49 protein-coding genes and 6 pseudogenes (1 of these 55 running past the window's edge) are annotated in these 57,671 nt (G+C 59.6%); 31 read left to right on the top strand and 24 right to left on the bottom strand.

What is annotated here, in order from left to right; all coding sequences use genetic code 11:
• Nucleotides 1–316: 316 nt before the first annotated feature.
• The 3 genes from LB535_RS29110 to LB535_RS22580 all read left to right on the top strand — a co-directional run bounded on the left by LB535_RS29110 (nucleotide 317) and on the right by LB535_RS22580 (nucleotide 2,965).
• Nucleotides 317–598, top strand: a complete 282-nt coding sequence (locus LB535_RS29110; RefSeq protein ID WP_411969599.1) for a DUF6894 family protein — start codon at nucleotides 317–319, stop codon at nucleotides 596–598.
• Nucleotides 599–1,879: 1,281 nt separating this feature from the next.
• Entirely contained in the window at nucleotides 1,880–2,098 is a 219-nt protein-coding gene (locus LB535_RS22585; protein ID WP_224633729.1) for a hypothetical protein, read from the top strand.
• Between the two features lie 651 nt (nucleotides 2,099–2,749).
• Complete coding sequence (locus LB535_RS22580; RefSeq protein WP_140859725.1) at nucleotides 2,750–2,965, top strand: hypothetical protein; 216 nt, start codon at nucleotides 2,750–2,752, stop codon at nucleotides 2,963–2,965.
• A 198-nt stretch (nucleotides 2,966–3,163) separates the two neighbouring features.
• Here the strand turns inward: LB535_RS22580 and xth are convergent, their stop codons facing one another.
• The 11 genes from xth to LB535_RS22525 form a co-directional block, all read right to left on the bottom strand.
• Nucleotides 3,164–3,934: an exodeoxyribonuclease III gene (xth, locus tag LB535_RS22575; protein WP_224633728.1), complete on the bottom strand. Its 771-nt coding sequence runs from the start codon at nucleotides 3,932–3,934 to the stop codon at nucleotides 3,164–3,166.
• A 123-nt stretch (nucleotides 3,935–4,057) separates the two neighbouring features.
• A complete protein-coding gene (locus LB535_RS22570) occupies nucleotides 4,058–4,663 on the bottom strand; it encodes a general stress protein (protein WP_224611436.1) in 606 nt (201 codons plus the stop codon).
• A gap of 25 nt (nucleotides 4,664–4,688) precedes the next feature.
• Nucleotides 4,689–5,444: a DUF4142 domain-containing protein gene (locus tag LB535_RS22565; protein WP_224633727.1), complete on the bottom strand. Its 756-nt coding sequence runs from the start codon at nucleotides 5,442–5,444 to the stop codon at nucleotides 4,689–4,691.
• Between the two features lie 656 nt (nucleotides 5,445–6,100).
• Nucleotides 6,101–6,562 carry a hypothetical protein gene (locus tag LB535_RS22560; protein WP_224633726.1) on the bottom strand — a complete coding sequence of 154 codons (462 nt, stop codon included), beginning with the start codon at nucleotides 6,560–6,562 and terminating at the stop codon, nucleotides 6,101–6,103.
• A gap of 454 nt (nucleotides 6,563–7,016) precedes the next feature.
• The gene (locus LB535_RS29005) at nucleotides 7,017–8,237 is read right to left on the bottom strand and encodes a PAN domain-containing protein (protein WP_224633724.1); all 1,221 of its coding nucleotides are present in this window, start codon (nucleotides 8,235–8,237) and stop codon (nucleotides 7,017–7,019) included.
• 35 nt (nucleotides 8,238–8,272) lie between these two features.
• Nucleotides 8,273–9,856, bottom strand: coding sequence for a hypothetical protein (locus tag LB535_RS22550; protein WP_224633723.1), 1,584 nt, complete (start codon nucleotides 9,854–9,856; stop codon nucleotides 8,273–8,275).
• 399 nt (nucleotides 9,857–10,255) lie between these two features.
• Nucleotides 10,256–10,591, bottom strand: coding sequence for a hypothetical protein (locus tag LB535_RS22545; RefSeq protein WP_224633722.1), 336 nt, complete (start codon nucleotides 10,589–10,591; stop codon nucleotides 10,256–10,258).
• Complete coding sequence (locus tag LB535_RS22540; protein ID WP_224633721.1) at nucleotides 10,585–11,319, bottom strand: thermonuclease family protein; 735 nt, start codon at nucleotides 11,317–11,319, stop codon at nucleotides 10,585–10,587. The genes LB535_RS22545 and LB535_RS22540 overlap by 7 nt, the downstream gene beginning before the upstream one ends.
• Before the next feature lie 122 nt (nucleotides 11,320–11,441).
• Nucleotides 11,442–11,942 (bottom strand): hypothetical protein, encoded by a 501-nt coding sequence (locus LB535_RS22535; protein ID WP_224633720.1) that lies wholly within the window; start codon nucleotides 11,940–11,942, stop codon nucleotides 11,442–11,444.
• A 649-nt stretch (nucleotides 11,943–12,591) separates the two neighbouring features.
• Nucleotides 12,592–12,819: a hypothetical protein gene (locus LB535_RS22530; RefSeq protein WP_224633719.1), complete on the bottom strand. Its 228-nt coding sequence runs from the start codon at nucleotides 12,817–12,819 to the stop codon at nucleotides 12,592–12,594.
• The gene (locus LB535_RS22525) at nucleotides 12,789–13,949 is read right to left on the bottom strand and encodes a hypothetical protein (protein WP_224633718.1); all 1,161 of its coding nucleotides are present in this window, start codon (nucleotides 13,947–13,949) and stop codon (nucleotides 12,789–12,791) included. Before LB535_RS22525 ends, LB535_RS22530 begins: the two co-directional genes overlap by 31 nt.
• 177 nt (nucleotides 13,950–14,126) lie before the next feature.
• Here LB535_RS22525 and LB535_RS22520 point away from each other — a divergent pair, with 177 nt between their 5' ends.
• The 3 genes from LB535_RS22520 to LB535_RS22510 are packed head-to-tail and all read left to right on the top strand — an operon-like array spanning nucleotide 14,127 to nucleotide 16,136.
• Complete coding sequence (locus LB535_RS22520; protein ID WP_224633717.1) at nucleotides 14,127–15,323, top strand: hypothetical protein; 1,197 nt, start codon at nucleotides 14,127–14,129, stop codon at nucleotides 15,321–15,323.
• On the top strand, nucleotides 15,320–15,673 hold the full coding sequence (locus LB535_RS22515) for an STAS-like domain-containing protein (RefSeq protein WP_224633716.1): 354 nt from the start codon (nucleotides 15,320–15,322) through the stop codon (nucleotides 15,671–15,673). Before LB535_RS22520 ends, LB535_RS22515 begins: the two co-directional genes overlap by 4 nt.
• The gene (locus LB535_RS22510; protein WP_224633715.1) at nucleotides 15,657–16,136 is read left to right on the top strand and encodes a hypothetical protein; all 480 of its coding nucleotides are present in this window, start codon (nucleotides 15,657–15,659) and stop codon (nucleotides 16,134–16,136) included. Before LB535_RS22515 ends, LB535_RS22510 begins: the two co-directional genes overlap by 17 nt.
• A gap of 60 nt (nucleotides 16,137–16,196) precedes the next feature.
• Here LB535_RS22510 and LB535_RS22505 read toward each other — a convergent pair whose 3' ends face one another.
• Nucleotides 16,197–16,445, bottom strand: a complete 249-nt coding sequence (locus LB535_RS22505; protein WP_224633714.1) for a hypothetical protein — start codon at nucleotides 16,443–16,445, stop codon at nucleotides 16,197–16,199.
• A gap of 67 nt (nucleotides 16,446–16,512) precedes the next feature.
• On the opposite strand from LB535_RS22505, the pseudogene LB535_RS22500 reads away from it, so the two are divergent.
• From LB535_RS22500 to LB535_RS22460, 9 genes and pseudogenes are all read left to right on the top strand, one after another.
• Nucleotides 16,513–17,595, top strand: a pseudogene (locus LB535_RS22500) (IS110 family transposase).
• 186 nt (nucleotides 17,596–17,781) lie between these two features.
• Nucleotides 17,782–18,784, top strand: a pseudogene (locus LB535_RS22495) (IS110 family transposase); the annotation flags it as partial.
• A 1,128-nt stretch (nucleotides 18,785–19,912) separates the two neighbouring features.
• Complete coding sequence (locus LB535_RS22490; RefSeq protein WP_224611180.1) at nucleotides 19,913–21,058, top strand: ROK family transcriptional regulator; 1,146 nt, start codon at nucleotides 19,913–19,915, stop codon at nucleotides 21,056–21,058.
• A 136-nt stretch (nucleotides 21,059–21,194) separates the two neighbouring features.
• On the top strand, nucleotides 21,195–22,469 hold the full coding sequence (locus LB535_RS22485; RefSeq protein ID WP_224530424.1) for an ABC transporter substrate-binding protein: 1,275 nt from the start codon (nucleotides 21,195–21,197) through the stop codon (nucleotides 22,467–22,469).
• Between the two features lie 65 nt (nucleotides 22,470–22,534).
• Nucleotides 22,535–23,422 carry a carbohydrate ABC transporter permease gene (locus tag LB535_RS22480; protein WP_224530427.1) on the top strand — a complete coding sequence of 296 codons (888 nt, stop codon included), beginning with the start codon at nucleotides 22,535–22,537 and terminating at the stop codon, nucleotides 23,420–23,422.
• Nucleotides 23,419–24,267 carry a carbohydrate ABC transporter permease gene (locus LB535_RS22475; protein WP_224530431.1) on the top strand — a complete coding sequence of 283 codons (849 nt, stop codon included), beginning with the start codon at nucleotides 23,419–23,421 and terminating at the stop codon, nucleotides 24,265–24,267. Before LB535_RS22480 ends, LB535_RS22475 begins: the two co-directional genes overlap by 4 nt.
• 14 nt (nucleotides 24,268–24,281) lie before the next feature.
• Nucleotides 24,282–25,388: an ABC transporter ATP-binding protein gene (locus tag LB535_RS22470; protein WP_224530434.1), complete on the top strand. Its 1,107-nt coding sequence runs from the start codon at nucleotides 24,282–24,284 to the stop codon at nucleotides 25,386–25,388.
• On the top strand, nucleotides 25,385–26,341 hold the full coding sequence (locus LB535_RS22465; RefSeq protein ID WP_224611181.1) for an N-acetylglucosamine kinase: 957 nt from the start codon (nucleotides 25,385–25,387) through the stop codon (nucleotides 26,339–26,341). The genes LB535_RS22470 and LB535_RS22465 overlap by 4 nt, the downstream gene beginning before the upstream one ends.
• Before the next feature lie 17 nt (nucleotides 26,342–26,358).
• Complete coding sequence (locus LB535_RS22460) at nucleotides 26,359–27,357, top strand: SIS domain-containing protein (RefSeq protein ID WP_224611182.1); 999 nt, start codon at nucleotides 26,359–26,361, stop codon at nucleotides 27,355–27,357.
• A gap of 427 nt (nucleotides 27,358–27,784) precedes the next feature.
• Here LB535_RS22460 and LB535_RS22455 read toward each other — a convergent pair whose 3' ends face one another.
• Nucleotides 27,785–28,813 (bottom strand): hypothetical protein, encoded by a 1,029-nt coding sequence (locus LB535_RS22455; RefSeq protein WP_224633713.1) that lies wholly within the window; start codon nucleotides 28,811–28,813, stop codon nucleotides 27,785–27,787.
• 544 nt (nucleotides 28,814–29,357) lie between these two features.
• Nucleotides 29,358–29,990: a tyrosine-type recombinase/integrase gene (locus LB535_RS22450; protein ID WP_224611184.1), complete on the bottom strand. Its 633-nt coding sequence runs from the start codon at nucleotides 29,988–29,990 to the stop codon at nucleotides 29,358–29,360.
• A gap of 193 nt (nucleotides 29,991–30,183) precedes the next feature.
• Here LB535_RS22450 and LB535_RS22445 point away from each other — a divergent pair.
• The 5 genes and pseudogenes from LB535_RS22445 to LB535_RS22425 all read left to right on the top strand — a co-directional run bounded on the left by LB535_RS22445 (nucleotide 30,184) and on the right by LB535_RS22425 (nucleotide 35,485).
• Nucleotides 30,184–31,079: pseudogene (locus LB535_RS22445) on the top strand (tyrosine-type recombinase/integrase).
• Nucleotides 31,080–31,082: 3 nt separating this feature from the next.
• Entirely contained in the window at nucleotides 31,083–31,487 is a 405-nt protein-coding gene (locus tag LB535_RS22440; RefSeq protein ID WP_224633712.1) for a hypothetical protein, read from the top strand.
• Nucleotides 31,488–31,795: 308 nt separating this feature from the next.
• Nucleotides 31,796–32,323 carry a beta-class carbonic anhydrase gene (locus LB535_RS22435; protein ID WP_224530453.1) on the top strand — a complete coding sequence of 176 codons (528 nt, stop codon included), beginning with the start codon at nucleotides 31,796–31,798 and terminating at the stop codon, nucleotides 32,321–32,323.
• A gap of 441 nt (nucleotides 32,324–32,764) precedes the next feature.
• The gene (locus LB535_RS22430; RefSeq protein ID WP_224611186.1) at nucleotides 32,765–35,173 is read left to right on the top strand and encodes a PAS domain-containing protein; all 2,409 of its coding nucleotides are present in this window, start codon (nucleotides 32,765–32,767) and stop codon (nucleotides 35,171–35,173) included.
• A 162-nt stretch (nucleotides 35,174–35,335) separates the two neighbouring features.
• Nucleotides 35,336–35,485: a hypothetical protein gene (locus LB535_RS22425; RefSeq protein ID WP_318012332.1), complete on the top strand. Its 150-nt coding sequence runs from the start codon at nucleotides 35,336–35,338 to the stop codon at nucleotides 35,483–35,485.
• A gap of 154 nt (nucleotides 35,486–35,639) precedes the next feature.
• Here the strand turns inward: LB535_RS22425 and LB535_RS22420 are convergent, their stop codons facing one another.
• The 4 genes from LB535_RS22420 to LB535_RS22405 all read right to left on the bottom strand — a co-directional run bounded on the left by LB535_RS22420 (nucleotide 35,640) and on the right by LB535_RS22405 (nucleotide 39,883).
• The gene (locus LB535_RS22420; protein WP_224611188.1) at nucleotides 35,640–37,259 is read right to left on the bottom strand and encodes an MFS transporter; all 1,620 of its coding nucleotides are present in this window, start codon (nucleotides 37,257–37,259) and stop codon (nucleotides 35,640–35,642) included.
• Nucleotides 37,256–38,350: an HlyD family secretion protein gene (locus LB535_RS22415; RefSeq protein ID WP_224530461.1), complete on the bottom strand. Its 1,095-nt coding sequence runs from the start codon at nucleotides 38,348–38,350 to the stop codon at nucleotides 37,256–37,258. The genes LB535_RS22420 and LB535_RS22415 overlap by 4 nt, the downstream gene beginning before the upstream one ends.
• Nucleotides 38,351–38,602: 252 nt before the next feature.
• A complete protein-coding gene (locus tag LB535_RS22410; protein WP_140502839.1) occupies nucleotides 38,603–39,013 on the bottom strand; it encodes a GlcG/HbpS family heme-binding protein in 411 nt (136 codons plus the stop codon).
• Between the two features lie 33 nt (nucleotides 39,014–39,046).
• Nucleotides 39,047–39,883 (bottom strand): enoyl-CoA hydratase/isomerase family protein, encoded by an 837-nt coding sequence (locus LB535_RS22405; RefSeq protein WP_224611190.1) that lies wholly within the window; start codon nucleotides 39,881–39,883, stop codon nucleotides 39,047–39,049.
• A 1,298-nt stretch (nucleotides 39,884–41,181) separates the two neighbouring features.
• Between LB535_RS22405 and LB535_RS22400 the strand changes: the two genes are divergently transcribed.
• The 5 genes and pseudogenes from LB535_RS22400 to LB535_RS29105 all read left to right on the top strand — a co-directional run.
• Nucleotides 41,182–42,456: an epoxide hydrolase family protein gene (locus tag LB535_RS22400; RefSeq protein ID WP_224611192.1), complete on the top strand. Its 1,275-nt coding sequence runs from the start codon at nucleotides 41,182–41,184 to the stop codon at nucleotides 42,454–42,456.
• Between the two features lie 162 nt (nucleotides 42,457–42,618).
• Nucleotides 42,619–43,260 carry a VOC family protein gene (locus LB535_RS22395; protein WP_224633772.1) on the top strand — a complete coding sequence of 214 codons (642 nt, stop codon included), beginning with the start codon at nucleotides 42,619–42,621 and terminating at the stop codon, nucleotides 43,258–43,260.
• 109 nt (nucleotides 43,261–43,369) lie between these two features.
• On the top strand, nucleotides 43,370–44,146 hold the full coding sequence (locus LB535_RS22390; RefSeq protein WP_224530469.1) for an alpha/beta fold hydrolase: 777 nt from the start codon (nucleotides 43,370–43,372) through the stop codon (nucleotides 44,144–44,146).
• A 180-nt stretch (nucleotides 44,147–44,326) separates the two neighbouring features.
• The gene (locus LB535_RS22385; protein ID WP_411909056.1) at nucleotides 44,327–45,325 is read left to right on the top strand and encodes an alpha/beta fold hydrolase; all 999 of its coding nucleotides are present in this window, start codon (nucleotides 44,327–44,329) and stop codon (nucleotides 45,323–45,325) included.
• 128 nt (nucleotides 45,326–45,453) lie between these two features.
• Nucleotides 45,454–45,639, top strand: a pseudogene (locus LB535_RS29105) (alpha/beta fold hydrolase); the annotation flags it as partial.
• Between the two features lie 2 nt (nucleotides 45,640–45,641).
• On the opposite strand, the gene LB535_RS22375 reads toward LB535_RS29105, so the two are convergent.
• From LB535_RS22375 to LB535_RS22365, 3 genes are all read right to left on the bottom strand, one after another.
• Nucleotides 45,642–45,962 (bottom strand): hypothetical protein, encoded by a 321-nt coding sequence (locus LB535_RS22375; RefSeq protein WP_224611230.1) that lies wholly within the window; start codon nucleotides 45,960–45,962, stop codon nucleotides 45,642–45,644.
• Nucleotides 45,963–46,177: 215 nt separating this feature from the next.
• On the bottom strand, nucleotides 46,178–46,552 hold the full coding sequence (locus LB535_RS22370) for a response regulator (RefSeq protein ID WP_224530479.1): 375 nt from the start codon (nucleotides 46,550–46,552) through the stop codon (nucleotides 46,178–46,180).
• Complete coding sequence (locus LB535_RS22365) at nucleotides 46,549–49,353, bottom strand: PAS domain-containing protein (protein ID WP_224611194.1); 2,805 nt, start codon at nucleotides 49,351–49,353, stop codon at nucleotides 46,549–46,551. The genes LB535_RS22370 and LB535_RS22365 overlap by 4 nt, the downstream gene beginning before the upstream one ends.
• Before the next feature lie 728 nt (nucleotides 49,354–50,081).
• Here LB535_RS22365 and LB535_RS22360 point away from each other — a divergent pair.
• Nucleotides 50,082–50,355, top strand: a pseudogene (locus LB535_RS22360) (hypothetical protein); the annotation flags it as partial.
• A gap of 161 nt (nucleotides 50,356–50,516) precedes the next feature.
• Here LB535_RS22360 and LB535_RS22355 read toward each other — a convergent pair.
• Nucleotides 50,517–51,110, bottom strand: a complete 594-nt coding sequence (locus tag LB535_RS22355) for a redoxin domain-containing protein (protein ID WP_224530539.1) — start codon at nucleotides 51,108–51,110, stop codon at nucleotides 50,517–50,519.
• A gap of 246 nt (nucleotides 51,111–51,356) precedes the next feature.
• On the opposite strand from LB535_RS22355, the gene LB535_RS22350 reads away from it, so the two are divergent.
• From LB535_RS22350 to LB535_RS22335, 4 genes are all read left to right on the top strand, one after another.
• Nucleotides 51,357–52,013 (top strand): MEDS domain-containing protein, encoded by a 657-nt coding sequence (locus LB535_RS22350; protein WP_224633711.1) that lies wholly within the window; start codon nucleotides 51,357–51,359, stop codon nucleotides 52,011–52,013.
• Nucleotide 52,014: 1 nt separating this feature from the next.
• Nucleotides 52,015–55,074 (top strand): PAS domain-containing protein, encoded by a 3,060-nt coding sequence (locus LB535_RS22345; protein ID WP_224633709.1) that lies wholly within the window; start codon nucleotides 52,015–52,017, stop codon nucleotides 55,072–55,074.
• Complete coding sequence (locus LB535_RS22340) at nucleotides 55,071–55,445, top strand: response regulator (protein ID WP_224530503.1); 375 nt, start codon at nucleotides 55,071–55,073, stop codon at nucleotides 55,443–55,445. Before LB535_RS22345 ends, LB535_RS22340 begins: the two co-directional genes overlap by 4 nt.
• A 92-nt stretch (nucleotides 55,446–55,537) precedes the next feature.
• Nucleotides 55,538–56,155 carry a response regulator transcription factor gene (locus LB535_RS22335; protein WP_140503445.1) on the top strand — a complete coding sequence of 206 codons (618 nt, stop codon included), beginning with the start codon at nucleotides 55,538–55,540 and terminating at the stop codon, nucleotides 56,153–56,155.
• 220 nt (nucleotides 56,156–56,375) lie between these two features.
• Here LB535_RS22335 and LB535_RS22330 read toward each other — a convergent pair whose 3' ends face one another.
• Entirely contained in the window at nucleotides 56,376–56,672 is a 297-nt protein-coding gene (locus LB535_RS22330) for a hypothetical protein (protein WP_224530507.1), read from the bottom strand.
• Between the two features lie 505 nt (nucleotides 56,673–57,177).
• Nucleotides 57,178–57,483, bottom strand: coding sequence for a hypothetical protein (locus LB535_RS22325; protein WP_224611232.1), 306 nt, complete (start codon nucleotides 57,481–57,483; stop codon nucleotides 57,178–57,180).
• Between LB535_RS22325 and LB535_RS22320 the strand changes: the two are divergent.
• Nucleotides 57,367–57,671: pseudogene (locus LB535_RS22320) on the top strand (VOC family protein); it runs 284 nt beyond the window's last position. The gene LB535_RS22325 and the pseudogene LB535_RS22320 overlap by 117 nt on opposite strands.

Below are 57,671 nucleotides of genomic sequence, written 5' to 3'. Positions count from 1 at the left end.
GGCCGCTCGCGTCCGTATTGCCGATCTTGATGCGATCGATGCTGCTCCGGTAGCTTTCGTCCACTTCTTTGACGGGCCGAGCATGGAGAGACCTTTTCCGGCAACGAACACATGTTAAAGCGCGTCAACGCAAAGCAGCGTAACATTCGGCTCCCTGCCCACCCACGAGCAGAATATGGTCCGGCCTGTTAGCCCATATCCCCGCGCCCGACAGGCCGGGCTTCCTTATGGATGGTCCCACTCCCAAACCAGCGGATGAACTCTTTTCCCTCAAACGGATAATGAACCTTTTACCGGGGCTTGCTAAAATCGGCCCATGGCTCGCTTCTTCTTCGACCTGTCCCATGGCGGTGATGTCTACCACGATGCCCGTGGAGACACCTTCAAAAGCTCTGCGCAAGCCAAGGCAAGGGCACTCGACCTTCTACGCAGGTTCCCGGCCGGTGATCGCGATCTAATCTGCACGATCCGCGACGCATTCGGGCACTCGGTTGCTAACGTTAGCATCAGATCGGGGATTTCGGGTCGGGAAGCACTCGGACCTCAGTCCTCATTGCAAACGCTGTCGAAGGCCTTGCCATTCCTCGCTGGCGGCTGAAACCACTCCTTGGCGAGTAACCCCGATAGCCCGCCGCTGGTGTGCCCCCACACCTAGCGACGGGCTAAGGGTGGCCGGCGCCTCTCTTTGTTGGAGATTGCCTAAGCGGGCGCCGGCTTGGCGAACCGTGGTCCGCCGCAATATGCAAAGTAACTAAAACATCTGCGATCGACATGGTGTGATCGCGGAAGCTTGGGAGGCTTGACGGCGGCAGCGTCCCGTGGGACCTACAGCTGGCCACAGCAAGGCGCCAGGAGGCGATCGGCGCTTCGGTGCTGTAGGGTGCGGCGACGAGGAATGCGCGCTGGTGGCTGGTAGAGGGGCGGCCCGGCAGCCATCGGGGGAGTGGTAAGCCGCCGGGCCTAGGGGGACACCTAGGACGGGGAGCACCCGTCCCAGAAGCTCCAGCATGATCCCGACGGCGGCAGTTGGCAATTGCATAGCGGTTTATACGGCTGGCGGGCTCCTAGCCGCCACCATTCCTGCCCACCTTCCGCAGCCTGACGCAAGCGCCGGCGCTATCCTAAATCTTGTCGCTTCCGTATTGACGAAATGAGATCATCGACGCGACCCGCTGAAGTGATCGGTGCGTGTCGTCGAACTGATCGAGCGTCGAGTCGATTGCTGTAAATCCGCCTTAGCAAGTCGCGGGCAGTCTTGGCGCGCTCCCATGTGCGGCCGACGAGTTTGCATCCTCCCAAGGTCGCGGGCTCATCGGTAACGTCGTCCCAGACGGTCCATGTGCCAGACGGCTCGGAATGACAGCGAAATCTAGGTTGGCGATCTTCCATGGCCTCAAAACGGCCAGCAATCTATTGAGTTCGATCGAATATGCGAAGGTGGTTAACCGCCGCGCCGCGTCTGCTTCAACCTCACCCCGGCGCCGCCGCCGTTCTCGGGGATGAACTCGACGGAACCAAGGCCGATACTTGTGGTAGCAAAGGACCGCTACGTCGTGAACCTACTATCGGCGGATGCGTTCTGGTCAGGTTGCCACACGGCGCTGTCACGGAATTCGTTAGTTGAAAGGGTCTTCCTTAAGGAACGCCGGCGGGTTGAATCCAGTCCCCGCAACCAATTCTATCATAAATCTATAACCGTCCCGGTCTAACCGGGACGGCTTTTTGCGTTTGAAGGGGCAAGCAATTGCCGCGGCGCGCCTGGCGCCGCGTGTGCTCATTTTTCCATAAGTGGGAGCCGCATATTAGGTTCCGCTGATCTTAATTGGACCTTGAACCTTCTTTTTCGGAGAGCGTTGCCATTGGATTCAGGAGGTTTCCGATGGCGCGCTTTCAAATCGAAGAGATCTATGGCGAACGCATCGTTGCCACGACATCTGCAGAGGCACCTGATGCGCTCAGCGCCGCAGAGACCCTGACGGGAAAGGCGATCTCCACCAAGGCGTTGCAAGAGCACTGGTTTCGGGTTGTCGACGAACGCGAAGGCACCGTCCACGAATTCGGCATTGCGGAGGAGCCGTCAAAGGATTTTGCCAAATGATGAACTGCTTCGGCGCAAAGCCCGGCTCGCAGATCGAGGGTGACACAGGATTATGCGAGCCGGGCCTAGCCGCCGACACCTATTCCGGGGGGACGTGGTTCAAACTCGGCGGTAAGTAAAAGTTGTTCGATAATCGCTCGTGCTGCAATGAGGACTGAGGTCCCATTATCCTACCTGCTATGGTCCATTCGGAGCTCGCGAATGCGCCTGTCCCGATACGATCGTACGACCGTCGCCGAAGGTGGCGTGGCGTCGCAGCCCACAGGTCTGCCAGTGCGGATATGTCCCAGCTTGGGCGCACTGGACCAGGCGATCGCCCAGTCGGCTGGCGATGATCGGACCAAATATCGCCACCATCAGCCGGCGTGCTCCGACACGGGGCAGGTTGCCCCTATGCAACGATGGAGCGGAACCCGCATGGCTCTCGAGCGCAGAATTAGTTGCCGCGAGCCATGACCACATTGAGCGATCAAACGATCAATGTGGTTTTGCGACCGTTTTTGCCCGGAGCGGTGTCGGCGCCCAAGGGCTGCAGCCAAACACCTTCCCCGGTGGGCTGCTGTGACCACGGCTGCGCCCGACCGTCGCAGGAACAAAACGCCCTGGCGCCGATTGGTTTTTTGAAGGGACCAAACCCGCGGAGGAAAGGGGATGACGGTCGAACTTGTAGTTCTCGAAATGGCGGCTGCCCGGCAGCACGCAAAGCGAGCTGACCAGTCGCTGAAGCAAGCGACGGCCATGCTCGACGATAACCATGGAATCGCTGTGGGGATTGCGCTGTGCTGCCGCATCCGAAACGGGCAAGCGCGCGCGAAGGCGGCCAAGCGTCGCCTGCTGAAGATCGCCCCACCAACAACCGCGCACTGACGAGCAACAACACTCATGCAGATAAGAGTATCGTTAGTCCGCTGATTTCGATGCAATGCGCCCACTACCGCGCCATGGGTGATCTACACGAAGCCCTCTTGAAGGCGGTGAAGGAAATCACCGGGAAGGATGCAGAGTTCATCCGCTGGTTGGGGGCGGGTTCGCGTTAGGCCTTGGGGAACGATTGGGCAAACGGTCTTAACCGACGTCGATCCAGGCGGGTGCGTGATCGCTCGGCTTTTCCCATCCACGGGTCTCGACATCGACACCCGCGGCCAGAATGCTCTCCGCAAGGCATGGGCTTACGAGCAGATGGTCCATCCGCAGGCCTGAGCTTCGGTCGTAGCCGCCGCGATAGAAAAAGTTCCAGTAGGTGTATATGCCCTTGTCTGGATTGATCCGACGGATCGCATCCACCCAGCCCAAGCTCAGCATGCGGGCATAGGCTTTCCTGCTTTCGGGGAAGAAGACGGCGTCGCCCAACCAGCGGCGAGGTACTACGGCGTCTATCTCGGTGGGGACGACGTTGTAGTCACCACAAAGCACCGTGCGCTTGCCTAGTAGCGATTTGCTGTAGTCGACGAGACGCTCGAACCAACGAAGCTTGTAATCGAATTTGGGCCCTGGCGCCGGATTGCCGTTAGGGAGGTATATGCAGCCGACGATGAGACCGTCGATCTCCGCCTCGAGATAGCGGCTGTGGGTATCGTCAGGATCGCCCGGTAAGCCGCGATGGCGCTCGACCGGATCCCTGCCACGCGCCAGTATAGCCACGCCATTATAGGATTTCTGGCCATGCCAGATCGCACTGTAGCCGAGGTCCCGAATCGCCTCGAAGGGAAATTTGTCGTCCGACGTTTTCAGTTCCTGAAGGCAGACCACGTCATAGTCGGTCTCGCCAAGCCATTTCAAAAGCACCGGCAGGCGGCCATTGACCCCGTTGACGTTGAAGGTCGCGATCCGGGTCATCCCCTCGATTCCTGCTGGCGTCGCCTGAATATTGCTCTAGCCGGTCCGATAATCACAAATGCTTAGGTGCCCGCTCCTGCCGCGAAGAAATGGCCCCGTCGAGACTTCGACGGGGCCGTATCTTTAGAGCGGTGTGGTTCGGCGAACGCGATCGCGTTCCGCTTCGATGTCATCATAGGGCTCTGCGTTGGCGTCGAACCCTGTCCAGCCGCCGGCCTCGTAAGCGCTACGCCTCTCGTCGAGATTGACGGAACGCTCTCCTCGCAGGATCCGTTCAGCCTCGCCGGCAAGCCGATCATCCACTCTGGCAGTCACCAGACTGCCTCCGCGGCGCACGCCCTCGGCGTAGACATGTGCATCACGTTCCGAAACGCCAGATTCAGTCAGCGCCCCTACTATGCCGCCTGCGGCTCCGCCCACCACAGCGCCGCCAACCGCGCCGACAGCCGTAGCAGCGAGCCAGCCTGCGGCCACAACGGGCCCGACACCGGGGATCGCCATGATCCCGAGCCCCGTGAGCAGGCCGCCCGCGCCGCCGACGAGCGCTCCCAGGCCGGCACCAGCGGCGGCATCTTCGCCGGCTTCTGAAGTCTCGTCCTGTCGATACCAATTGTCGGAATTGTTGGCCACGATGCTGATGTCGTCTCGCGGCACGCCAATGGCTTCCAATTCGCTCACGGCGTCGGAGGCGTCCTGATAGTCATCGAAAAGTCCGGTGACAGTGGTCATTGTTTCACTCCATTTCTGAGTTCGGTTATTGAGCGCCGGCAACCACGTTGCCTTGGAAATCGAGCGCTACGGTCACCTGCTTTCCGTCTTTCTGGGCGGTGCCGCGCCAGATGCCTTGGTCGTCCTTCGTCAGCGCGCTGACATTGGAGAAGCCGGCATCCTGAATCCGCGATTTCGCCTGCGCTTCGGTGAAGCTGTTGGCGCCAGGCACGGGCGCGGCCCGATTATTGGTGTCGCTCGTGGACACCGCGGGCGTCGTCGAGCTCGTCGTGGAAGACTTGTCGCTGGTGCCGGATGCGATCTTTTCGATCATTTCCTGATGCATTTTGAGCGTCGGCAACGTCTGCTGCGCGAATGTCTTGAGCTGAGCATTGTCGCCGTCCTTGGCGTAGCCTTCGAACAGCTTCACAGCGTCAGCATGTGCGTCGCGCTGCATCTGCACGTAAGACTTGTCGAATGCGTCCTTGCCGGTGTTCAGGGTGTCGAGTTCGCTCTTGTGCGCGGCGTCCGTCTGGGCAGGCACCTTCAGTTTCTGCTCGCCGGCGATCGTCTCCAGCTTGGCGTTTGCCGCGCCGTGATCGTCGATCATCTTCTGCGCGAAATCTTTGACTGCCTCATCTCGAGCCTTGCCTTGTGCGATCTTGCTCGACTCGACCTCGAACATGCCTCCGGCGGCGGCCTTGTCGACGAAGTCCTGAGCTTTATCGGCGGCATAGGACGGCACGGCAAATATCAGGACCGCGCAGGTGGACAGCGCTGTCATTAGAAGGCGGTGTTTCATCGATAAGTTCCTTGCTGAATGGGTGTCACTCAACAAGCGCCAGACCCCTTTGTTCCGGCCGCCACACGATTTCGGGTTGGTGGCGAGAGCGCCTCTTTCACCGGCGGCGACATTCGGACCGGCTGTGTGGACGAGGCGGGTTCCTCGCGGGCGGGCCCGTCTGCCGCGCGTCTGAGGAAGCTGCTGCGCTCTGCATCATGCTGTCGCCGGTATCGACAGGCTCTTGCTGATCCGGTGCAACTGCTCGCGATGCTGGCGATCCGATTGCCGGCTGCGGCTCTGGCTTCCCTGATCACGGCCTATTGGTCCGATATCTGGCGCGTGCTGCGGGGCGGCTAAGCACGCACCGAAGCTATGTGATCTCGTAATAGAAATCGCAAATCAAATCGGCGACTTTCGCCGCTTCGAAGTCGGTCATGTGCGCCGCGTTCTCTACGGCGACCTGACACTCTGATGACAAGAGCAAGATTCGCGACAGCTGTATGCTTGGTTTTTACATGCCTTGCGCCCGCCTTTGGGGCGGCGGATCTGATGGAAGAATTTAGCTACGAGGCCCAGATCACGGCATGGGAAATGCGAACCGGCGAGGTGGTGGCGCCGTCAGCACGCAAGGCGGTCCTGAGGGCTATCGCGACGAACTTCAGTGCGACAGCGACCTACGCCGGTATGGATGTGAAGAGCACTTCGAAGGTCGCGGAAGCAATCCAGGACGCTGGCGACTTTTCCGTAAAGCCGCGGGGAATGATAGCGAAGGCGAAGTGCGATTTGCCTGGTACGATTCCAACCGATTCGCCACTGTCGCCAGCACACTCAAACCAGAGCTCGTCTCGTTGCAGATCGAAAGGATGCCCTCCATAACGATCGTAGTCGACCCGGTTCCACCGGTTGACTACCTTGTCCAGATCAACGGGGACCCGGTTCGGGTCAATAATGAGGGCCGATACAGGGTCGACGCCGGCGACGTGGTCGTTCGGGTAACTCGAGCGTCGCGCCAAGATTGTCTCTGGAAGGGAAACCTTCAGGCCGGAGCCGTGCCACAGGTGGCGTGCAAGCTTTGAGTCCGAGCGATGCTCGCGCCGGGTGTGCGTGTCCCCGCAACCAATTTTATCATAAATCAATTACCGTCCCGGTCTAATCGGGGCGGTTTTTGCGTTTACGCCTGACCCACAGTTGGCCGTGGGCGTCGCGCAGCCGGAGTGCAAAGCAGCGCAGCCTTCGTCAATGAGGCCGATCACCTTGCCGGCGCGTAGCGGCTTACCACCAGGCCGCTGGCATGGGCCTTCGAGCCGAGCAGCTTCAGCCGGGCGAAACCGCCTTGGTCGAAGATGTGGCGGCCGGCGCCCAGCACGGCCGGATCATGCTACTGCTGTTTGGATGGCAAGCTGGTCATTTGCGGGCCGCAAGTCTGAAAGCCATCACTTGTTAAGGCTCAACTCGGGGGACCGACGGCCGATCCCAATGCCGCCCTAGACAGGTGACTCCCGGTTCTCACCGGAAGCCACCTTGCGCCGTAGGTCGGTCATTCTCCTGGCCCGTAGTATGACTCGGCACGCGATGTCGGTCGGCGCCAATTCAATTTCGGGTGGCTTTAACGCCAGACGCCACGCCCTTGAATGCAGACGACGATGTCAACGTGTCGAGCATGGCGCACATGTTGTTCGGACTATCAAAATTGAAGCCGAGACATCTCTGATCAGCCGCGCAGGCCATCACACAGTCGGGATAGCTGCTTCGAACATTCGCGTAAGCCCCTCCAACGACGACTGTGTCTTTGGCGAAAACAAGACTAGAGTACTGAAGATTCGCCTTAATGGCTCCCTTCGCCGCCATCACTGCGTCCGGACTCCTCACCAGAACCGACCCGTTATTTTTCATGAAACAGGCGGCGTGCTTCTTATCGTAGGTGAGTGCCAAGCAGCGGTGATCCGCTTGGCATTGGGCCTGACACTGTTCAAGAGAGACATTCCAGGCGGGCATACCCGGCAAATCGTTTCCGATTGCGTCCCATCCGTCCTGCACAGACAGTTCGTCGGCCGCGGCTGCTGCTTCTTTCCGCTGCTGGTCCATGTCGAAATCGCTTGGCGAGAAACTGGCCTCGTCGAGCCAGAGGCAGCGGCTGGCGAGCTCTCGCGCGGAATTGTCATCAAGGCCCACCGATGCAAGTGTCTCGCTAGATGACACCGGTGCCTGGGGCCTCGACGTAGGCGAGAGTCTGTCGACAAGGCTTACCTGGACTTCAACTCCGGTGTTTGCCAGTTTTCGCGTATAACACCAAGCCGTATCCCAAGTGGGATCTTTTTCGCTATCAAAATGATGGCCCGACTCGAGTTTCCAGGTGCTACCAGCGTAAGTCACATGGCGATATGCGAACTTCACAAAATCGAATGTATCTGGATTGGAGGGATCCGTAGGAAGCCGTGACTGCTCTTTCGACGGCGATTTCGGCTTTTCCGTCTTTCCTTCCTCCGCGACTGTCTCGTCTCTTGAAATTTTTTCTTCTGACTTTTTCGTCTCTTTTGGCTGGATCTCTTTGGGGCTTGATGGCTCGTTTTGGGCGACCGGGGGGTCCGACTGGATCACCGTTCGGTCGCGAGCAAAGATCAGCCATACACCAATGCCAATCCCAACGGCGGCAATAGCGATAGCAGCGCCGCTAGCCAGTCGCCGAAATGCATTGGCACGAGCGATCTTGTCGTGCGCATCGGCTTCCGCCTGCAGGGTCGGAATAGCCGACCGTTTGATTTGCAGATCGACCGCCTGTTCGAGAAGCTTGGTGTTATGTCGTACGAGCACGTTTGCTACCCCCTTTCGCCCCTGTTGTCGGCGCGTCAAGGTCTCTCTTTCTCCATTCGATCGTATTGCCCTTTTGCAGAAACCTTCACCAGATCGACTACTTCCGGGGGCAGTTCCCGATCCAAGGCCCGGCGTAACGCCTCCGGGTCGTCAGTAAGAATCGGGACATAAAGGATCTCTTTGACGACTTTCTCTACTTCGACCGGAACCTCGATGCGCTTTTCGACTTCTCTGTCGACCGGCACCTGCACCGGTACCTTCCGGACACGGCGCCACCGCCAGCGGAGCAACATGCGGCGTAGCAAACGCGAGAATTTGCTATCACGCTGGACTTCGGGCTGCGCGCCGATGCGTTGCAGGGCCAGCGCAACCATCGCTGTGATCGGCCCCGCCAACGCGGCGATGAATGCAAGCGAGGCGAACCAGATGGTCGACACCGTGCCGGCCTGAGCGTCTGTGACGTCCTCCGGCTTCACCCCATACCAACGAGCTGCCAGCCTGCGTATCTGGTCGTTTCGAGCGACCGGGAGGCGTTCTTTTTCCAACCGGTTCAGTTCCGCCATGATCGCGTCTTGCCGCTTCTGATTGTTCCCGAGCGTCTCCGACTTGCGAGTTGCCGCTTCCTGAGCGGTTGCTAACGCAGTACGTGCTTCATTAAGCTTTCGATCCCAATCGGCAGCGGTGTCGTCGTAAAGTTTCTCCAGATCGTTGCGCCTAGCCTCAAGACGCTGTTTGTCCTCTGGGGTCATAGCAGGACTATTTTTTCGCAACCTCTCATATTCAGCGCGGGCCGCAGCGACTGCAGCCTCAAGTTCTGCCAATTTCGGCGCGAACTCGGCTTCCTTTTTGGGCCGCGGGTTAGTCAGCTTGTTCAGCCCTTCTTCGTTGCGCTGGACTGACGCAAGGTCGCCTTTTTCGCGTGCGCTTTTTATGCGATCAACGTAGCTATCCCGCTGTCCTTCGAATTGCTCAACGGCGTCCTTTATCTCTCGATCGCGCCGATCCACGAGCGCGCCCAGCGCTGCTTGTTTCTCCTCGAGAGACACTTTGGCCTGCGCCGCGGCCGGTGAAAGGGTGGTTGCGGCTTGCAGCTCTTCGTCAACCTCTGTTATGCGTGCACGCAATTTGTCGCGCTCGGCATCAGCCAATCCACTGAGCTGTTCGAGATCGCTTCGGGCCTTTGCCTCGTCGTCGGTGTTTCGCAAGCTTTCGGCTGCAGCCTTGAGATTCTGAAGCTCTTGCTGGAACGCTTTCGTTTGGTTGGCGAAGTTGGCGTATTGCACCTCGCGCATCGTGCTGGCACGCTCCAATCCAAGAAGGACTGTCTCAAACGTGATGCCGGCCAATACGAGTAGAAACGCCAGGATCACCGGTTTCCAAAACCACGAGGCGCCGAACAGAAGTGTGGCGATTGGGATTTTTGTTAGCTCAGCAATCGAGATCATAAAGAACGGGGCACTTGCAAGGACAAGGTCCATTGAGTCCGCCGCCTCATTGGCAACAAAGCCGCGGTAACTCAGAGCGACGCCGGTTGCTAGACCGATAATCGCCGCAACGATTTCAAGTGCCCACGCGCCGCGATACGTCCACTGGCCATAGCTCGCCAGTTTCTGGCTCATTGCCGTGTACATATGCAAACCCCACCCGTTACAAACCCATCTTGACACGCGACGCCAGCAATTGCAGCAAAATTTACCGTCAGATGCTGCGTATCTTCGAATACGGTGAATAACCCAGCGAGCCCAAGACAAAGACGTTGCTGCGTCTGGCACGAATGGTCTTTGGAAGAATATTGACGCCGACGCCGTGATCGCAGTCTGTCAATAATTTTTCAATCACAGCAAGACCGCTTCAGTGTCAATTTCAGACTATTAGAAAACTGGCTGCCACCGCCTCTCCGATTCCGACCTGGACGAATTGATTATTGAAAGCGCCAGGTTGCGGCAGCTGGGCTGCGTGAGCCACCTGCGTGGCGCCTTATCAGCGCCTATGTTTAGTTTGTCCACGCGAGCAACCTTCTAGAATGGCCGCCAGCAGCGCAAACCGAGCGCCTCTGCGAGAGAGCATTGAAGCACCTTGGTTTCGAGCTCCCCTGCATTCTTGACCTCGACCATATAGTCCGCCTCGCTGCAGCGGACGGTCCAGTAGCCGGCCTCTTCCGATTCTCCCATGAAGATCATCTTGCTCGCGCCTGTGCAGTTGTAGGCGTTCGAAATGATCGATTGAAACGCGGTTAGTCGATTGGGCTCCGGAATACTCTCAACAAGGTCAGACGCTCGACCTGCAAACGCAGCCCCTGGCAGAAGCGAAAATACCGCCGCAAAAACGGCTGTGAGCGCTCCGTCGGTCAGCATTGGCTCTCGCATGGAATACCGTCCTTGTCGCGATCGAGCTTGCCGCCCCAAGAACAGTTGGCAAGGTACCAGTTCGCTTCGTCGCAGGAACTGATCTGAGAACAGGTTCGCCGTGGCTGGCAGGAGTAGCTCGACGACTCCGCCTGCGAATTCGTTATGGCCAATCGCTGCTTTGCGGCTGATTGCTCAACCTGCTTGGCGCGCCAGGTCCATGGTTCGTCGAAAAAGCCTTTCCATAGCCCAAGCTTGGCTGCTTTCGCCGCTGCCTGCTGATGGGCATAGGCGCCATAGCTGTATTTAGGCCAGTCGAGCGCGAGACCGTTCTTGACGAGCCAATCGGCGACGTCGGCGCCATCCGCCCTCGCACACTTCCCGACAAACCGGCCGTATTGATCCCAGGTCACAAACTCACACATTGTAGGCTTCGATTTGGCCAAGAACTTCTGCAGGCTTGATGTGATCTGCCATCCGCACGAGTAGTTGAAGTGCTTCGCGTCTTCACACTGCTGAGCATATTCCGGAGCGTCTATGCCGTTGAGACGGACGCGTCTGCCTCCAATCTCTATCGTGTCACCGTCGATCGCTGTGGCGGGACCCGCAAGCGTTGCGATCTTGGGCTCGGGCTGCGGTTCGGATCTGGCGATTGAAGGCCGCGATGACGGATACGCGTTAGGAGTTGGGGTACTCGTTGGAGTTGATTTGACAAGTAGGCGTTCATTGGCGGTCACGGTCTGGCCGCTTGGCCTCATCGGCGTCTGCCGATCAGAAGGCCAATGCCAAGCCACCAGACCCAACAAAGCGAGCCACGCCAATCCCCTGACCCGCCTTGCGGCCACGACGACGCAGCCCCTTAAGACGCTGCCGGATTGATGCCGGCCGCTCTCAGGCGTGTGCCAAGCTGCGCCCGCGTGGCACAGGCAGCCTTGTCCCCGGCGACGCACTTCTTGTTGGCATCTGACCAGTCCAGCAGAGCAGTGTTGATCCAACTGCCGGGCGCGCGCGCGACGCCATAGGGTGTCGGCGTGGTTCCAGCCGCAACGGCTGCTGCTGCCGCGGGGGCTTGGCCATGCGGCGCTCGTTTCCAGCCGCTGATGATGAGACAGTTCCTCATGAACTGATCTTCGGCGATAGCGTTGCCCAGCGCGTTGCCTATGCCCGCGCCAGCGACAAAAGCCGGCGACCCAATCGCAATATAGCCTTGGTCGGCTGACCGTTTTTGCAATTCGCATTGAGCATGGGCGACGTCGAAACTCGGCCCAAACCCTATCTGAACGTAGTCCGCTTGATTGCTAGTCTGACAGCCGCACAGCACGGCGCTGGCACAAAGTGCCATCAACACCTTTACTCTCATACCCCCAGCCCTCCCACGGCTTAGGGCTAAGCATCTCTTAAAGAGAATATTTGTGCAAGAGGAAGAGCTATTAAGAGTAAACGCGACAGGGGCTGGTCGATGCTCTACAGCGAGCGGTTGGGCGAGTTACCCTGTCTCTAAAGGTAAGCGATTGTTTTTATGGTCGACCGTTACCGATCGCTCGCCTTCAACAGTGCCAGGGCACTTAGGGCGCGGCAGATACCAAGTGGCGCAATGGGTATGGCTGGGGGCGCATTAGATTTGTTGAAGACCGGTACTCCCAACCTCCGAATTATCGTGCAACAGAACAGCGTTCCAATTAACAAACGAAGGGATAGACACGCCAGTAAATACCAACGATCTGGTAGAGCGTCTTGCAATCGCGCACGGGCTTGCGAAGACGCAAGCGAAAACGGTAGTCGAAGATGCACTGAAAGGAATTGCGAGGCCGTCGCGATGTCTCGGAATGTCGCTTTGGCAGCAGCGTGGTTCGAGCTGTGTACGGTCCATCTGAGGGCGTAAGAAGCGCCTTCAGAACCTGCAGTGAGAGAGCTAAGAAGGCGTCCATATCCAACTTGAGAACAGCACTTTTGGAAGCAGAAGGCCTCTGACAACCTTCCCATCTATCCGGTCAGCTGTAGATCCCATGTCAACGCGGTTGGCGGCTTACGCGAAGCGGTGAGACGGCGGGATCACTCGGTCCAAAAGTAATATCGACCCAGTCATCGTCTTCCGGCTGCCCATCGATGAATTCGATTTTTGTTATTGTTCTGCCTTCCGCAACAAACTGAGCAAACATCTCAGAGACCCTGGGAGGACGGCTCTTTCTGCCATCCAGAATCTCCGTCACAGCAACATCAGCGAGGATCTGGGCCACGAGCGCGCGGGTATCCTTATTTTGTCGTTTCCGAAGATCGTCATTGCACCCCGAAAGCCTGAATTGTTGCCTGTTCTCATTCGATTTGAATAGGCGGATTCGATGTTCTGTTGTGGAGGGTCCGATCGAGCTAGCGCCTCGCGGACAAGAATTTCGACCAGATGTTGAGTTGGCTTAGCCCTAGCGATTACGCTGTAGCTGACGGTATAGCCAGGGTCCCTGTCCAGACGCAGGGAATGAGGCGGCAGTACAAACCCTGACCCGGTGGGGTGCCTTGGGCGATCGTCTTTCTGAACCGTGAATAGGACGATGAAATCGAGCTTGGCGCTCTTTGTCATGTAGCGCTTCGCGATGTCGTGGATCGGGAAGGTTTTATAGGCCGAGCCTTTCGTCCAGAGATCCGATCCTCCGTCGCAAAGGTAAACCCCTCTGATCGAGCCGGCCGGCGCGGAAGCGAGCTGGGTGCTGCCTTTGTCCAGTGCGCTCTTGGCCACAGAATCTACGTCGCGGTCATGCCGTCGATGCGTGGTGAAAGACGGGAAGTTCGAGCCGACCAGCGGCATATCCTTGTATCGAGGTGGCTCGAAGGTGACTGTGGTTGTCACACCATCAAAGGATACCGCGTGGGTGAACGGAGAGGTGAAATCACCACCGATCCTAAGCAAATCGTGGGCGATGGTCTTTGTCACTTTCGAAATGTCGTTCTTGGGAGGAAGAACAGGTACATGCACATAGTCGCCGTCGATCTTAGCTTTGCGCGACCCGAATTTGACGGTGAAGTCACCAAGCACGGCCAGCCGGCGAACGATTTGTTGGCTTAGTGCATTCATGAAAAAATGGACTGGGTAGAGGTCGTGCGAGTGATCGTCAGAGACAGCCTTTACATCAATGTAAATAGATTGGTCAGGAAGGAAAATATCTGGCTTTTTGCCATCCGGAAGGACGGTTTCGTGCTTGGCGTTGTGGGCCAGGAGATGGCCAACGAAAAGATAGAGCTCCCAGACCTCCGGAATGCCATTTCTGTTGGCGGTATCGACGTTCGTTGCCAGTTTTCTAAGTTGGTCAGCAGGCACGTGCGGAGCAGCCGCGTAGATCAACTTCTGCAATGTGCGCCTTGAGAAAATCAGCATTATGACGCCGCGCCTCTCGTCAGCCGGTCGGAACGATGTCGATAGGTCTTCCCCAAAACGTGCATCCCCAAGCCGAAAGAGTGCGGTTTCAAGTCTAGAGGATTTAGTCAATTCTAAAACACGCCTTCCCCAATTATCCACATTTTGAGGTTGGATGACCGGATACTTGACTTTTCAATGAGCGCGCTCGCATCACTGCAGGGGGAGGCAGCGGTACAAATGAAGAAACCTAACGAGTCTTGGAGGACTTGGCACGTCCTTCGGGCAGCCAACGAGGAACGGCGCAGAAGGGAACGGCTGCCAGGCGCCCAGCCGCCCCTCGAAACAAAGAGTGCAGGGTTGCAGGCTCCGGACGCCAAACCGAGACTGCCCCGCCCGCCGGCGGACGTCCCGACGCCAAAGATGGAAATCAAAAGAGGAAGCCGGCGCAAGCCGTTTTTGTACATCAGGCCACCTGCCAATTTCTCACTGAGAGCGAACTACGAGCAAGTCGCATCATTTTTTACCCATCTGCGATATCAGATCTATCGGGACAAAATACCGACCGAGCTCCCAAGAGCTGTTGCCTTTGAGGCGTTCAAACATGCCTCGCCTAGCGCAGCGCTCGTTTTGGCAGCCGAGCTTTACCGCTGGCAGCAATTTCTCGGGAAGAAGCTTCGCATCATTCGGCACAGTCTCTGGGATCCTGGCATCGATGCGCTATTCCGGAGCCTTGGGCTATTCGATTTCCTTGAAACTCCAGACATGCCCGTGGTTCGTGCGCAGCCTCAGCATCCACAACTGCAGATGCTCAAGTACCGAACGGACACCGACGTGGTCGGCGCGAAATGCGACGACCTGCTCGAACACCTCGCTGAGATATCCGGGCCAATCCATGCGGACAATTTCATATATGACGGCCTGATTGAAGCGTTGAAGAACTCGAAGCAGCACGCCTATTCGGAACCGGACGTGTGGTTCGGCGTTCCTGCAGGCACGTGGTTCATGTCAGGGTCGTACGACCGATCGTCAAAGTCACTTACAGCGGCAGTGTATGACATGGGCGTGGGTATTCCGCATACGTTGCCCAGGGCCACCATCTGGGAAGGGGTGCGTGGGATTTTGACGACCATCACCAGTTCCGTAGGAGGGAAGAGCGACGACGCGCAAATGATAATGGCGGCGATGGAATACGGGCGAACGCGAACGATGATACAAGGCCGCGGCAATGGCCTTCCTACCATGATGCGGATTCTCGATCACCATCGGGGTTACCTGCGAATTATAAGCGGGACTGGTGAAGCTATATATGATAGCCTAACAGGGAGGATTTCCACGACGAACCACAGGGTTGCCCTGGGAGGAACGTTGATCGAGTGGAGTATAACAAAATGACCGTGGCGCTGAGGAATCGGGTGCAGACGATCAACATACTTCGCGATTTTTCCAGAACCCCTGGGGGGCGCTACTACACGGACGGGCCTGCCTCGGGGCAGAAGTTTCGTCAGGAATTGCTGATCCCGACCTTGGCCAAGAACGACCGCGTCATCATCGAAATGGATGGCACGCGTGGCTACCCATCGTCCTTTCTAGAGGAAGCGTTTGGTGGATTGGTACGGGAGCTAAAAATGACGACCGAGGAGTTCGGAAGACGGGTCGAGCTACGCGCCTCGCCTGATTTTGCCGTGTACATTTCAGACATCGATTTGCACGTCAGAAAAGCAGCCAATGGCGGACGGGGTTGAGACTTTTGTAATCTCGATCCTTGGTGGCATTTCGTCCGGCTTGATCGGGTTGGCTGGCTTAGCCATTCAACAGCGCTTCACGTCGAACACGCAGACGATCGACGCTACGCTGGCCGAGCTGGAGAAAATGACCGCCGAATGCGCAGAGAAAGCGTCCTCCGTGTGGATGGCGCCAGGCGATCCTGTGTCGGCTGACGTTGGATATACCGTCTGCTTGCTCCATGACATCAACGTCTTCGCGAATTTCGTCACGGAGCGGGTCGGGAACTCGCGTACGCGAGTGAATTCCCCATTCTTGAATTTTAGGCTGGCGACCACTGGCGACAACTTTGATGTGAAGGACCGCCCGCCGGATCCTGATCGGGTGATGGAGATCAGGTCTACGGCAGCCAAGCTCAAGATCGCGTTTCGGGAAGTCAACTATGAACGGAAGGCCTTCCACTTTCCGTTCGTCAGCCGCTGACGCGCGTTGATCTCGCACGAGGGATGTCGGGCGCTGATTAAGACTGCAGGGTTGCTGTGATTAGATTCCGGCTTGTGTGTCGAAGGGCTTGGTCCTGATCGAAAAAGTTCCTTCGCCTTCAACGCGTGCGGTCGGAGCTATTGCCATAAAGCTTAGGAGTTGTGCGTGGAGCGCGTTCGTCGGATCTGGGCGCCCCCTAATGAAGCGGTATTCGTAGTCGAAGCTGAGCACCCCTTGGAAAAGGTCATCCGTCGCAAAGCCTGTCGCTTCGGTGAACACGGTAAAATCAAAGCCGAACGGTATCACCACGCCTGGCATCCCAGGCAGGATCCGGGCATCCGCGCCCTGTGCGCCTGTGAAGCAACGCAGGCGAACGATGGAATTCTTTTGCGGACGTAGCGATGGACGAGACAGCGGTGTGCGTCGTCGACGATCACGGCGCTGTGCATCTTGAGACGACGGCGGTGACAGATCCCGATGCGCTGTTTGCAGTGCGGAAGCCGTTTCTGCCGCGCCTGCGCCGCGTCGGCCACGAGGCCGGCTCGCTGTCGCCCTGGCTGCATCCCGAGCTCAAGAAACTCGGCCTGCCTGCCGTCTGCCTGGAGACGCAGCACGTGCGCGCCGCTCTGTCGGCGCAACGCAACAAGACTGACAAGGCCGATGCGCTCGGCATCGCCCATATCATGCGCACCGGCTGGTTTCGGCAGGCCCATATTAAGTCGCAAAGCTGCCACCGGACGAAGCTTCTGTTGACGCATCGCCGCAATCTGAAGGCCAAGTTCCTCGACCTGGAGAACGCCATACGCCATTCACTGAAGGCGTTCGGCATCCGCTTGGGCAAGGTGGGCGAGGAGCTTTCGAGCAGGCGGTGCGCACCGCGGTGGCGGACGATCCACTGTCGTCCGAGCTGATGGACGCCATGCTGTCGGCGCGCGCTGCGCTGTGGAGGCAGTATTGCCGGCTGCACGATCTCGTCGTCAAGATGGTGGCACGCAGCGAACTGTGCCGACGCTTCATGGCAATCCCCGGAGTCGGCCCGGTGACAGCACCTTCGTTCATGACGGCGATCGACGATCCGTCACGCTTTCGCCGCTCACGCGACGTCGCGGCCTACTTCGGGCTGACCTCGCGGCGCTGGCAGTCGGGCACCTCGATGCACGTTCAGGGCCGCATCTCGAAGGCCGGCGACGCGGACGTGCGCCGGTCGCTCTACGAGGCGGCGTCGGGGTTGATGACGCGCTTCAAGGGCAGAGACAAGGTCAAGAGCTGGGGCCAGGCGATCGCCAAACGCTCCTGCCACCGCAAGGCCTGTGTCGCCGTGGCTCGCAAGCTGGCGGTGATCATGCATGCCATGTGGAACGACGGCACGTTCTACGTCGGCGATCCGGCGGCGAGCCGAAACGATGCTGCCCAGCGCGCTCATCTCAAGGATCGGCGGCTGCTCGGAGCGCATCGATGAACGGTGAGACGGCAGTTCAAACGCATGGCGCCGGCACGCTGACGGCGCCATCTGACACAAGGGATCCGCCCCGGCCGATGAGGACCGATGCAGACCAGGAACGACGGAACGCACGTTATCTTATGGGATGGCCCGCCCCTCCGGTTCCGGACAAACTGTCAGTCCGTGTCAGAAGGAGGATAGAAGATGAATATCGCCGTACTCGGAATCGATCTTGGAAAGACGCTCTGCAGCCTGGTCGGCCTTACCGCGAAGGAGCGGTTGTTTTGCGCCGTCGGATGCGCCGGCTATCCCTTGCTGCATTCGTCCAAAGGCAACCGCGCTGCATCATTGGCATGGAGGCGTGCTGCGGCGCTCATCACCTCGCTCGTCAGTTTGCCTCGCTCGGATACGATGTCCGGCTGATGCCGCGGAGTATGTGAAACCGTACGTGAAGTCGCACAAGAACGACGATCGCGATGCCGAGGCAATCGCCGAGGCGGCGACACGACCGACCATGCGCTTCGTACCGGTCAAGTCGGAAGAGCAACTCGATGTGCAGACTTTGCACCGTGCGCGCGAGCGACTGGTCGGCACCCGGACGGCCCTGATCAATCAACTGCGCGGTGTGCTGTTCGATCGCGGCATCGTCATCGCCAAGGGGCGCCCAAAGCTGAACCTGTGGCTGCGCGAGAACCTGCCGAACAACACGACCCTGACCGCCAGGATGCAGCAACTCGTTCACGAGATGGTCGATGAACTGCACGCGCTCGATCATCGGATCAAGCAGCTCGACCAGGAGTTTGAAGCGCTCGCCAAAAGCGATGAACGAGCCCGTCTCCTGCGCAGCGTGCCAGGCATTGGCGCTCTCAACGCAACGGCGCTGGCCGCAGCGGTCGGCGACGTGTCGGCGTTTGCCAAGGGGCGTGACTTCGCTGCCTGGCTGGGGCTTGTTCCACGTCAGATCACGACCGGCGGCAAGCCGCGGCTGGCGGGGATAAGCAAGCGCGGGAGCACCTACATGCGCGTGCTGTTGATCCATGGCGCGCGAGCGGCACTGCCATATCTGGCGCAAATGGACACCCAGCTCGGCGCCTGGCTGCAAGCGCTACTGCAGCGCGCCAAACGCAACGTGGTGGTCGTTGCGCTCGCCAACAAGCTGGCCCGGATCGCCTGGGCCGTGATGTCAAACCAGCGCCCCTATGAAGCCGTGATGGCCTCCAAGGGTAACGAGTTTGGTCGAGCGGGCGCGTCCCGGCAACTGCTCGGCCGCATGAAGTCTGCGGGAGGATGTACACAGAGATGGCCCAACGGTTGATCGGCGTTAGGCAAACCTGTCGGCAGGCAGCGGCCCTTTCGAGGTCGTGTATCTTGTTAGGAGCCGGGCGCGCGAATCTCCATCTTGGCAGGACGCCTGAAGCGTCGAGGCCGGATACATTGATGCAGACCGGTTGTTCCACTCAAAACATTCCGCTTGCAGACGGGGCGGGCCACACATTGCCTGCGGCCGCGCCGATCGACAGACGCCCGGACCGCGCTCGATTGCCTGTGACGATGCTCCGTCGGTCCGATGGAAAAGTGCGCCACGACGGTTCGAGCGCTGCTTTCGTGCAGCCGATTAACCCCGTCGCAGAGCGCGGAAGATTGCACGGCGCATCGGAAATCGACGCCAGAACGCGATATCGTATCATAGAGAATAAATCCGTATATTATCGCACAAAAGGAGAGGAACGACGATGTCGAAAAGATCACCTGAAGCGCAACCGATTAGGATGGCAAGATAAAAGGGTGCACATTGTGCTGCGGTCGGTTGGTTGTTTTTCCTACGATTTTACTCGGTTTCCGCACATTGTGAGTGCTTTATGCAATGTGTGGTTTTACACCAAGTAATTTGGCTTGCTTGGGAATTTGCACGTTGCGAGGCATGTCGATTTAACTCGCGGACTGCGATCGCTCAAGGGTTGTGGATGTCAGCACGACCCAAATGGCACCGCCGCCGCTTGCTCTCCAAATCTCCACAATGGGGCCGATAGCGGTCAGGCCACTCTCGTCCCGATCCAACCGTTCTCGCATTGAAGTTCTGTATTGAAACTGAAGGGCCAACGAGGCACAGGGCGTCAGTCCAATACCATTCCGCAGTTCGGCATCTAGCCCCTGTACCCGCGTTGGCAGAGAGGATTGCCGAGCCTGTCTGTGAGGTTCTAAGAAAATTAATCTCAGAAGATGGCTCCGAGATGATCGATTGCATCAAGTACGAATGTGCCAAATGAGCACCCCACTCGATTTGAATCGTGCAAACTCGTATCAAACGACGAGGATCCATCCCTCGGAGCAAACAGTGTCCGACAAAAACGGACCGTTCTTGACAGGAAGCGCTCGAGCGGTGTTCCGACGCCTGGTGGAGGACGGCCCTTCGACCAGGCCGCAGATCGGAATGGCGCTTGGCCTCTCGCGGCCGACAATGTCGGCTGCGATTGCTGAACTCGAGCGACTCGGCTACGTCGAAATGGTCGGCGCGATCAAGGGGCCACTGGGGCGCAGCGCGGCCCAATACAAAGTCGGGCCTGGTGCCGGGCATGTCATCGCGGTTGATGCAGGTGCGACACATGTGCGGCTTCGTGTCTCCACGCTCGACCGCAGGCAACTGGCGAACCGCATTCTGCGCTATCCTGAGAGCCAGCTGACGATCAACGAAGAGGTCAGCCGCGCCGTCGCATCCGAATTCACTGCCATTCGGGCTTCGACCAAACGAAATTGGGGACCGCTGCGCGCGCTCGGGCTCGCGGTGCCTACGCGTGTCGTGGGCCCGGACGGCGACGTCGAGGCCAGCCGGCAAGACGTCGTGTTTCGTGCATTCAACCCTCCCGCCGGTGTAGCGCTCGTCTTAGAAAACAACGTCAACTGTGCCGCAGTGGCCGAGCAGCATTATGGGGCTGCGCGCGGCATTGCCAACTTTGCCTATGTGCAGATCGGATTGAAGATCGGCATGGGCCTCATCCTGAACGATCAACTGATACGGGGGCGCAATGGCGCCGCAGGGGAGATCGGCCATCTGAGTTTCCCTTTTGCACCGGGCGCGGAGCCGCTGCCGGGCGAGGTCGAGCACTATCTCGGTACCCAGGCCTTCATCTCGCGCGTACAGTCGGACTGGACCACAGCGGCTGGACCGTCTCCGCGAGACACCGAGGAATTGCTCAAGCTTGCCGAAGCGGGCCACCCGGACGCACAGCGTCACGTTGCCCGCCACGCCTCGGATATAGGGGCGCTGGTCGCCGCCTGCGTCAGCGTGGTCGATCCCGGTCTGGTGGTCCTGGGTGGCGGCCTTGGAGCGTCGCCCCTTCTCTTGCCGGAGGTGCGCGAAACGGCGAACCGCCTTTCCTACCCGGTCGAAATCCGCAGCACGCATCTGGCCGCAGACGCGACGGTTCTGGGCATCGAACGCCTAGCCATCGAGACCGCCTTGCCTCTGGTCCTGGGCGAATAGCCAACACGGCCGCTATTTCATTCGCGCTGTCGCAATAAAAGGCTTGACGGCGGCTCTTCCTTTTTTGTTAGTTAAGGTGCCTAACAAAGCAGGGACTGTCCGTTTTGCAGTTGTGAGGCATCAACGGGAGGAAACATTGAGCACGCTGAGCAAATTTCGGTTCGGCCTTGCCGGACTGGCGGCGCTGGCCGCGATCGGAACCGCCGGTGGAGCGGCGGCGGAGGACGTTACGCTTCAGTACTGGGTCTATTCCGACTTTGGGGAAGGCGAGGCACTGGCGCTCCAGCAGGAGTTCATCAAGGAATTCACTGCCAGGCATCCCGGTGTGACAATCAATATCGTCGCCAAGGGCGACGACGATCTGACGGCGGGCCAGGTCGCCGGTGCCGCGAGCGGAAACTTGCCGGATGTGTTCATGAACGCTCAGTCGGTGGGCGCTCAGCTGGTAGAAGTGCATGCCCTGGAGAACATCTATTCGAAATGGATGGCTATGCCCGAGAGCTTCCGGGCTCAATTCGATCGGGATGCGTTGAAGGGCTGCATGCCAAAGCCGGACGAGCTTTACTGCCTTCCTTATACGGGCTTCGGTTCTCTGTTGTTTCGCAACCTGACGGTCTTGGAAAAAGCTGGCGTCGACACGAGCAAGCCTCCGGCTACCTGGGACGAATGGTTCGCCCAGATGAAAAAAGTCAAGGATGCTGGAATGTATGCCATTCCGGACGAAACGCTGGTCTTCAATTCGATCGCCGAAATCTATGCGACTTCAGGTTCAACAGAGAGCTGGGGATTTGACTGGGCGAACAAGAAGACCAAGATAGATCCGGCGATCATGGCCAAGGTCTTGAAGAAATTTGTCGACATGAAGCCGCTCAGCAGCGGAACCAGCCGCAACGACCAGGCTACGAAGGACCTGTTCATCTCGAACCAAATCGCGTTTCATACCGTCGGGCCGTGGGTAAACCCGACTTATGAGCAGGCAGCCAAGGCCAGCGGGCTTAAATACGACTTCACGCTGATTCCTGGTGACGAACCTGGCAAGACCGGCGGCATCCGCAGCTACGAGATGGTCGGCGTCGCACCAGGCCCTCACGCGGACCTAGCTTTTGAATTCGCCGCCTATCTCACGGAGAAGGCGCAGATGGCCCGCTGGGCGAAGCTTCTGTCACGCTATAACGCCAACGCGGCCGCAATGGCCGATCCAGAGGTCGCGGCACTCCCGCTGATCAAAGTTTCGGTCGATGCCGCCCACGGCGCGATGGATGTGGCGGCGCCCTATTTCGTCGGCTCGGTCCCGAGCTGCTACAACTCGGAGGTGATCGACATGGCCTCCGCCACGGCGGACGGCCAGTACACTCCGGAGGAGGGCGCGAAAGAGCTGGTCTCGCAGTTGAACGACTGTCTGGCCCAGTAAAAGCGCCTCACGCGTAAAGCGCCTGCGGCTGGATCGGTCCGGCTGCAGGCTCAAACGGAGCGCCCATGTCCCTTCGCCGCCTCCTGCCGCACTACCTCATGATCGCGCCATTCATGATCCTATTTGCGGTGTTCTTCCTTTATCCGATCCTCAGCGGCCTCTACTACAGTTTTCACGCCTGGAACGGGGTGGCGAAGCCGGAGTATCTCGGCTTCGCCAACTACCAGAAGATCGTACTCTCACGCGATTTCGCAACGGCGATGCGCAACCTCCTGACCTATGTCGCCATCACCGTCCCGCTGGGCGTTTTGGTGGCGCTAGGCCTTGCGCTTCTGGTGGACAGTTTCGTCGGACGCTGGGCCAATTTCTTCCGCAACGCCTTTTTCATGCCGGTGGTGCTGCCAGCGTTCTTGGCCGCCACTATCTGGCGCTGGATCTATGCGCCGAACTTCGGGCTGCTCAACATGATCGTCGGCTGGTTTGGCGGGCAATCAGTCAACTTCCTCAATGACACCAGCACCATGCTTTACGCCCTGATTGCCGTGGATGTTTGGGTATCGGCGGGCTTCAATATGGTCATCATCCTGGCCGGACTAAAGGAAATCCCAGCCGAGCTCTACGAGGCCGCACGCCTCGACGGTGCCAACAAACGCCAACAGATCGTCCACATCACCATTCCGATGCTGAGACCGGTGCTGTTCTTCGTCGTGACCTACGGCCTGATCTCAGCCATGCAGGTCTTCGACAAGCCGTGGCTGCTGACGGGATCGTCCTTCACCAGCTATGGCGGGCGTCGCAACGCGCTGCTCTTTCCGGTGATGGACATGATGGGCCGCGCTTTCGGGGGCGTTCGCTTTGGCGAAGCCGCGGCCTACGGTTTCCTGCTGACCCTCGCCATTGTCTTGGTGACGGCCGCCATGTTCGGTCTGCGCCGCTTGAAGGGGTGGGCATGACCGCTCTGTTCAACCGCCACATCTCGGTCTGGACCGTTTTGAAATGGGCGCTCGCCCTGGTCGTGACTGCCATAGCGCTATTTCCGATCTGGTGGATGATCAATGTGGTCTTTGCCCTGCCGGGCGAGCCGGTATCGATCAATCCGCGCCTGTGGCCGACCTCGATTCCGGCCGGCGTCGAGAAGATAAGGCTGATTTTCACCGAGACGGACTACCTCCACGCCTATTGCATCTCGCTGTTATACGCGCTGCTGACGATTGCGGGCGTGCTGCTTATCGGCTCGTTGGCCGCGTTCGAGTTTGCGTTGTTCGAATTTCCGGGGCGCGGCCTTTTGTTCGGCGTCGTCATGCTGTCGCTTATGGTGCCGACCGCGGTCACAATCATCCCGACCTATCTGCTGACCTCGCAGCTCGGATGGCTGAACACGATGCGGGGTCTGGTGGTACCTGGCCTTGCCTCGGCATTCGGCTTGTTCATGCTTGTGCAGTTCATGCGCGCCGTCCCCAAGGACATGATCGAAGCGGCGCGGCTCGACGGCGCCAGCCATGTTCAGATCTATTGGCACGTCGCGTTGCCCTTGTGCCGCAATGCCCTCGTCACCCTGGCGATCCTCACCTTCATGCAGACCTGGGGAAACTATATGTGGCCCCTGATCGTCGGGACGAAGCCGGAAATTTACACGGTGGGCCAGGTGGTGGGCCTGTTCAACTCGCCACTGTCGCACCAGACGGTCGACATGGTGATGACCGCGAATCTTCTTGCCGCAATCCCGCCGCTGCTCTTCTTCCTGATCTTCCAGCGCAAGATCGTCGAAGGAATCGCGATGTCAGGAACCAAGGGCTGAGCGGAGAACGACCCATGGCATTTTTGGATATCTCCTCGGTCTCGAAGTCGTTCGACGCGCACAGTGTCCTGGAGGACGTGAACCTTTCGATAGAACGCGGGGAGTTCGTGGTTTTCGTGGGGCCTTCGGGCTGTGGAAAGTCGACGCTTCTGCGCATGATCTCCGGGCTGGAGACGGTGACATCCGGCACGATCTCGATCGAAGGCGAGATCATCAACGATGTGGAGCCCGCGCAGCGCGGCGCGGCGATGGTGTTCCAGTCCTATGCGCTCTACCCGCATATGACGGTCTTCCAGAATATTTCGTTCGGTTTGCGCATGGCCCATCGACCGCGCGACGAGATCGCAGCGAAGGTACGCCGTGCGGCGGCGATTCTGCGCCTGGACACGCTTCTGGAGCGCAAGCCTGCGCAGCTGTCGGGCGGCCAGAAGCAGCGCGTCGCCATCGGCCGCGCTATCGTCCGCGAACCGCGGGTGTTCCTGTTCGATGAACCGCTGTCCAACCTCGACGCCGAATTGCGCGTGCAGATGCGCGCGGAACTGATGGATCTGCACAAGCGCCTCGGCACGACGATGATCTATGTCACGCACGATCAGGTGGAGGCCATGACGCTGGCCGACAGGATGGTGGTGATGAATGGCGGCCGAGTCCAGCAGGCGGGCAAGCCGCTTGACCTCTATGACGACCCGGACAACCGGTTCGTCGCTGGTTTCATCGGCTCGCCCAAAATGAACTTTCTGCCCGCCCGCGTTGTCGACGCGGCACCCGGCAGCTTGCGCCTTGCCGTTACCAACTCGATTGAGGTGATTCTTCCCCTTTCGGTGCCTGAGCTCGCGGGCCGGGTCGAACTGGGCTTGCGCCCCGAGCATTTCTTGGCCGTGCCTGAGCGCGCCGATGAAGGCGGTCTTGAGCTGGAAGGCAAGGTCAAGCTGGTCGAGGAAGTCGGTTCGGAGAGCTACGTCCACATGGACTTGGGCGATGGAACCCCGGTGGTCGTGCGGGCTGCACGGGGCAGCGCGTCGATCAACGGAACCTTGCGGGCCAAAGCCGACCTTCGTCATGCACTTGTCTTCACGTCGGACGGCCGACGCATTCGGGGTGGGAATGGATCTCGCGGATGAACCGGTCCAAGGATGAGACTGCCGTGATCGTCGGAATCGATATTGGGGGCACCAAGACCCATCTGCGGGTCAAATCCACGGCAGGCGGCGCGGCACGCGACATGGTGCTGCCGACCGGCGACTGGCGGGTGCGCAACTGGGATCGCGATGCCGAGCGGCTACTGGATTTGGCGGCGGGTCTGGCCGAGGGCACTCCGCTTGGCGCGATAGGCATTGGCGCCCATGGCTGCGACGACGCGGCGGAATGCCAGGCGTTTCATGCAGCCTTGTCGACGCGCACCAACACCCCGGTCGCAGTGGTCAACGACGCCGAGCTGATGCCCCTTGCGCTCGGCCTCACCGGGCAGATCGGCGTGGTGGCTGGCACAGGTTCGATCGCGGTTTGTCGGCCCGCGCCCGATCGCATGTTGGTTGCCGGAGGGTGGGGCTGGATCGTCGGTGATGAGGGCAGCGCCGCCGGTCTTGTGCGGGAGGCCGTGCGCGCCGTTGCACACCATTTCGATGCTGGCGGCGGCCGCGGTGAGCCTCTGGTCGAGGCAATTTTCGACGCGTTGCGGGTTCCTTCGCTTCCGCGTCTGGGCAGCTCTCTGTCGGAAATGCGGTCGGCGACGGCAGTGGGAAGCCATGCCGCAGTAATCTTCCAGGCGGCGGAAGCGGGATCGGCCCTTGCCGCGGGCGTCATCCGCGAAGGTGGGCGGGCTCTCGCTCATATGGCCGCGCTACTGGATGTTCGCGGCGCGGGTGCCGTTCATGCGGTGGCCGGAGGTAGCGTTATCGCGGGGCAGCCCCTGTTGTGGAATGCCTTCGCGGAAGGATTGGCCGAGGCTTCCGCAGGGCGCATAGCGCCGCATCTGTTCACCGGGCAACCCGTCGAGGGCGCCTGTCGTCTCGCCAGCTGCCTGATCGAGATACCTTCCGCGCGCGGAATAGCCTCCGCACCGGTATTTTTGTGACCAAGAAAGGAAAAACTGTGAGTTATCGTTCCACCATCGCTCGCCAGCCCGAAGCCCTTGCCGATACTTATGCCGCCGTGCGCGACGAGCTAGCAGAGATAGACATGTCGTCCTTGGATCGGACGGTCATCGGCGTGACCGGCATAGGCGCAAGCTATGCTGCGGCCGTCGTCGTGGCAGCCGAGCTTCAGACACGCAACCGACGCGCATTCGCGATTCGCTCGGTGGACATGGCCAAAGGCAACGACCTTTGTGATGCGTTGATCGGCCTGTCCCATCGTGGCCGCAGCGTCGAGACGGTCGCCGCGCTGGAAAAGCTGCCAGGGGCCCGCCGCCTGGCCATCACCAACAATCCCGAGAGTCCCCTGGCGCGCGCAGCGAACCTGCATTTACGGCTGGCGAACGGCTCTGATGCCACACCATCGAGCACCGGCTACACCGCCACGTTGCTGGCCGCTGGTATGGCAGTGCAGAAACTCATGGGCGTGCGTGATGACGCCTTCGCTGAGATTCCGTCCCTTGTCGGCCAGCTTTTGAGCGCCGCGGCCGCGAAGATGGATCGACTGGGGAAGCTGTTGTCTGCCCGTCGCGCCATTGACTGCGTCGGCGCCGGTGCCTCGCTCGGCACGGCCGATGAGGCTTCGCTTTTGATTCGCGAGGCATCGCGGATCCCAGCCTCGGCCTACGATACCCGCCACTACCTGCATGGACCGATGGAGTCGATGGACGAGACCACTGCGGTGGTTCTGTTTGGTGGGGGGCGCGAGGTCGAATTGGCGCAATATCTGGAAAGCATCGGCTGCCCCGCGCTTCTCGTCACGACGGCAGAGGGAATCGATGACGGCAGGCTTTTGACGGTCATCAAGGTGCCGCGATGCGACAATCTGATAGCGCAGGCGATCGTGGATATCATCATCGCCCAACTTCTTGCAGCAACGCTTTCGGATGCGGCCGGACTCACGGACACCAAGTTTCGCTATCGCATGTCCGACACCAAGGTGCCTGAAGCGGCTTGACTCTCGTTAATTCACGAGATCGAGGCACCCACTGTTTTTTGCCTTCGCCCGAAAGGGCGGGGCAAGCATCAAAGGAACCACAGCCAGTCTAGTGCAAGGCGCAGCGACCGATGCTGAGCGCAATCCGGTCGCCTACGGGTGAGCCACCGGAATGTCGGCAAGGGTCATCAACACATTGGAAGCAAGCCGTGGAGATCCGGACCGCGGCTTGATCGTCGTCGCAGCCGCGATCATAGTGCCGCCTCGATGGCGTGACTGGGGCCGCTTGCCGACAGTCCGGTTTTGGCCGAGGAATCCGGTAAAGCGGTCATTCGACTGACGACCCCATTGCGGTCGTTCCAAGGTCATCGACGGTTTCGCGAAAGCCGCCGTTCCCGATACGCCCGACTGTCGGCGTAATCGGGTGACCGGCCACAACTATTTGCCGTCAAGTGACCACACCCTCAGTTCGCCTCCCTGCCTTCTCGATGGCGTGAGCGGCGACGAGAGCCTGACGCTGTGCTTCCATGTCCGCCGACAGCTTGCGCCCTTCAGCGAGTTGCTCCTCAGGCATGTCGGCATCCATAATTTTGCCGAGCTCGGCTTCAACCTGCCTACCGACGCCTTCGAACGAGAAATCGTTCTGGTAAGCGCGCTGCATAACCCAGTTCACCAGTTTTGCAGTGTCCTGTCCGATTTCCTTTCCGCTAAAGACGCGCTTGAAGCACCACAGAACGACATCGACCACCTGCAGACCTGCACTCTCCTCTTCAGTGGCCGTCCGGAACGTGCTCCCGGTCACCTTCTGGACCATCAACGGCTTGCTTTCGCCTGGCCATAAAAGTCCCTCTGTATTCGCAAGCTCGGGCTTGGAGACGGTCGCATGCCAGGTCGCAAACACCTCTTCGACCTCAGCCTGCTTGTCGTGGACGATCTCGCGAACAGGCCGCTTCCAACGCTCCGACGCATTCTGCAGACCCTCCAGCAGGCTCGTGAACGCTACGAAATTCGGCGAATGCTGATACCGCCGAGCCTTCTCTGACATACGGGTCGAGAACTCCTCCGGATTGGCGATCGCCCACTCAAGCGCGTCAGTGATGATCTCGCGGCTGCGGGCATCAGGTACGAACTGAACATTATCCAGCATAGCTTCTGCGCCCTGAACGAAGTGCTTCTTCGAGGTAAACTCACTTTTGGCCGTCACGCAGTCCCAAACGATCGACGCGATTTCCGGCGTAATGACGAAGCTCGCCATCTTGAACGTAAGCAGAAGGCGCAGATGGCGGAGCCAGTAAGCCGACCACGGCACCGCCTTGTTCTCACCCTGATCGAAATAGACGTCGATCACCTTGCAGGCGGCGAGGTACTTCTTCTCGACGCGGGAGACGAAGAAGCGGCAGTCCGTCTTTTTCAGGAGCTTCAGGAGGTCGGGCGCGATCTGTTCGATCTTGGCTACACCGAGGACGTTCGCATGCAAGGCGTTCGTACCAACCTTCTTGGCAATGGCAGCGATGCTCGCCTTCGCAAGAGATCGAAATTTGTCTTCGTCATGAAGGCTGCGGTGATAAACAACGGCTGCTCTTCGTCGAAGAGGTTATTCAGCGTGTTGCCTGTCTCATCTACGTACGCCCACATTCCTTTTCTCCAGTCAGAGGGGCACGGCTTGTAGCATAACATGAGGCAGATTCACCAACTCTTTTCATGATACACTTCCGTACATCGCCCATGTACCGCAAGCGACCACCGTCGGTTGTGCAAAACGAGGCGCGCTTGCCATTCTGTGGCGCAGTGCGTGCGCATTGGCTTGGCGCCGCAGAACATCTGTTTCTGGCGCGATTAGGATTGCTTGTACGGCCGATAGGGCTGTTGCCGTCGATGTACGACGGTCACCTGAATGGCCGCTTCCCAATACTGATGGCCAAAAGCGGTCGGTCAGCAATCCACCCCGGGACAGCCAGAACAAGAACGTATCCGGGAGGCTGAAGCGGTCATCCGTGGTGCATCGGGTGACCGCCCAAATGTCAGATTTCAGTTCGCTCTGCTAAGAGCAGTGCGTCTTCCACATCTACGCCAAGGTACCGAACGGTGTTCTCGAGCTTGGAATGCCCAAGCAGGATTTGGATGGCTCGAAGATTTCCTGTCGCCTTGTAGATCATAGATGCCTTCGTGCGACGCAGTGAGTGGGTGCCATACTCCTCTGGACGCAGACCGATCGCCGTCACCCACTCGTCAACCAAGCGGGCATACTGCCTCGTGCTCATGTGGCGGGCGTGATTGATCCGGCTCGGGAATGCATAGTCGTCGATCTTGCCGCCACGCCTTTCAAGCCAAGCCAGAAGGCTGGCTCGCACGTCGCCGGTAATCTCGAACTGGACTGGACGGCCCGTCTTTTGCTGAACTACTATCGCGCGGGTCCTAATTTCCGGCCCCGCGACCAGATCACGAATCCTGATCTTGACCAGGTCGCAGCCGCGAAGCTTGCTGTCGATCGCAAGATCGAACAGCGCACGGTCACGAATGCGGCGCTCGCGATCGAGGAAGAAGCGGACGGCCCAGATCTGTTTCTGCGTGAGCGGACGCTTGGTTCCCACCTTCTTTCCAGTATTCCAAGCTGCGCGCTCGCGGCTAGCATCATCGAACTGAGAATGGCCCATTTGAGTTCTCCTCGGCCTTGATTGGCCGAAGGAGAAACGGTGCGGGTCACCGCTCTGGGGCCGGAGAACGAACCCGCTGCGCGGGAGGGCGCCTACGCTTGAGGTAGCGGTTACGGGCCGGGCGTCGCGCTCGCATTGAGCGTCGTCCGGCAGCGGCAGAGCATGACGGGCTTCTTCAACAAGGAGCCTGACCATGACCCACCCCGCTCTCGATGCACCGATCAGCCCACTGCGCCAGCGGCTGATCGACGACATGAACATGCGGCGTTTCTCGCGGGAGAAGCAGCGCAACATCGGACGCCCGGCGACATTCCTCGGGCGTTCACCGGGCACGGCGACGCCGACGACCTGCGCCGGTTCCAGATCGAGCAGCAGGAGGATGGCGTCCCCGTGCCGACGATGAACAGCATTGTGTCGGCGCTACGCTTCTTCTTCACCCAGACGCTCGACCGCCCAGACCTGGCGCGCAGGCTCGTCCGGCTTGCGCATCCGCGTAACCTGCCCGTGGTGCTGAGCCGCGATGAGGTTGCCCGGCTGCTCAACGCCACCACCTGCCTCAAGCACCAGGCGGCGCTCTCGGTCGCCTATGGCGCCGGCCTACGTGTAGCGGAGGTGTCGATGCTGAAGGTCGCCGACGTCGACAGCGAGCGCATGCTGCTGCGCGTCGAGCGCGGCAAGGGCGGGCGGTATCGCAACGCCATGCTGTCGGAGGATCTGCTCACGCTTCTGCATGAGTGGTGGAAGGTTGGGCGGCAGCAGGGCGTGACGCACCGCGACGGCTGGCTGTTCCCGGGGCAGCACGCGATGAAGCCGATCAGCACGCGTCAGCCCTATCGCATCGTCGTCGAGGCGGCACATGCCGCCGACATGGCCAAGCGGGTCGGGCCGCACACGCTGCGCCACAGCTTCGCCACCCACCTGCTGGAGGACGGCACCGACATCCGTATCATTCAGGTCCTGCTCGGGCACGCCAAGCTTAACAACACCGCCCTCTACGCTAAGGTCGCGACCCGGACGGTGCGCACGGTCACGAGCCCGCTTGACAAGCTTGGGCTGTTCAAACCGGGAGAGACCTCGCCCGATGGCTGAGCCGTGCGCAACCTCGATCATGCGTCCGCCGCAGCAAGGGCACGGCGGGCGGAAGTTGCGAAGCTCTTTCGGGATGGCGACTATCCTGTGCTGCGTGGGACCGCCCTCCTGCTCGATGATCAGACGGCCTATCTCTGGACGACGGGCTACGTACCGCAGCTCGACACCTATATCGGGCCGGAAACACCCAATCCGCTGCACATCACAGTGATGCGCAACAAGAACGAGAAGTCCGAGATCCGCGCGGTCTTGGGAGACATTATGGGTCTCACCAAGATCAACTACAACTCGTGCAACTTCAATGATGGCCTGCCCGTCACCGTGCGATTCGCACGGATTGTTGGAGACGTCCTCACGATGGGCTCGGCGAAGGGAGAGGAACGCCAACCGTTCAAGTTCTACGTGTGAGTTCGAATTCCCACGTGTGAGTTCGAACGTTCTTCACGTGGCGCCGAAGTACGAGCCGTGAAAAGGCACCAAAACTCCGCCGGTACGCTTCAGCGGCCCAAAGGAAAGAGGAGTTGCTGCCGACTCGGCCTGTGTCGTTGTCGGCCGGCGATGTCCGCTTCCTGGCTTCTGCCCGTTGGTCGGAAATGGCCGACATTCAGTCGGCAATTTGTCGGTCCACCCGACACCTTGGTCTCATCGACAGCGGCAGCTCTCCAGCGGACTATGACTGCCGCAATTGAAGCGGATTGCTAAACAAGGAGAAGATCATGAGTCTCATCGATAAGGCTCTAGAGGCCAATGAGCGGTATGCTCAGGGGTATGATTCAAAGCTGGGGGCGCACCCTCGGCCCAAGATTGCCGTCGTAACCTGCATGGATCCGCGGCTCTCTGATCTAGAGGGAATCTTAGGTTTGAACAATGCCGACATGGACGTAATTCGCACTGGCGGTCCGGCTGTAACAGATGATGTGATGGGGGAACTTATTGTGTCCACCCGGGTACTGGGCTCAGCAGAGATTATGCTGCTCAACCACACGGGCTGTGGATTCACGAGCTTTACAGACGAGGATTTGAACACAAAGTTCAGCGCGCAGACTGGCGACGCAACGCCGGCCCCTATGCGATTCTTCTCATATAAAGATCCTGAAAACCACACGAAAGAGCAAATAACGAAAATTAGGTCGCACCCATGGATTGCTAAAGACGTTCCCGTGCGCGGCTTTATTTTTGATGTCGACACCGGTGGTTTGACGGAAGTGACGGTGGAAAGCGAGGAGTTGTCAGAGCGGAAATGAATATATTCGCCAGCGGTGGTGGAGAGGGCCCATCCCGTCCGAGTGTGGAGTAAATGGTGCCGCAGGTCGCGGCTAGTGTGGATTTGACTTGCGCCGCATCCCCGCCGTCCGATCCGTTCAAGCGCCGCGTGAGAGCGGTCGTTGGTGAGCCGGGCCCGCGGAGGAAGCAGTAGTCTTGCGCTCTGCTAACTCTGCCGTGCCGGTTGGGCCATACCGTGTTCGAGCACCTCGGGTCCAGCGACCGACGGTCGTGCGACGAGTGCCACCAATGTAATTTGATTTGGTCTGCTCAAGGCGGGAGCTTCCTGAAGTTGCCTAGCGCTGCTGGCGGGTGTACCGAATTGGCCGGTCATGCCGGGGTCGGCATTTGTGGCGACTGCCGCCCAGGAGCAGCCTGGAATCCTACGCGGCCGAAGGCTTCGACGGGAGACAGGCGGCCAAATGGAAATGGACATACCTCAACTTACGGCGGAGCTCGCTCGCGCTAACGAAGCACTCCATCGCGAAGTGGCCAAGCGACGGTTTGCGGAGGACGCGCTTCGGGCCAGTGAAAGTGAGCTGCGCCTGACGCTCGACACCCTTCCAGCGGGCATTATCGTAGTCTCTCCAGAGACCGGAATCACGGACGCAAACAAACGGCTTCTGGGATATCTCGGGCGCACGCTTGAGATACTGAAGCAATGGACGACGACCGATATGGTCCATCCCGACGACTTCGGTGGGACGTTGAAGTACTTCCGAACGTTCATGACCCTGGATCGAGAAAGCCGGTTCGAAACTCGGATACGACGGTTCGATGGCGTCTATCGATGGTTCCAGGTCCGCAACAATCCGTTGCGAGACGCCGATGGCCGCATCCTCCGCTGGTATGGGGTGCTGACCGACATCGATGATCAGAAAAAGGCGGAGCTAGCGCTGCGCGAAAGCGAGGGTCAACTCCGGCTAGTGGTGAACACCACCCCCGGCCTGATCGCCACCTTCGCGCCGAGCGGTGCCGCCGAAGACGTCAATGCTCAGTTCCTTGAATATCTCGGCCAGACGCTCGAGGAATTTTCGAATTGGCCGACGAACGGCACGGTCCATCCCGCCGATGTCGAACACCACGTCGAAGTCCTGAGGGGATCTTTCCATTCAGGACGTCCGATCGACACGGAAACGCGACTGCGGCGCTTCGACGGGGCGTATCGCTGGTTCCAGGTCCGTGGTCTCCCAGCCAAAGATGCCGATGGACGCATCATCCGCTGGTACTGCCTGATGAATGACATCGACGATCGCAAGCATGCTGAGCAAGCCCTCGCGGCCAGCGAGCGCAACCTGCAAGTCACCGTCGATGCCATCCCGGCATTGGCCTGGTCAGCACATCCAGACGGCGCGGCCGACTTCTTCAATCAGCACTATCTCGACTATGTTGGGCGATCGCTCGACGACTTAGCGGACTGGGGCTGGACGTCGGGAGTGCATCCAGAGGATTTGCAGCGATTGGGTGCCGCATGGGAGAAAGCCCGGGAGACCGGCTCGAGCGCCGAGTGCGAGACGCGGCTATGCGGTGCCGACGCCAAATACAGGTGGTTCATCTTCCGAGCGAGCCCACTACGCGACGAAACCGGAGCCGTCGTCAGGTGGTACGGCATCAATACTGACATCGAGGATCGCAAACGCGCCGAAGACGAGTTGGTGAAAAGCGAAGCCTCGCTCGCGCATGCGCAGCGCGTGAGCTCCACCGGAAGTTTCGTGTGGATCTTAGCGACAAGGGAGATCACGTTCTTTTCGGAAGAACTCTACCGGATTTTCGAGCTCGATTCGAGCGTGCCGATTACGGTTGAGCAGATCGCCACCCGGGTCCATCCCGACGACATCCCGCTGCTGACGACTAAGCTTGCAGAGGCGCAGGCCGGTATTGTGGATCACGATTACGACATTCGACTCCGCATGCCCGACGGCCGCGTCAAATACCTGCGCACAGAATCGCGCCCGGACACTCAAGTTGACGGGCAGAAGATCTTCGTTGGCACCATGCAGGACATTACAGAGCGGAGATTGGCCGAGGAGGCTGTCAACGAGCTGCGCACAGAATTGGCGTACGTCTCGAGGGTCAGCACCCTTGGGGCGATGACGGCGTCGATCGCTCATGAAGTTAACCAGCCGCTTTCGGGTATCATTACTAACGCCAGCACCGGACTGCGCATGCTCGCGTCCAATCCGCCAGACATCGAGGGCGCGCGCGAAACCGCGCGGCGCACAATTCGCGATGGCAATCGCGCCGCCGAAGTCGTCAGCAAGCTGCGCGCCTTGTTCAGCAAAAAAAGTGAGACCACCGAGTCAGTCGACCTCAACGAGGCTGTGCGAGATTTGCTCGCCCTGACGACCATAGAGTTGCGGCGAGGACGGGTGGACCTCGAGGTTGATCTCGCGCCTGACCTGCCGAAGATCGTTGGCGACCGTGTGCAGCTTCAGCAGGTCGTGTTGAACCTTCTTCTTAACGCGGCTGATGCTGTGAGCGAGATCGAGGATCTACCGAGGCGCGTCACACTCAGCACGGGAATGGACGAAGACGGTCAAGTGAAACTGACGGTAAAGGACAACGGCGTAGGTATCGACCCGGAGAGTATCAATAGACTCTTTGACGCGTTCTATACGACCAAGCCGACCGGCATGGGCATCGGTCTATCTGTCAGTCGGTCAATCATCGAGCATCACCGCGGCCGCATCTGGGCAAGCCGAAACGCCGACACTGGGGCGAGCTTCTCGTTCGCGATCCCGCAGCCTGCGGTGCAGGTTGTTCCAACCGAGCCCGCGGGGCACACGCCACAAGGTGCGAAGGCATCCCACGAAGGAAGCCCCAATGCCTAAGCGCCCCCTCGTGACAATCATCGACGATGACGAGTCTGTGCGCGAGTCTTTGCCTGATCTGCTGAAAGTGCTCGGTTACCCCGTTCAGGCCTTTCCCTCCGCACAGGCATTTCTCCGCTCGAAAGACCTCGAAAGACGCGATGCCTAATCCTCGACATCGCAATGCCCGATATGACGGGGCCCGAACTGAGAACCGAGCTCAGGCGTCACTGCCACGACATTTCGGTGGTGTTCATTACGGCACATCGCGACGAGTCGATCCGCCCGTTAGGGTGGTCGGGACGCGGTTGCATGTCTATTCAAGCCGATTAGCGAAGCCGCTCTCGGTAGAGGCGCTCGATAGAGTAAAGCTAATTTAGAAGACGCCGTGTCTCGCCGGAGGTGGAGCGGAAAGGATCGCAAAACTCTGAGTTTCGCTCGGGATGCCATGAATGTGTGAAACCGGAATTTCGCAGTAGATATGGCATCACCGAAGCATGGCTTGCTTATGCGCGGCTGTCCGGTTGCGCCTGACGGCTCCGAGGCTGAGCAATCGCTTGGCCAGAATGAGAAACGGCGCCACGACCGCGAACAGCAGGACGAAAGCAAAGAAAGCTTCATCGAAAGAGATAACGGCGGCCTGCTTGTCGAGCGCGTGCTGCAACAATAAGACCGCGGCCTTTGTCGCTGCAGTGCTGTCGATACCGTTTGACGCCAAAGCGCTCGCAGCAGCCCTCAAGCGCTGGTCAGCCGCGGGATCGCCACTGACAACGTGGGCAGCCAGTATCGTTCGGTTATAGGCATTCTGGTGATCAATATATGTTTGCAGAAGGGCCGTGCCGGCCAAACCACCAACCTGCTTGCCAAAATTGAACAGGCCAATGCCGAACGGAAGCGCGCCGGCCGCAAGCCCCTGGAGGGTGATCAGCGTCAACGCCATGAACAGAAGACCAAGACCGAATCCGCGCAGGAGCAACGGAACGGCCAGGTCCGCCGAACCGCTGCCGCTCGTCGAACCAGACAGCAGCCACATGGCTCCGGCGAAGAGCAAAATTCCGAATGGAGCAAGCATGATCGCACGTATCCCCGCCTTTTCGATGAGAAGGCCCGACAGCAGAAGTGCCAGCGCAAGCGCGGCTCCGCTAGGCAGGAGAAGCACTCCCGCGCCCGTGGCGGTGAAATCGAGGACGGTCAGGGCAAAAGTGGGAATGAGATAGGCGCTGCCAGAAAGGGCAAAGCCAGCAAGCAGGCTGGCGAGAAGTCCGAAGCGGAAGTCCGGATCGCCAAGTGGCGAGATCGGCAACAAAGAGCCTCGTGGACGGAACCCGATTTCGCAGATAGCCAGAAGGCCGACAGACATGACACCGAGCGCGGCAAGGACAGCAATGTCGGTGTCATCGAACCAATTGAACCTGCTGCCCTGCAGCAGGACGTAGGTCAAAAGCGTGGTACCGATACCAAGTAAAATTACCCTGCGGATAGGAAGCTTGGCATCTCGCCAAAATGTCGCGTCACCCTCCGCTGCCAGCAGGATAAGGGAGGCGAGGCCCAGCGGAATGTTGGCAAGAAATATCCAGTCCCAGGTGAGATGGTCGACGAGCCAACCCTGGAGAGCAGGCGTGACTGTCGTCGGAGCCATCACGGCACCTGTAGCAAAAACAGCCTGAACGACCGGCTGGTGTCGATGCGGAAACCGGAAAAACAATAAGGTCTGGCCGGCGACCAGGATTGTGCCACCGGCCAGCCCCTGGGCAACGCGGCAGACGCAAATCCAGACGAGATCGGCCGACAATGTCATTGCAGCCGAGGCCAGAAGAAGGATGACAGCCCCCGCGCGCAAGCAGGCAGTAGGCCTGACCGCTCTGACAAGGAGTGGAGCGACAAGGAAGGAAGTCAGCTTAGCGGCGATGAAAACAATATCGATCATCGCCAGTCCGTCCGGCGTTGCGTGGATGTCGCCAAGCAGGCCGATCCGACCGATGGACAGAGCAGTGGATGCGACCGCATCCATGAGCGCGGCCAGTACAACAGCGCCTGTTACGAATAAAGCGCGCAGCCGCGCGTCGAAAAGGTGCTGCGCCGACCGCTTTTCGACAGGGTGGGTCACTGTATTGGTTGTCCGTTCGCGATTCCGCCGGTCTGTGGTTTCAGCGCCGCCGCCCAAGCGTCTCCGGCGCTGACGGCGATAGCAACACGAGCCGAAAGGCCAGGAACCAGGCGGCCGGGCAAGGGGTTGCGCATTATCCTGATCTTGACCGGCACGCGCTGAACGACGCGGATAAAATTTCCCGTGGCGTTGTCTGGCGGGAGCAGGCTAAATGCCGCACCACTGCCGGGAGAGAAGCTGTCGACGACGCCGTCAATTTCGAGGTCTGGATACTCGTCGACAGTCACACGTACCCGCTGCCCTATGTTTACCTGCTCTAGCTGCGTTTCCTTGAAATTCGCGACAATCCAAACGTCTTTTACAGGAACAATATCCAACGCCGCAGTACCCGCAGTGACATACCGCCCGACACGTATCTGACGATTGCCAACAATTCCGTCGATCGGGGCCTTCACCACCGTGTTGGACAGGTCGAGCATAGCTAGGTCGAGCGCAGCCTGCGCCTGTGATTGGGCTGCTTCCGCGCTGGCCAACTGTGCACCCAGTACGTCTAACTTCAGCCTTTGAGCCAAAACATTGGCGTCTGCGCCATCCACCGATGCTTTTGCTTTGTCATAAGCGGCATGCGCATCTTCCAGTTTCTGATCGCTCGCGGTCCCGTTCCTCTGCAGGGTGACGTAGCGGTCAAGGTTGGAGCGCGCAAACTGCAGATCGGCTGCAGCTGATTGCCTCTGCGCGTCGGCCTGCACGATCAAGGCCTTCTGCAATGCAGAGGTCGCCACGATGTTGTCAACTTCCGCCTTCCTGGCGGCGGCGTTGGCCTTCGCCTGCTCCACCTTGGCCCTATAATCATTGTCGTCGACTCGAAACAGGACAGCGCCCTTCAAAACACTCGCGTTGTCGTCTACGTCGACCTCCACCACATAGCCGGCGAGCTTCGGAGCGATACTGGTGATGTCTCCACGCAGATATGCGTTGTCAGTCGTTTCCTCGAAGCGGCCTATTGTGAACCACTGCCAGCCCCACGAAGCCGCCAGCGATGTCACGAAAAGGACAACGATGACGATTGCGATCCTGCGAACTCGGCTCATGGCTGCCTCGGCCTCAAATCGACGCACTCGCCGTCGATGGAGATGTTCGCGCCCCTGACTGCAAGATGATCGGTGATGTTGCAGATCGTGGGCGGCCAGTGGAGTTTCACGAAACCTGTCTCCATCAAAATCCAGACGTGCAGGGCGTAGAACAGCGAATGATTATGAACTTCACGGCCTAGCCGCCAAAAAGCCACACAGGGTCGCGTCTGCCCGCCGGGCGGCCGGCGAGCAAGACTCATCCTTCTTCGATCAAGCAGCCACCTGGGCGCGCTCCTGCAGAGCAGCTTCAACGATAGCTACGTCTTCCTCGGCCGTTCCGCCGCTGACGCCGATACCAGCGTACACCTCGCCCTTCTCGGTCAACGGGACGCCGCCACCCATGGGGCAGAAGCGGCCGCCACCAACCGAAGGGAGCACGTAGAGCGATTGACCAGGCTGCACCAATGTCAGCAGATCAATGGTGCGCATCCGCACCAAGGCCGAGGTGTAGGCCTTCCGCTCCGATATCTCGAGTGAGAACAGCGGGGCGCCGTTCATGCGATGCTGGAGCACGAGATTGCCATGGACGTCGACAATGCAGACGGCTACCGGAATCTTGGCTTTGATTGCTTCAGCCTCTACGCGCTCGGCCAGCTTCTTGGCTGTCATGAGCAAATCCATGAGAGTCATCCTTTCTGAACGTTTGGTGATTGCCTAGCGAGCCAGTTCGCCGAGGTAGAACCCCAGCCGATTTTCAACATCGCCGGGCGTTTGGAAGCCTTTGGCAGTCAGGGCTTTGATGCCATTCTGCGCGGCGGACCGCCCGAGCGAGGCGATACAGGCCTCCCATCCGGCGCCGAGTTCGACATCCGGCGGCAAGCTGGTATTCACCAGCCGCTTGGTCTGGCCGATGGCCCACTTGTCGAAGCCGGAGATGCGGGTGGCGAGCGCTTCAATGTAGGCGTCGAGTTCAGCGTCGGGAAGCGCCCGGTTGATGTAGCCGTAGGCTTCCGCCTTGTCGGCGGAAATGTCCTCCGAGCTCAGCAGCACCTCCATGGCGCGATTTCGCCCGATAAGGTTAGGCAGCCGAGCCATCGGCCCGCCGCCGGCCACCATGCCCACGCCGACTTCCCACTGCGAGATGATCGTCTTCTCCTTGCTGGCGAAGCTCATGTCGCAGGAAAGCAGCAGCTCGCTGCCGTTGCCAGTCGCGCGCCCACGGATCAGCGCGATCGAAACCACAGGGGCACGCGTAAGGCGCACGAGGAAATCCGGCCACGGCGGCAGGCCCGTCGGTCCGGGTGGCATCGACGTCATCTCTTCAAGAGGGGCCATGAAGTCTGAATGGTTCAGGAAAAAGTCTTCCACCGCGCTGTCGAAGACCACGACCCTAACGCTCTCATCGGCCTCGATGGCGCCGATCGTCGCCTGGAATTGCCGTACCATCTCCGGTCCCATGACGTTGAGCGGAGCGTTGTTGAAGGTGACGCGCCAATAGGCGGAACTTTTTCGTACCAATTGGATCTGTGATGCGACTGTCTTGGCGTCCATTGAGGCCTCCTTTGGAACACAAACTGGGGACGTCAGTCAGTTACCGTTCAAGTTCATGAACTTCGATTGGACCTAAGTATCGTCGATACTTTCGTGTCGGCGATGTAGTACCTGGGAAATTATCTCGCCAAACCCGCCGTGAAGATGCCCGAGATGTTCCGGCCAAAGCGTATTCGCCTTAGGTATCGGCGACACCTTGGAGCAATAGATCAGCAGGACAACTTCTGTTCTGACTTTGCGTTGCGTCGCGCGGCATTTCGTGGTGGCGCAGATCTCGCGGAGGATCAAGTCATGCCTTTTGTCATGACCAGTACGCGCACCACACATCGTCAGTTGCGAGCGACGGCGTTGCGCGGGCACGCGTTTGCCGCCCTTGCGCTGACAGTGGCGGGGGATCGGATACGCGCGAAAGCTGCGGCCAGCCGAGACCCAATGGTCCCGGCTAGCGACGAAAGCATGGACCTTGGTATTCACGTCGGAAGTATATGTGCTGCGCTGGCGGAGGACCTGGGGGTTCGGCCCAGCGTCAAGACGGACGAGATACGGCTGCACGCTGCCTGTTGCCGGCAGGTAGGACTGATCGTATCTGAGCTGGTACGCAGCGCAGCGCGACACAATCTAAAGGGCCGGCGAGGAGCTATCGCGGTTACTTTGAGTGGATGGGGCGGCAGTGTGCGGTGCCTGGTAAGAGACAGCCGCTCGACGGCGTCGCACTCCCAGGAGCGTCCTGAGCGGTGGCGGGTCCGAACCCTGGCAGCGGAACTCGGCGGATCGGTGGAATGGTGGTTCACTGAGTCCGGATCGTTCGCCGGCCTGCATTTCTCGATCGAGCGATCCAAGGATTTGCCGTCGCAGCTGAACGCAGACTTCACCTGATGCATAGGTCAGAAATGCTTGGCGCGCGTCGGGACACAGAGCTCCGACCAGAAGAGCGAGGATTGCCATTTCCACGATGCCTGGGTGAGCCGTTGTTCATATCACCCTGGCGAGGAGCTGCTCTTAGCCATCCGACCGCAAGACATCGCGTGGAATCGGTTCGCTGCTTGCCTGGCAGCCGCGCCGGTTTAGCGGCCTGGTAGGGACGCAACCCCGACCCGGGTCATACGCGGCACGGATCAGTTGGCCAGCGAACTCGCATCCTGGCCTCGCTGCTGGTGTTGTCCTTACGAAGGACAGCAGACGCCCCGCAGTCCAGCAGTACAAAAGTATCGCCGATACCATCGTGTGATGGATTCGCCTTAACCGACAGTTGATCTCTTAGGAGCATTCGAAAAAACCAATTTGGACAGGAGGACCTTATGACACGACGCGAACTACTTGCCGCCGCAGCCGCCGCCGGGGCTGCCAACATGCTTCCCGGAATATCCCAAGCGGCGGAAAGGTTGATCCGTCCCTTCACTGTCAACTTCCGAGACAGCGAGCTCGACGATCTGCGCCGGCGGGTGACGGCGACCCGCTGGCCGGACAAGGAGACCGTTACGGACGATACGCAGGGCGTGCAACTGGCGACGATTCAGAAACTCGCGCAGCACTGGGCGAAGGACTACGACTGGCGCAAGGTGGAAGCCCGGCTCAACGCGCTTCCGCAGTTCATCACGGACATCGACGGGCTGGACATCCACTTCATTCACGTGCGTTCCAGGCACGAGAACGCGCTGCCGATTGTCGTGACGCATGGCTGGCCTGGCTCGGTCATAGAACAGCTGAAGATCATCGAGCCGCTTACCAATCCGACCGCGCATGGCGGAACCGAAGGCGATGCGTTTCACGTCGTGATCCCCTCGCTTCCAGGTTACGGCTTTTCGGGCAAGCCGATCGCGCCGGGATGGACCCCAGTCCGCATCGCCAAGGCATGGGCAACGCTGATGCAGCGCCTCGGTTACATGAAATACGTGGCGCAGGGCGGCGATTGGGGGAACGCCGTCTCTGAGGAGATGGCTCTGCAGGAGCCACCGGGATTGCTGGGCATCCACACCAACATGGCCGCAACGGTGCCCGCCGATATCTCCAAGGCACTGGCGGCAGGGGCTGCTGCGCCCTCCGACCTTTCGCCGGACGAGAAGCGCGCTTACGGCCAGCTCGACGACTTCAACAAAAACGGGCTGGGATATGCGATCGAGATGAACAACCGTCCGCAGACGCTGTACGGCATCGTGGATTCGCCTGTCGGGCTGGCCGCCTGGATGCTTGACCACGACATTCGCAGTTACAGGCTCATCACGCGCGTCTTTGATGGGAGCGCCGAAGGGCTGACGAAGGATGACATCGTCGACAACGTCACTCTGTACTGGTTGACCAATACGGCGATCTCGTCGGGCCGCCTCTATTGGGACAATGCACATTTCCCGACGGGGGGTTTCTTCGATCCGCGCGGCATCAAGATCCCAGTTGCCGTGAGCGCCTTCCCGGACGAGATCTATCAGGCGCCGCAAAGCTGGGCTGAAAAAGCCTATCCGAAGCTGATCCACTACAACCGGCTCGCCAAGGGCGGGCACTTCGCGGCCTGGGAACAGCCGACGGTGTTTAGCGCAGAGCTCAGAGACGCCTTCCGCCCGCTGCGCCAGTCCATCTGAAGCCGAAGGGCAGCCATCAGGTCGTCCACATTTCAAAACGGCGGGCCGGACCGCAGGTCGGTCCGCCGAGGCGGCGTAGGGCGGCAACATACTCCTTGCGACAAAACCAAGAGAAGGAGAACGACGATGTCATCCACGGTTGAAGCGCGGCAGGTCGAGACAATGCTGGAAACAGCAGACCGCACAGCGAGCGCGCGATCCCTCGATATGAAGCTCGAAGTGATCGCTGTCCCTGTCTCCGATGTCGATCGTGCCAAGAACTTCTACGGCGGCTTAGGCTGGAGGCTTGATGCCGACTTCGTGGTCGGCGACGTGTTCCGGGTCGTTCAGTTCACTCCGCCCGGCTCAACAGGCTCGATCCACTTCGGCAAGGGCATCACCTCGGCCGCTCCGGGCTCGGCGCAGGGCCTCTTTCTCGTCGTCTCTGGCATCGAGGCGGCGCGTGCCGACCTCATTGCTCACGGCGCCGAGGTCAGCGAGGTGTTCCATCGCGCCGGACCAGGCCAGCCCGCGATCAGCGGTCGCGATCCTGAAGGGCGCAGCTACGTCTCGTATGCTACATTCAGCGATCCTGACGGCAACGGCTGGGTGCTGCAGGAAATCATTGCCCGGCTTCCTGGCCGGATCGACGGCAATTCGACAAGCTTCGCCTCTGAAGCGGATCTGGCTGCCGCGATGCGGCGCGCGTCGGTCGCCCACGGCGAGCACGAGCAGCGGAGCGGCGGCCAGCGTGATGAGAATTGGCCGGACTGGTACGCCGCCTACATGGCGGCGGAGCAGACCGGGAAGCCCTTGCCGCAATAGGCCAAGCCCTGGGGCCATGGGTTGGACACCAGGGCTTGTCCACACCGAGGAGGCACGGCTACGTCTCCGCGCGGTTCGCGCGATACCTCAAGCATGAAGGGACATTCAGATGAAAACACTGCTCGCAGCCTTGGCGATCGGCAGCGCCTCGTTCGGCAATGCATATGCGCAGGCCGACAAACCCACCATCGTTCTGGTTCACGGTGCGTTCGCGGATTCGTCGAGTTGGAACGGCGTCGTCAAAATCCTCGAGAAGGATGGCTATCGCGTCGTAGCTGTCGCCAATCCGCTACGTGGGGTCAAAAACGACGCCGGCTACGTCGCCGACATCCTTGGCTCCATCAAATCGCCTGTCGTTCTCGTTGGGCATTCGTACGGCGGCTCGGTCATCAGCGAGGCGGCCGAAGGCCACGCCAACGTCAAGGCGCTGGTCTATGTCGCCGCCTTCGCGCCGGATGCAGGCGAGACAGCCGCGCAACTCGCCGCCCAATATCCCGGCAGCACGCTCGGTCCGGCCCTCTCGCCACCAGTCAGCCTGTCCAGCGGAGGCAAGGATCTCTACATCCGGCAGGACAGGTTCCACGAGCAGTTCGCCGCCGACGTCCCCGAGGCCGAAGCCAAGTTGATGGCCGCGGCGCAGAGGCCCATTGAAGAAGCGGCGCTGAACGAAATCCAAACTGAAGCGGCGTGGAAAGAGTTTCCAACCTGGTTCATCTACGGGGCCGGCGACAAGAACATACCGGCGGAAGCCTCCGCATTCATGGCTGCTCGGGCCCACTCACGGGATACCGTGGTCATCAAGGGCGCCTCGCATTTGGTGATGGTGTCGCACCCTGAAGCCGTGGCGCGGCTGATCGAGAAGGCCGCTAAGGAGACATCACGATGAAAGCCGTCGTGATGGGGCGCCCCGGCGCGACATGCGACATTGATGGCGACCAGCGGCTCGCATCTTGATCACGCATGCCAAGAAAATCGAGATTAGTCCTGCCACAGGAGAGGCATCACCATGAACAGTGTTTCCGACAGGATCGATGAGCGCCGTCGCCACATAATCGGCGCGGCGGCAATGACCCTCGCGATCGCCGAACTCGGTGTGACCACGGCCGCGAAGGCCGCACCCGGCGGAGCCGACAAGACGACCGCGTCAGCGATGCAGACAACACCCAACTTGGTTGGCGCACCGAAGCAGATCGACGCCGGCGTCCTGAATGTCGGCTATGTCGAACTGGGACCAGCCGACGGCGCGCCTGTCATCCTGCTGCACGGCTGGCCCTACGATATCCATACTTACGTCGACGTCGCTCCATTGCTGGCGTCCAAGGAATATCGCGTGATCGTACCTCACCTGCGTGGCTATGGCACGACGCGGTTCCAGTCAGGCGAAACGCCGCGCAATGGCCAGCAGGCGGCAATCGCATCCGACGTCATCGCCCTGATGGATGCGCTTGGCATCGGGAAGGCCACGATAGGCGGCTGCGACTGGGGTGCCCGCACGGCAAACATCATTGCCGCGCTGTGGCCGGAGCGCTGCAAGTCGATGGTCTCGGTCAGCGGCTACCTGATCGGCAACCAGCAGGCCGGCAAGTCGCCGCTGCCGCCCAAGGCTGAGCTTCAATGGTGGTACCAGTACTACTTCGCCACCGACCGTGGCCGGGCGGGCTACGAGAAATACACGCGTGATTTCGCAAGGCTGATCTGGCAGCTTGCCTCGCCGCAATGGAACTTTGACGACGCCACCTTCGAGCGCAGTGCCGCGTCCTTCGACAATCCGGATCATGTCGATATCGTGATGCACAATTACCGCTGGCGGCTCGAGCTGGCGGAAGGCGAGGCGCGATACGACGCGCTGGAACAGCGGCTCGCTGAGGCGCCCGTTATCTCCGTACCGACAATCACGCTCGAAGGCGACGCCAATGGTGCGCCGCATCCGGAAGCCAGCGCTTATGCGAAGATGTTCTCCGGCAAGTACGAGCATCGGTTGATCGCGGGCGGCATCGGCCACAACCTTCCCCAGGAAGCGCCGCAAGCCTTCACACAGGCCATCATCGACGTAAGCGGGATGTGATCCGATGGCGCATCCGATCATTTACCGCACGATTTTCGGTCGATGGTCTTCCGATCTTCCACTGCGAAGCAGGAGACCGCGATGCGCCGGTGATCCTGCTCCTCCACGGATTGCCGTCGTCGCCGCGCATGTATCAGCCGCTGCTTGCGCGACTCTCGGACCGTTATCATTTGGTCGAGCCGGACTATCCCGGGTTCGGCCATAGCGCTGCGCCTGCCCCGAACGCGTTTGGCTACACTTTCGACCACCTAGCTGAGGTCATTACCCGCTTCACCGAGGTTCTGGGACTCTCCCGTTACAGCCTGTTCATGCAGGATTACGGCGGTCCGGTGGCTTCCGCATGGCGACGGCTCATCCCGACCGCCTGCAATCGCGGATCGTGCAGCATGCCCAGGACACGGGCCTCGGCGCTGCCTGAGCTCCCCGCCTCGCTTTCTGGGCAGACCGCGCAACTCATGAAGAGACGCTGCGCAAGAAGCTCCTGTCGTTGGGGGCGACGCGCCGCCGCCACCTCGGCAGCGATCCGGACGTCGAGCGCTATGACCCTAATCTGTGGACCGATGAATTCGCGATTCTCAGCCGACCCGGCCAGGCAGATGTTCAGACGGGCCCGATAACCTAAAAAATTATCAGCCAAGCGGTGAGAACCGCCGACATGAGGGTTGAAGGCGGTCGGCCGCCAACCCGCTTAGCTCCTCCAGTGCCTCGCGGACGGAGATGTCATCATCCACCATATAGACTGTCGGAGTAGCATCCGGCATGGCCGTCCACCGCCGTTGCACCCGGCACGTTGATCTCCACGCGCCCATGCATTTTAAGCCTCCCTTTCCTTGCAGACACAAGACAGGCGAATCACTTCGATCGAAGCACGCCCTGCAGCGCCTCCATCAGGGCGGTATCGCTGAACGGTTTCAGCAGACAATCGACAGCGCCGCGCTCATGAAGTCGGAGCCGTACCGACCCATCGCCATGCGCTGTGATGAAAACGATCGGAATCTGCAGCTGCCGCCGGCTCAGTTCGCGCTGGAGATCAAGCCCGGACATTCCCGGCATCGCGATATCGAGCACCAGACACTCAGCCTGCCTGAGCTTATCGGATGCTAGAAACTCTTCAGCCGACGAAAATCCGCCCGCCTCGTAGCCGAACTCGCGCAGCAGGTCCGGAACCGACTCGCGTACCGACTCGTCGTCATCGATCACTGCGATGAACCTCCGGCGTTGCGTCATGCGTTCACCTCCGGACCGTCGCCAGCGTCCCCGGACGGGATTGAGACAATAAACGTAGCGCCAGGACCGTCATTCCGCTCGGCCCAGAGCCGGCCCTGGTGGTTCTCGACAATCGATCGGCTGACTGAGAGACCGATTCCCATGCCGTGCCTCTTGGTCGTATAGAACGGATGGAAGAGCTTCTCGGCGATTGCGGCCTCGAAACCCACGCCTGCATCCTGGACGACGACGCGCACGGCGTCGCAACCGTCGCGCTCCGTCGCCACGACCAGCTCCTTGGACCGGTCGGCGATACCGTCCATGGCCTGCATGGCATTCAAGATCAGGTTCATGATCACCTGCTGAAGCTGGACACGGTCTCCCTCCACAGATGGGAGCGCCTCGGCCAGTTGCACGCGCAAGCTCACGTTGGCCTTCTTCAACTCAGTCAACGTCAGCGCTATAACCTCTTGCGTGGCCGTGTTCACATCCACTGCTTCGATGACCGGGTCCTTCTTGCTGAAGAGCGACCGCAGCCTGGCGATCACATCCGCAGCCCGGTTGCCGTCTCGTATGGTTCGTCGTGCGGTCTCTCGCGCACCTGTCACGTTGGGTGGATCGGCTGCCAGCATGCGCAAGCACGTGCTGGCATTGGTGATGATGCCGGCCAACGGCTGATTGAGTTCATGGGCGATCGAAGCGGTGAGATGGCCCATGGTCATTACCCGCGTCATATGCGCGAGCTCGGCCTGGGCATCACGAAGCTCGTCTTGGGCCTGTTTCCAGTCGTGCATGTCCGCGCAGGCACCATGCCATTTGAGGACGCGGCCGTCTGCGTCGCGCAGCGGCAGCGCACTGGTCAACAGCCATCGATAGGTCTGATCCGACGCCCGCAGCGTCCGCACCTCGACCCGATAGGGATCACCGGTTGCGATGCAGTGCAGCCAAGCCCTCACCGTTGGCTCGACGTCGTCCGGGTGCAGCATCTTCGCCCAGCCGGTACCCATCGCTTCTTCGGGGGTGAAGCCGGTGAACTCCAGCAGCCGCTTGTTGCAGTAGTCTATCGAGCCATCCGCCGTAGCACTCCAGAGCATCTGGGGAATGGTTTCTGTCAATTGTCGCAGATTGAGCTCGCTCGCCCGCATGGCCGCTTCGGCGCGCTTCAGGTCTTCGATGTCTGTATTAACACCGAACCAGCGTACGACGTTGCCTGCATCATCCAGCACCGGGCTGGCGCGAAACAGGAAGCACCGATATTCCCCATCATATCGGCGGATTCGCGCCTCGGACTCTCCGCCACGACGCTCCGACATCATGGCGCGCCAATCGGCGATCAAATGCTCCAGATCGTCCGGGTGAAGGGCCAGCATCCAGCCGACGCCCCGCGCCTGTTCAAGTGAAAGTCCGACATAGTCGAGATAATGCTGATTCAAGAAGTCTGCATGGCCATCGGGAAGAGCGGTCCATGCCAAACCGGGAATCCCGCTGATGATCTGATCGAGATTCCGTTCGCTTGCGGCCAGACGGGCCTCGGCCTGCTTCCGGTCGTGAATGTCGATCTGCAGTACGCACCAGCGCACGATGCGGCCTTCGGCGTCCCGCATCGGATAGCCGCGATGGTCATTCCAACGATACTCGCCGTCCGCGCGGCGGATGCGGGCCTCGTGCTCATAGGCCGCGCCGGTCTCAATCGCCCGCTGCCAGGCGGCCTGCGAGGCGACCAGATCATCCGGATGCACGATGTTCTCCCACTGGGAGACCTCCTCGAAGCTCTTGCCGAAATAATCGCCGACCAGATGATTGACCGCCTCCAGTTCGCCGTCGGAATTGAAGAAGCCGATCGGCGCAGCGATGCTGTCCAGCATCGATCGCAGCATCAATTCGCTGGCGCGCAGCGAATCCTCCGCCTGCTGCCGCTGCCGTTCGGTCTGCCGCCAAGCATCGACGTCGGTGTTGATGCCGTACCACCGCACGACCTTTCCGGATTCATCGCGCAGGGGGCTGACCCGCATCAGGAACCAGCGATAGGTGCCGTCGAAGCGCCGCAGTCGCGCCTCGGTCTCGCCGGTCCGGCCGGCGGCCATGACGACTTTCCAAGTCTCAAGCAGATCATCGACATCGTCGGGGTGTACGGCCTGCTTCCAGCTGTCGTCGAGCATGCGGTCGAGCGGCAGGCCGACATAATCCAGGAAATTGTCGTTGAAGAACTCGACATTCCCGCTCGTATCGGCGGTCCAGGCCATCGCCGGCATCGTGTTGATGGTCAGTTTGAGATTGCGCTCGCTGGCCGCGAGAGCTTCTTCGGCCGACTTGCTGTCATGAATATCCAGATGCAGCACGCACCACCGCAGGATGCTGCCATCGGAATCGCGAACCGGAAATCCATGGAGACGCATCCAGCGATAGGGTTCGTGGGCCCGGCGGGCACGGACCTCGACATCATAGGGCTCGCCGCTCTCGATCGATCGCTGCCATGCCGCTTTCACGCGCGGCAAATCAGCGGCGAATATCATTTCGCCCGAGGTCCAGTCCATGATCTCTTCGACGGATTTGCGGTGGTATTCCTGGCCGAACCGGTTGACCGCCACCATTTCGCCGGTTGGCGCGCATAGCGTGACCGGTGCCCCAATGCCGTCGATGAAGGATTTCAGCAAGATTTCCCGGAGGTGCGGATTTTCGTTGTCACGGTGCCGCACGGAAAGCTGGCGCCGCAAATCCTCACTGATGGCGGAGAGCTCGGCCGTCCGCTCTGCGACGCGTCGTTCGATCTCCTCGGCAATGCGCGGGTCGGTCGGCGCAAACGGCCCGTCTGCTGTCAGCATCGAAAATCTCCTCGATCCCAGAATGCGCCACTCGATCTTTCGCGCGCATTATACCTTGGTATCGGTTTGCCGAAGTTTCCGGGATTTCAACACGCTACGGCCATTCCCTTGGGCCGTCCAGTGAGACTGAATGGTTGATGTGCTACGGGTGTTCGATCCCGAGGAACAGGCTGAAATCGTCAGAGCGCTTGACCAGCTCCGTAAAGCGACTATTCGCCGACGTGCGAGAGAGACCGGACGGCGACCATCACTGTAACGCTGCCGGCAAACCGCGGAAGGGTCATTCTGTTCCATGTCTACCCGCCTGAACTGGCCTCGCCGTGGCGAGCGCACAGCTCTGTGTAATGGCACTCGAAACCAGCGCGCGCGTGACCGTTGCCTGCTAATTGGACGCGACACTTCGCGCTGGAATGGGCCGTATGCCTATATCGGCTTTGCCAAAAATGACGTTGGAAATTAAGACATGCGTTTATGGCGAGCCCTCTGCGGCCAGCGGCCACAATATTCTGGACGTAATCGTCCACCGACACAGCTAAACGGCCGCTTTCCCGAATGTGAGCCAAGATTGGCGACTGGAGAGCGGCGCAAAAGTCGCTGCTCTGGTCCAGGCGAAAGTCAGCTATGGGTCAGACCTTCGCATTCGGCAAATGCCGACCCCGACGCAGCCCTGAGATCGCAGAAGAGCGACAATCGGGCCTGCACCCAATTGGCAACAGGTCATTTCGAACGGCGAAACGCGATGCGACGCGCTGGAGCAGCGGCTCGCGCAGGCGCCTGTGATCGCCGCGTCGACAATCACGCTCGAAGACTACGCCAACGGTGCGCTGCATCCGGAAGCCAGCGCCTACGCGCGGATGTTCTCGGGGCAAATATGAGCACCGGCTGATCAGTGGCGGCATCGGTCACAACCTGCCTCAGGAAGCGCGGGAGGCCTTTGCTCGGGGCCATCACCGACGTGAGCGCAACGTGACCCGGGCCCGCCAATCAGCCACCGCATCATAGCGGTAGTTGGATTTCCGATCTCCTACCGCGAGGCGGGTGGCCGCGACCTCCATAGGGTGGCGGCTTCGTCCCGCATGTACCAGCCGCTGCCCGGCGAAGGCCGGAGGACCGTCGGCCGACCGAGCCCATGCCAAAGCGCGCTGCCTCGCCTTCAACGCAATTCAATGCTCTGCCGCAATCTTCGAACTTGGCTTCTGGTAGGGATAGAAAAGCTCCCTTTTGCCCATTTGCCACGCCGACCTGAGTTCGGGTTTCGAAATATCCCAATCCATCCGAGATTTCATAGTCACCGCGCGCATGTCCTGGCGGAGCTCTTCCAATGTGGGTCGACCGAAGAACCAGTAGCCATTGTAGATCTTGTAGACGACCAGGCCAGGCTCCAAGACGACCACGTGAGGAATCATAGGATTGTGCAGGGGGTCCGTGTACTCCGCGATATCAAGGTCCTTTTGGATGATGCGCCGCGGGTCGGAAAGAAAAGGCCAATGGGCGCCAGCCCCCAATCGATACTCGTTCGTTTCCAGAAGATTGTCCGTCGTGATGGTCACGAGCCTGCAATATCCGACTTCCATTTCACCATAGAGCCGTACGAGCCCTTCGGTCTGCCGACGGTCCCGAGGACAAAACCCGCCTCTGCCGAGAACCACCACCATTGGGTCTTCTCCCTGCAGATCGGAAAGCTTTCGCCGTACGGCCGTGTGATCCGGCAACTCGTAATCCGGGAAATTGGACCCTGGAACAATGTCTGAGCGCATTTCGAAAACCTTCACTAACGTGAGACCCAGGGCCAACAAGAGCGGAAGAACAATCAAAATCCATTATTCCAAGGTATCGGCGACACCATGGAACAATGAGTACCCCGGTGCGGGTTCCGACCGCTACGGCTGGAGACACCGTCGCAACCCGATGTCCCTCATCAAACCGACACCAACGCATAATGGACCTTGGTATTGGCCGCGTGCATGGTGGGACGGGGCGGAGCTGCGTCCCGTGAGGCAAACATGCATAAGAAGACGCCAGCCATTCCCTTCGCGGGATCCGAACTTGGCGAAATGCGGCACGCCTGCGCATTCTTTAACGGCGACGACGAGGCGTCTCGGCTGTTGCTTCCCTTCATGAAGGATGGCTTCGAGCGCGGTGACAAAGTCATCCACGTCGTCAATCCGGGCGAGCGCTGCAAGCATTTGCATCGCCTGGCAGCGGCGGGCGTTGATACAACGGCGGCGGAACAAAGCGGCCAGCTTGAATTTCGCACCAATACCGAAGCCTACCTTCGGGACGGTCGTTTCGATCAGGATCGAATGTTGGAGATCTTCGAACAGCTGGCGAGCGGCAACGTCAGAGGCGATTTTCCACTTAGTCGCATTGTCTGCCATATGGACTGGGCTTGTGAGGTCAGATCGCACATTGACGATCTGGTAGAGTTCGAAGTGCGGGTGAACGAGGTATGGTCGCGTCACGAGGACGCGGTCATCTGTGTGTACGATCTTGCGAAGTTCGGCGGCGACGCGGTCGTCGATATCATGCGGACGCATCCCATGATCGTCATAGGCGGCATACTGCAGCACAATCCATTCTTTGTACCGCCGGAAAATTTCCTTCAGGAACTCAGCCAACGCAGAGCCGGACAGCTGCTTCAGCCAGAAATGGACCTTTAGCATGGAGCCGCCGGTGGAGACCTCCTGGGAGGAAAATCAACGGCTCAAGCGCTCGATGAACGACTTGGTAAGCCTGCTAGCTCTCCCAGCGATCTGCGTAGGCGAGGATCCTGTTCACATCGCAAGCACATTGCTTGACGTGCTAAGCGCCATGTTGCCCGTTGATTTCGTTTATGCACGGCTGTTCGACACAGATGGCGCATGCCCGAATGAAATCGTTCGGGTCGGCCAGGCCTGTGCATTGGGGATGAGCGAGATAGGCAAAGCCCTCGATCATCTGCTTGGAGAGACGGAATCGAATTGGCCGTCCAGCGCCAGAATGGATGTCGGAGTGGGTGGTGTTTTTCTGGCGGTGGCGCGACTGGGGCTTGAGGGGGAAGCTGGAGTCCTGGTTGTGGGTTCAGCCAAGGCCGATTTTCCCAGCCAGTCCGATCAACTGCTTTTGAGTGTTGCTGCCAACCAGGCGAGCATTGCGCTCCAGGGGGCACGGCAGGCAAGAGATCAGAACCGCCTCGCCAAAGAGCTCGACCAGCGGGTTACAGAGCGAACGAGCGAACTCGTCGCCGCGAATAGAACTCTGATGCTGGAAATTGAAGAACGCCGGCGGACAGAAGAAGCCCTGCGAGAAAGCAAGGAAGCTCTTGCGACGAGCCGGCACGATCTGCAGCTGATTGTCGACACCATTCCGGCCTTCGCTTGGTTGACCCGCCCCGATGGCTATGTCGAGTTTTTCAGCCAGCATTACCTTGACTACGCCGGTCTGTCTGCCGAGCAGTCACAGGGCTGGGGATGGACCGCCATAATGCATCCCGATGACCTGGATGAACTGACCGCCAAATGGCAGGCGTTGATGATCGCGGGTGTACCAGGCGAAGCCGAAGCACGAGTGCGTCGATCTGACGGAACCTATCGCTGGTTTCTGATCCGCGCCAACCCGTCGAGAGACGAATACGGCAAGATTATCAAGTGGTACGGTGCCGATACCGACATCGACGAACGCAAGCGCGCCGAGGAGAAGGTCATCGATGCTGAGCGCGAGCTTCAAAGGATGATCGACGGTATCCCGGCGCTGGTTGGAGCTTTCCGCGCCGATGGCTCACAAATTTCCAGCAACAAGCGAGGACGCGTTTTCACCGGGCTTTCTTCCGAAGACATCGCAAATGGTGGTTGGAGAAATAGAATCCATCCAGAGGACGTCGAAGCTGAAGAGAACAAATGGCTCGAATGTATCGCGACCGGAGAACCGTTCGAGCTAGAGTACCGAGTGCAGGCGGCCGACGGTACGTATCGCTGGCACATGGCGCGTCGCATACCGATCCGGGACGACGCCGGCAAAGTGATGCGCTGGTATGGTGTGAGCCACGATATTGATGGTCGCAAACAGGCAGAAGCCTTTCTGGCGGGTGAAAAGCGACTGCTCGAGATGATCGCGTCGGGCAGTTCACTGCGTGATGTTCTAAGCGCCTTGTGCACATTCGTCGAAGAGGCTGCCCCTGACTGCTTCTGTGATGTTCACATGTTCGATCAGGATAGCCTGACAATTGCCTACGCCGTGGCTCCTTCCCTGCCTTCAGCCTACAGCGATCCGATCGCGGGTACGCCTCTGAGCGGTGATTTGCTGCCATGCGGCATAGCGGCCGTTGAGAAAGTACAGGTCGTCACCGAGGACATTGAGCGGGATCCTCGCTGGTATAACTCGCCAGTTAGGTCCCATGTGCTGCGACACGGATATAGGTCGGTCTGGAGCACCCCGGTTTGTTCCAAGGAAGGGCGAGTGCTGGCCACCTTCTGCATCATTCAGCGAAAGCCCTCGTCGCCATCACCACACCAGCAAGATCTTATTGCGCATGCCACGCAGATAGCCAGCATCGCCATCGAGCGCTCGCTGACCGAGGCCGCACTCAGGCGGACCGAGACATTGCTTTCCGAAGCTCAGCGTCTGAGTTCGACCGGAGCGTTTTCATGGCGTGTGGATACGGATGAAATCGCGTTTTCCGAGGAGCTCTATCGCATTTTCGAGTTTGACCCTGCGCATCCAGTGACGATGAACCAAATTCTCGACCGAATCCATCCGGACGACATTCCATCCCTATCAACGCACATGGCACGGGTTCGCGCCGGTGAGGGTAATCTGGGCTATGAGATCCGAATACGAATGCCGGACCATAGTGTTAAATTCCTGCGCACCTTCGGCCGCGTCGTGCGTCGCCAAGACGATCGGCTGGAGTGCCTCGCCGCGGTTCAAGACGTGACAGAGTACAGACGCGCAGAGGAGGCGCTTGGGAAGGCCCGGACTGAACTTGCACACGTATCGAAGGTTTCAAGCCTTGGAACCTTGACGGCGTCAATCGCGCACGAAGTCAATCAGCCGCTATCCGGCATTGTCACCAACGCTAGCACGTGCCTGCGCATGCTGGCCGCCAATCCGCCGAATATCGACGGCGCGCTCGAGACGGCGCGTCGTACGATACGCGACGGCAACCTGGCGGCGGATGTAATCGCTCGGCTGCGCGCGCTTTTTAGCAAGAGGGCTCCGATAATAGAGGCTGTGGATCTGAATGAGGCCGTGCGCGAGGTGCTGGCACTGTCGTCAGGAGACATTCGTGACAGTCGCGTGGTTCTGCAATCCCAACTGGCCGAAGGGCTACCGCATGTCGCGGGGGATCGAGTCCAACTCCAGCAGGTGATCATGAACTTGTTGCGCAACGCGGCCGACGCCATGAGCGAGATCGAAGATCGTCCCAGGCAGGTCATGATCAGGACCGAGCCGGAGGCGAACGGTCATGTGCGGCTGTCGGTACAGGACACGGGCACTGGATTCGGTCCAGACGGCTCCCACCGTCTCTTCGAAGCTTTCTACACCACCAAGAGTGACGGCATGGGAATAGGATTGTCCATCAGTCGATCCATTATCGACAGTCACTGTGGGCGCCTGTGGGCAGCCGCAAATGATGGGCCAGGGGTTACGTTTTCTTTTTCCGTGCCCGAGTTTTCCGCGGCCCTGCTGATGCAAGATATGGATGTGGCCCATAATGATAAAAAATCAGTGGGGGTTAGATGAAGACTGCGCATGTACTAATTTCTGTGGTCGACGATGACCGGTCCGTGCGCGAATCTTTGCCAGATTTGCTCAAGGAATTCGGTTTCAGCGTGAAGACGTTCTCTTCAGCAAATGAGTTTCTCATATCGGATAGCGTTGATGAGACCAGGTGCCTGATTCTTGACGTAGCGATGCCCGAAATGACGGGGCCTGAACTGCAACTTGAGCTGGCGCGTCGCGGACAGCTAATTCCGATTGTGTACATAACAGCGTGGAAGGATAGCACGGTCCGGCCGCGTCTGATGGAGCAGGGTGCGGTTGAGTGTCTGTTCAAGCCTTTCAGCGACCGAGCCCTTCAGGCGGCGCTTAGCTCGGCACTACGTGCACCTTGAACGCGGTGGTTGTTAACGATGTGCGAGAAGGATACTCTGCGATGCATCCGAATTTGGCGACTGAACTGGGCGTTGGGGCAAAGTCGGCATCCATGTCACAAGGAACGCCTGTCGTGTTCGTCGTTGACGACGACATCTCGGTACGTGAATCTCTTGAGTCGCTGATCGGCTCCGCAGGCTGGCGGCCGGAGACGTTCGCCTCGGCGGAGCAATTTCTCAACTGCCCCCCGGCGCTGGTTCCAAACTGTTTGATTCTTGACATCAATCTCCCCAATCTCAGCGGGCTTGACCTGCAAAAGCTTTTGTCTGTCGGTCGCACCGACATGCCGATCATCTTTGTCACAGGCTATGCCGACGTGCCAATGAGCGTTAAGGCAATGAAGGCCGGTGCGGTGGAATTTCTAACAAAACCATTTAGTGACGAAGAGCTCCTGGCGGCGGTTGAGTCAGCGCTGGAATGGAGCAAGACCTCACTCGCTCTTGGTTCGGAATTGCACGAGCTCAGGGATCGGCACGCGTCGCTCAGCCGTCGCGAACAGGAGGTCATGGCACTGGTCGTCTCCGGTCTGTTGAACAAGCAGGTCGGGTTTGAGTTGGGCATCAGCGAAATAACCGTGAAAGCACACCGCGGTCAGGCCATGCGTAAGATGAGAGCTCGCTCGCTCGCGGACCTGGTGAACATGGCTGCGCGGCTCAGCGGTGCTCAATAGCCAAACTGTCTGCGCCAGATCACGCTTCACATGGGACGATTACCGCATGGGGAAGTGTTCAAACGCCACGTGGATCAGTTGCCCCCGTTTACCCAGCTGACGCAGAGGTAAACAGTCCCATCCCTAATGTCACTGGATGGAACTCTCCACGCAAACAAATGGCGGGCACTCGGCCCGCCATCGTTCGGCTCGAACAGGGATCGCGCCCTGGCTTGGAAGATCACGAGCCGGCAAGCGCATTCAAGTCGGCGCAGAACTCCGCATAGGGCTTCGTCATTCCAGCGTCCTGGCATTCCCTCATCATCGCCTCGCGCTTCGTGTTCGGGAGAGTGGCCAGCGCCGCCCTGAACCGCGATCTCATGACGGGACTTGTGTGTCCCGTTTCCCTGATCGAACCGGTATGAAGGGGCTGCAGCTGGTTGATTGGGTCAATGACGTCAAGAGCCCCCGCAGCAGCAATCCCGCTGGACGCCGAAAGAGAAAACGCCGCTCCCAAGCACACACCTCTGATATTCATGATAAACTCCTTCCCTTTGTTGATATGCGTTACCAGCAATATCGGTAACCACAATGTTTACCCAACCATGGATTCACTGGAGCAAGTCCAGATGGAGTGTGAAGTATCAACGTTTCTGCGAGTTCACCATTGTTCGATGGTATCGCCGATACTTTGGAATGGGCTGCCGGACAAATGCCCAGATTGGTGCGGGTACCGGCCTTTTGGAGTCCCTAATGTCCAAGGCGCCTCTTCGCCAGGAGTTGCCGAGATTCGACTGTAATCGGCGTCGCCGGCGGTTGCCTATACCAACGTGCGGTGGATTTATCTCCATTGGGGTCGGATGGTGTCTCAAGCGAGCCTAACGATAGAGCCCGAGGTGGCAGGAACGAGATTGCTGACTCCCTCGGAGCGCCAGCTGGTTGCCGCGACTGCACGTGTCGGAATCGTCGGTGCGCTTCCAGGCACGGCGCAAGCATGGGAGCGCGACCAGCGTATCGAACCGGCGTTGGCTCAGTCCGCCGGGCTAGGCGGGTATGACGGCCGGAGGATGGCATTCGGCGACGCCATGGCTCGATTGATGCAGTTGACCGGTCTTCGTTTTCGCACGTCCAAAGTGTCCGAAGGCCCAACCCGAGGAGATTGACGTGAGTAATGATGCAATGAGCGTTGCAACTGCGACTGAAATTGCGAAAGGGCCACCATCGAGATGAAGCTGGAGGCCATCGTCATCGGTGTCTCCGACGTCGATCGCTCCAAGAGTTTCTACAGCCGTCTGGGCTGGAGGCTCGATGCGGACTTTGTCGTCGGCAATGCGTTCCGCGTTGTTCAATTCACCCCTCCGGGCTCAGCGTGCTGCGTGCACTTCGGCAAGGGCCTAACTTCGGCCGAGCCTGGGTCCGCGAAGGTAATTTACCTTGTCGTCCCCGACATCGAAGCGGCACGCGCTGAACTCGTGGCGCGTGGGGTCGACGCTAGCGAGGTGTATCATCGGGCCGGCCCAGGCCAGCCACCTATCGG

Source organism: Mesorhizobium sp. CA10 (genome assembly GCF_020165285.1).
Classification (GTDB): domain Bacteria; phylum Pseudomonadota; class Alphaproteobacteria; order Rhizobiales; family Rhizobiaceae; genus Mesorhizobium.
The sequence above is the reverse complement of the archived record's forward strand: the minus strand, read 5'-3'. Positions and strand labels throughout refer to the sequence as shown.

What these genes read in the sequence shown, in the direction of transcription:
- LB535_RS22480 (WP_224530427.1), top strand. Translation starts at nt 22,535, where the DNA reads ATGTCCCTTCGCCGCCTCCTGCCGCACTACCTCATGATCGCGCCATTC.
- LB535_RS22565 (WP_224633727.1), bottom strand. Translation starts at nt 5,444, where the DNA reads ATGAAACACCGCCTTCTAATGACAGCGCTGTCCACCTGCGCGGTCCTG.
- LB535_RS22435 (WP_224530453.1), top strand. Translation starts at nt 31,796, where the DNA reads ATGAGTCTCATCGATAAGGCTCTAGAGGCCAATGAGCGGTATGCTCAG.
- LB535_RS22450 (WP_224611184.1), bottom strand. Translation starts at nt 29,990, where the DNA reads ATGGGCCATTCTCAGTTCGATGATGCTAGCCGCGAGCGCGCAGCTTGG.
- LB535_RS22470 (WP_224530434.1), top strand. Translation starts at nt 24,282, where the DNA reads ATGGCATTTTTGGATATCTCCTCGGTCTCGAAGTCGTTCGACGCGCAC.
- LB535_RS22515 (WP_224633716.1), top strand. Translation starts at nt 15,320, where the DNA reads ATGACCGTGGCGCTGAGGAATCGGGTGCAGACGATCAACATACTTCGC.
- LB535_RS22385 (WP_411909056.1), top strand. Translation starts at nt 44,327, where the DNA reads ATGACCCTCGCGATCGCCGAACTCGGTGTGACCACGGCCGCGAAGGCC.
- LB535_RS22475 (WP_224530431.1), top strand. Translation starts at nt 23,419, where the DNA reads ATGACCGCTCTGTTCAACCGCCACATCTCGGTCTGGACCGTTTTGAAA.
- LB535_RS22345 (WP_224633709.1), top strand. Translation starts at nt 52,015, where the DNA reads ATGGAGCCGCCGGTGGAGACCTCCTGGGAGGAAAATCAACGGCTCAAG.
- LB535_RS22535 (WP_224633720.1), bottom strand. Translation starts at nt 11,942, where the DNA reads ATGAGAGTAAAGGTGTTGATGGCACTTTGTGCCAGCGCCGTGCTGTGC.
- LB535_RS22370 (WP_224530479.1), bottom strand. Translation starts at nt 46,552, where the DNA reads ATGACGCAACGCCGGAGGTTCATCGCAGTGATCGATGACGACGAGTCG.
- LB535_RS29110 (WP_411969599.1), top strand. Translation starts at nt 317, where the DNA reads ATGGCTCGCTTCTTCTTCGACCTGTCCCATGGCGGTGATGTCTACCAC.
- LB535_RS22365 (WP_224611194.1), bottom strand. Translation starts at nt 49,353, where the DNA reads ATGCTGACAGCAGACGGGCCGTTTGCGCCGACCGACCCGCGCATTGCC.
- LB535_RS22340 (WP_224530503.1), top strand. Translation starts at nt 55,071, where the DNA reads ATGAAGACTGCGCATGTACTAATTTCTGTGGTCGACGATGACCGGTCC.
- LB535_RS22395 (WP_224633772.1), top strand. Translation starts at nt 42,619, where the DNA reads ATGCTGGAAACAGCAGACCGCACAGCGAGCGCGCGATCCCTCGATATG.
- LB535_RS22465 (WP_224611181.1), top strand. Translation starts at nt 25,385, where the DNA reads ATGAACCGGTCCAAGGATGAGACTGCCGTGATCGTCGGAATCGATATT.
- LB535_RS22390 (WP_224530469.1), top strand. Translation starts at nt 43,370, where the DNA reads ATGAAAACACTGCTCGCAGCCTTGGCGATCGGCAGCGCCTCGTTCGGC.
- LB535_RS22410 (WP_140502839.1), bottom strand. Translation starts at nt 39,013, where the DNA reads ATGGATTTGCTCATGACAGCCAAGAAGCTGGCCGAGCGCGTAGAGGCT.
- LB535_RS22525 (WP_224633718.1), bottom strand. Translation starts at nt 13,949, where the DNA reads ATGCTGATTTTCTCAAGGCGCACATTGCAGAAGTTGATCTACGCGGCT.
- LB535_RS22415 (WP_224530461.1), bottom strand. Translation starts at nt 38,350, where the DNA reads ATGAGCCGAGTTCGCAGGATCGCAATCGTCATCGTTGTCCTTTTCGTG.
- LB535_RS22330 (WP_224530507.1), bottom strand. Translation starts at nt 56,672, where the DNA reads ATGAATATCAGAGGTGTGTGCTTGGGAGCGGCGTTTTCTCTTTCGGCG.
- LB535_RS22545 (WP_224633722.1), bottom strand. Translation starts at nt 10,591, where the DNA reads ATGCTGACCGACGGAGCGCTCACAGCCGTTTTTGCGGCGGTATTTTCG.
- LB535_RS22430 (WP_224611186.1), top strand. Translation starts at nt 32,765, where the DNA reads ATGGAAATGGACATACCTCAACTTACGGCGGAGCTCGCTCGCGCTAAC.
- LB535_RS22335 (WP_140503445.1), top strand. Translation starts at nt 55,538, where the DNA reads ATGTCACAAGGAACGCCTGTCGTGTTCGTCGTTGACGACGACATCTCG.
- LB535_RS22585 (WP_224633729.1), top strand. Translation starts at nt 1,880, where the DNA reads ATGGCGCGCTTTCAAATCGAAGAGATCTATGGCGAACGCATCGTTGCC.
- LB535_RS22350 (WP_224633711.1), top strand. Translation starts at nt 51,357, where the DNA reads ATGCATAAGAAGACGCCAGCCATTCCCTTCGCGGGATCCGAACTTGGC.
- LB535_RS22400 (WP_224611192.1), top strand. Translation starts at nt 41,182, where the DNA reads ATGACACGACGCGAACTACTTGCCGCCGCAGCCGCCGCCGGGGCTGCC.
- LB535_RS22510 (WP_224633715.1), top strand. Translation starts at nt 15,657, where the DNA reads ATGGCGGACGGGGTTGAGACTTTTGTAATCTCGATCCTTGGTGGCATT.
- LB535_RS22520 (WP_224633717.1), top strand. Translation starts at nt 14,127, where the DNA reads ATGAGCGCGCTCGCATCACTGCAGGGGGAGGCAGCGGTACAAATGAAG.
- LB535_RS22570 (WP_224611436.1), bottom strand. Translation starts at nt 4,663, where the DNA reads ATGACCACTGTCACCGGACTTTTCGATGACTATCAGGACGCCTCCGAC.
- LB535_RS22405 (WP_224611190.1), bottom strand. Translation starts at nt 39,883, where the DNA reads ATGGACGCCAAGACAGTCGCATCACAGATCCAATTGGTACGAAAAAGT.
- LB535_RS22580 (WP_140859725.1), top strand. Translation starts at nt 2,750, where the DNA reads ATGACGGTCGAACTTGTAGTTCTCGAAATGGCGGCTGCCCGGCAGCAC.
- LB535_RS22425 (WP_318012332.1), top strand. Translation starts at nt 35,336, where the DNA reads ATGCCCGATATGACGGGGCCCGAACTGAGAACCGAGCTCAGGCGTCAC.
- xth (WP_224633728.1), bottom strand. Translation starts at nt 3,934, where the DNA reads ATGACCCGGATCGCGACCTTCAACGTCAACGGGGTCAATGGCCGCCTG.
- LB535_RS22550 (WP_224633723.1), bottom strand. Translation starts at nt 9,856, where the DNA reads ATGAGCCAGAAACTGGCGAGCTATGGCCAGTGGACGTATCGCGGCGCG.
- LB535_RS22355 (WP_224530539.1), bottom strand. Translation starts at nt 51,110, where the DNA reads ATGCGCTCAGACATTGTTCCAGGGTCCAATTTCCCGGATTACGAGTTG.